53 protein-coding genes and 2 tRNA genes (2 of these 55 cut by a window edge) are annotated in these 54,381 nt (G+C 70.0%); 16 read left to right on the forward strand and 39 right to left on the reverse strand.

The window, feature by feature from the left end:
- From ACZ6R6_RS08190 to ACZ6R6_RS08215, 6 genes are all read right to left on the reverse strand, one after another.
- Positions 1–1,020, reverse strand: partial view of an RNA polymerase sigma factor gene (locus tag ACZ6R6_RS08190; RefSeq protein ID WP_470091207.1) — the 5' portion only. The gene continues 849 nt to the left of window position 1, outside the view; the window shows 1,020 of its 1,869 coding nt (coding positions 1–1,020); the start codon lies at positions 1,018–1,020; its stop codon lies off the left edge, out of view.
- A 117-nt stretch (positions 1,021–1,137) separates the two neighbouring features.
- Positions 1,138–2,184: an alkaline phosphatase family protein gene (locus tag ACZ6R6_RS08195; protein ID WP_470091209.1), complete on the reverse strand. Its 1,047-nt coding sequence runs from the start codon at positions 2,182–2,184 to the stop codon at positions 1,138–1,140.
- A 64-nt stretch (positions 2,185–2,248) separates the two neighbouring features.
- Positions 2,249–3,052 (reverse strand): hypothetical protein, encoded by an 804-nt coding sequence (locus ACZ6R6_RS08200; protein ID WP_470091210.1) that lies wholly within the window; start codon positions 3,050–3,052, stop codon positions 2,249–2,251.
- A 63-nt stretch (positions 3,053–3,115) separates the two neighbouring features.
- Positions 3,116–4,726 carry an ABC-F family ATP-binding cassette domain-containing protein gene (locus tag ACZ6R6_RS08205; RefSeq protein ID WP_470091211.1) on the reverse strand — a complete coding sequence of 537 codons (1,611 nt, stop codon included), beginning with the start codon at positions 4,724–4,726 and terminating at the stop codon, positions 3,116–3,118.
- A gap of 127 nt (positions 4,727–4,853) precedes the next feature.
- Positions 4,854–5,150: a hypothetical protein gene (locus ACZ6R6_RS08210; RefSeq protein ID WP_470091213.1), complete on the reverse strand. Its 297-nt coding sequence runs from the start codon at positions 5,148–5,150 to the stop codon at positions 4,854–4,856.
- A gap of 189 nt (positions 5,151–5,339) precedes the next feature.
- Positions 5,340–5,792 (reverse strand): MarR family winged helix-turn-helix transcriptional regulator, encoded by a 453-nt coding sequence (locus ACZ6R6_RS08215; RefSeq protein WP_470091214.1) that lies wholly within the window; start codon positions 5,790–5,792, stop codon positions 5,340–5,342.
- Positions 5,793–5,860: 68 nt separating this feature from the next.
- On the opposite strand from ACZ6R6_RS08215, the gene ACZ6R6_RS08220 reads away from it, so the two are divergent.
- A complete protein-coding gene (locus ACZ6R6_RS08220; RefSeq protein WP_470091216.1) occupies positions 5,861–6,289 on the forward strand; it encodes a MarR family winged helix-turn-helix transcriptional regulator in 429 nt (142 codons plus the stop codon).
- Between the two features lie 33 nt (positions 6,290–6,322).
- Here ACZ6R6_RS08220 and ACZ6R6_RS08225 read toward each other — a convergent pair whose 3' ends face one another.
- Together ACZ6R6_RS08225 and ACZ6R6_RS08230 are read right to left on the reverse strand one after the other, a co-directional pair.
- Positions 6,323–6,931, reverse strand: coding sequence for an NAD(P)-dependent oxidoreductase (locus ACZ6R6_RS08225; protein ID WP_470091217.1), 609 nt, complete (start codon positions 6,929–6,931; stop codon positions 6,323–6,325).
- A gap of 181 nt (positions 6,932–7,112) precedes the next feature.
- A complete protein-coding gene (locus tag ACZ6R6_RS08230) occupies positions 7,113–7,784 on the reverse strand; it encodes an MOSC domain-containing protein (protein WP_470091219.1) in 672 nt (223 codons plus the stop codon).
- A 409-nt stretch (positions 7,785–8,193) separates the two neighbouring features.
- On the opposite strand from ACZ6R6_RS08230, the gene ACZ6R6_RS08235 reads away from it, so the two are divergent.
- Together ACZ6R6_RS08235 and ACZ6R6_RS08240 are read left to right on the forward strand one after the other, a co-directional pair.
- Positions 8,194–8,796: a TetR/AcrR family transcriptional regulator gene (locus ACZ6R6_RS08235; RefSeq protein ID WP_470091220.1), complete on the forward strand. Its 603-nt coding sequence runs from the start codon at positions 8,194–8,196 to the stop codon at positions 8,794–8,796.
- A gap of 209 nt (positions 8,797–9,005) precedes the next feature.
- Positions 9,006–9,833: an alpha/beta fold hydrolase gene (locus tag ACZ6R6_RS08240; protein WP_470091221.1), complete on the forward strand. Its 828-nt coding sequence runs from the start codon at positions 9,006–9,008 to the stop codon at positions 9,831–9,833.
- 224 nt (positions 9,834–10,057) lie between these two features.
- On the opposite strand, the gene ACZ6R6_RS08245 is transcribed toward ACZ6R6_RS08240, so the two are convergent.
- The 3 genes from ACZ6R6_RS08245 to ACZ6R6_RS08255 all read right to left on the reverse strand — a co-directional run bounded on the left by ACZ6R6_RS08245 (position 10,058) and on the right by ACZ6R6_RS08255 (position 14,370).
- Positions 10,058–10,801 (reverse strand): lytic polysaccharide monooxygenase, encoded by a 744-nt coding sequence (locus ACZ6R6_RS08245; protein ID WP_470091223.1) that lies wholly within the window; start codon positions 10,799–10,801, stop codon positions 10,058–10,060.
- A gap of 263 nt (positions 10,802–11,064) precedes the next feature.
- Positions 11,065–13,173 carry an elongation factor G gene (fusA, locus tag ACZ6R6_RS08250; protein ID WP_470091224.1) on the reverse strand — a complete coding sequence of 703 codons (2,109 nt, stop codon included), beginning with the start codon at positions 13,171–13,173 and terminating at the stop codon, positions 11,065–11,067.
- Between the two features lie 498 nt (positions 13,174–13,671).
- Positions 13,672–14,370 carry a macro domain-containing protein gene (locus ACZ6R6_RS08255; protein WP_470091225.1) on the reverse strand — a complete coding sequence of 233 codons (699 nt, stop codon included), beginning with the start codon at positions 14,368–14,370 and terminating at the stop codon, positions 13,672–13,674.
- Between the two features lie 214 nt (positions 14,371–14,584).
- On the opposite strand from ACZ6R6_RS08255, the gene ACZ6R6_RS08260 reads away from it, so the two are divergent.
- Entirely contained in the window at positions 14,585–16,201 is a 1,617-nt protein-coding gene (locus ACZ6R6_RS08260; RefSeq protein WP_470091227.1) for an ADP-ribosyltransferase domain-containing protein, read from the forward strand.
- A 245-nt stretch (positions 16,202–16,446) separates the two neighbouring features.
- Here ACZ6R6_RS08260 and ACZ6R6_RS08265 read toward each other — a convergent pair whose 3' ends face one another.
- Complete coding sequence (locus ACZ6R6_RS08265; RefSeq protein WP_470091228.1) at positions 16,447–16,992, reverse strand: dihydrofolate reductase family protein; 546 nt, start codon at positions 16,990–16,992, stop codon at positions 16,447–16,449.
- Positions 16,993–17,267: 275 nt separating this feature from the next.
- A complete protein-coding gene (locus ACZ6R6_RS08270) occupies positions 17,268–17,969 on the reverse strand; it encodes a helix-turn-helix domain-containing protein (protein ID WP_470091230.1) in 702 nt (233 codons plus the stop codon).
- Between the two features lie 232 nt (positions 17,970–18,201).
- Between ACZ6R6_RS08270 and ACZ6R6_RS08275 the strand changes: the two genes are divergently transcribed.
- Positions 18,202–19,083 (forward strand): hypothetical protein, encoded by an 882-nt coding sequence (locus ACZ6R6_RS08275; protein ID WP_470091231.1) that lies wholly within the window; start codon positions 18,202–18,204, stop codon positions 19,081–19,083.
- 328 nt (positions 19,084–19,411) lie between these two features.
- Here the strand turns inward: ACZ6R6_RS08275 and ACZ6R6_RS08280 are convergent, their stop codons facing one another.
- From ACZ6R6_RS08280 to ACZ6R6_RS08330, 11 genes are all read right to left on the reverse strand, one after another.
- A complete protein-coding gene (locus ACZ6R6_RS08280; protein ID WP_470091232.1) occupies positions 19,412–20,620 on the reverse strand; it encodes a 5'-nucleotidase C-terminal domain-containing protein in 1,209 nt (402 codons plus the stop codon).
- Between the two features lie 552 nt (positions 20,621–21,172).
- On the reverse strand, positions 21,173–22,021 hold the full coding sequence (locus ACZ6R6_RS08285; protein ID WP_470091233.1) for a permease-like cell division protein FtsX: 849 nt from the start codon (positions 22,019–22,021) through the stop codon (positions 21,173–21,175).
- Positions 22,022–22,280: 259 nt separating this feature from the next.
- Positions 22,281–22,445: a hypothetical protein gene (locus ACZ6R6_RS08290; RefSeq protein WP_470091235.1), complete on the reverse strand. Its 165-nt coding sequence runs from the start codon at positions 22,443–22,445 to the stop codon at positions 22,281–22,283.
- 582 nt (positions 22,446–23,027) lie between these two features.
- Positions 23,028–24,137 (reverse strand): o-succinylbenzoate synthase, encoded by a 1,110-nt coding sequence (gene menC, locus ACZ6R6_RS08295; protein WP_470091237.1) that lies wholly within the window; start codon positions 24,135–24,137, stop codon positions 23,028–23,030.
- Entirely contained in the window at positions 24,134–24,889 is a 756-nt protein-coding gene (locus ACZ6R6_RS08300; RefSeq protein ID WP_470091238.1) for a GNAT family N-acetyltransferase, read from the reverse strand. Before ACZ6R6_RS08300 ends, menC begins: the two co-directional genes overlap by 4 nt.
- 54 nt (positions 24,890–24,943) lie before the next feature.
- Positions 24,944–26,533 (reverse strand): PucR family transcriptional regulator, encoded by a 1,590-nt coding sequence (locus tag ACZ6R6_RS08305; RefSeq protein ID WP_470091240.1) that lies wholly within the window; start codon positions 26,531–26,533, stop codon positions 24,944–24,946.
- Positions 26,530–26,709, reverse strand: coding sequence for a hypothetical protein (locus tag ACZ6R6_RS08310; protein WP_470091241.1), 180 nt, complete (start codon positions 26,707–26,709; stop codon positions 26,530–26,532). The genes ACZ6R6_RS08305 and ACZ6R6_RS08310 overlap by 4 nt, the downstream gene beginning before the upstream one ends.
- 295 nt (positions 26,710–27,004) lie before the next feature.
- The gene (locus ACZ6R6_RS08315) at positions 27,005–28,561 is read right to left on the reverse strand and encodes a serine hydrolase domain-containing protein (protein WP_470091243.1); all 1,557 of its coding nucleotides are present in this window, start codon (positions 28,559–28,561) and stop codon (positions 27,005–27,007) included.
- A gap of 92 nt (positions 28,562–28,653) precedes the next feature.
- The gene (locus tag ACZ6R6_RS08320; RefSeq protein ID WP_470091244.1) at positions 28,654–29,502 is read right to left on the reverse strand and encodes a M55 family metallopeptidase; all 849 of its coding nucleotides are present in this window, start codon (positions 29,500–29,502) and stop codon (positions 28,654–28,656) included.
- Positions 29,503–29,504: 2 nt separating this feature from the next.
- Positions 29,505–30,938, reverse strand: coding sequence for an MFS transporter (locus ACZ6R6_RS08325; protein WP_470091245.1), 1,434 nt, complete (start codon positions 30,936–30,938; stop codon positions 29,505–29,507).
- A gap of 63 nt (positions 30,939–31,001) precedes the next feature.
- On the reverse strand, positions 31,002–31,613 hold the full coding sequence (locus ACZ6R6_RS08330) for a TetR/AcrR family transcriptional regulator (RefSeq protein ID WP_470091247.1): 612 nt from the start codon (positions 31,611–31,613) through the stop codon (positions 31,002–31,004).
- A gap of 69 nt (positions 31,614–31,682) precedes the next feature.
- Here ACZ6R6_RS08330 and ACZ6R6_RS08335 point away from each other — a divergent pair, with 69 nt between their 5' ends.
- The 3 genes from ACZ6R6_RS08335 (at position 31,683) to ACZ6R6_RS08345 (ending at position 34,849) form a co-directional block, all read left to right on the forward strand.
- The gene (locus tag ACZ6R6_RS08335; RefSeq protein ID WP_470091248.1) at positions 31,683–33,002 is read left to right on the forward strand and encodes a M14 family zinc carboxypeptidase; all 1,320 of its coding nucleotides are present in this window, start codon (positions 31,683–31,685) and stop codon (positions 33,000–33,002) included.
- Between the two features lie 429 nt (positions 33,003–33,431).
- Complete coding sequence (locus tag ACZ6R6_RS08340; RefSeq protein ID WP_470091249.1) at positions 33,432–33,755, forward strand: sensory rhodopsin transducer; 324 nt, start codon at positions 33,432–33,434, stop codon at positions 33,753–33,755.
- A 638-nt stretch (positions 33,756–34,393) separates the two neighbouring features.
- The gene (locus ACZ6R6_RS08345) at positions 34,394–34,849 is read left to right on the forward strand and encodes a hypothetical protein (RefSeq protein WP_470091251.1); all 456 of its coding nucleotides are present in this window, start codon (positions 34,394–34,396) and stop codon (positions 34,847–34,849) included.
- Between the two features lie 54 nt (positions 34,850–34,903).
- Here ACZ6R6_RS08345 and ACZ6R6_RS08350 read toward each other — a convergent pair whose 3' ends face one another.
- Both ACZ6R6_RS08350 and ACZ6R6_RS08355 read right to left on the reverse strand, forming a co-directional pair.
- Complete coding sequence (locus tag ACZ6R6_RS08350) at positions 34,904–35,161, reverse strand: hypothetical protein (RefSeq protein ID WP_470091252.1); 258 nt, start codon at positions 35,159–35,161, stop codon at positions 34,904–34,906.
- 547 nt (positions 35,162–35,708) lie between these two features.
- The gene (locus ACZ6R6_RS08355; RefSeq protein ID WP_470091253.1) at positions 35,709–36,242 is read right to left on the reverse strand and encodes a hypothetical protein; all 534 of its coding nucleotides are present in this window, start codon (positions 36,240–36,242) and stop codon (positions 35,709–35,711) included.
- A gap of 408 nt (positions 36,243–36,650) precedes the next feature.
- Here ACZ6R6_RS08355 and ACZ6R6_RS08360 point away from each other — a divergent pair, with 408 nt between their 5' ends.
- Entirely contained in the window at positions 36,651–36,902 is a 252-nt protein-coding gene (locus ACZ6R6_RS08360; protein WP_470091255.1) for a tyrosine-type recombinase/integrase, read from the forward strand.
- Between the two features lie 62 nt (positions 36,903–36,964).
- On the opposite strand, the gene ACZ6R6_RS08365 is transcribed toward ACZ6R6_RS08360, so the two are convergent.
- Entirely contained in the window at positions 36,965–37,414 is a 450-nt protein-coding gene (locus ACZ6R6_RS08365) for a hypothetical protein (RefSeq protein ID WP_470091257.1), read from the reverse strand.
- Positions 37,415–37,583: 169 nt separating this feature from the next.
- Positions 37,584–37,647: transfer RNA gene (locus tag ACZ6R6_RS08370), tRNA-Phe, on the reverse strand.
- 269 nt (positions 37,648–37,916) lie between these two features.
- On the opposite strand from ACZ6R6_RS08370, the gene ACZ6R6_RS08375 reads away from it, so the two are divergent.
- Both ACZ6R6_RS08375 and ACZ6R6_RS08380 read left to right on the forward strand, forming a co-directional pair.
- Positions 37,917–38,660, forward strand: coding sequence for an HAD family hydrolase (locus ACZ6R6_RS08375; protein ID WP_470091259.1), 744 nt, complete (start codon positions 37,917–37,919; stop codon positions 38,658–38,660).
- A 231-nt stretch (positions 38,661–38,891) separates the two neighbouring features.
- Positions 38,892–40,046, forward strand: a complete 1,155-nt coding sequence (locus ACZ6R6_RS08380; protein ID WP_470091260.1) for a tyrosine-type recombinase/integrase — start codon at positions 38,892–38,894, stop codon at positions 40,044–40,046.
- A gap of 117 nt (positions 40,047–40,163) precedes the next feature.
- Here ACZ6R6_RS08380 and ACZ6R6_RS08385 read toward each other — a convergent pair whose 3' ends face one another.
- From ACZ6R6_RS08385 to ACZ6R6_RS08395, 3 genes are all read right to left on the reverse strand, one after another.
- Positions 40,164–40,865, reverse strand: a complete 702-nt coding sequence (locus ACZ6R6_RS08385; RefSeq protein ID WP_470091262.1) for a hypothetical protein — start codon at positions 40,863–40,865, stop codon at positions 40,164–40,166.
- Positions 40,866–41,175: 310 nt separating this feature from the next.
- Positions 41,176–41,248, reverse strand: a tRNA-Arg gene (locus ACZ6R6_RS08390).
- 339 nt (positions 41,249–41,587) lie between these two features.
- On the reverse strand, positions 41,588–42,157 hold the full coding sequence (locus ACZ6R6_RS08395) for a hypothetical protein (RefSeq protein WP_470091264.1): 570 nt from the start codon (positions 42,155–42,157) through the stop codon (positions 41,588–41,590).
- A gap of 131 nt (positions 42,158–42,288) precedes the next feature.
- Here ACZ6R6_RS08395 and ACZ6R6_RS08400 point away from each other — a divergent pair, with 131 nt between their 5' ends.
- Positions 42,289–43,419 (forward strand): sensor histidine kinase, encoded by a 1,131-nt coding sequence (locus ACZ6R6_RS08400; RefSeq protein ID WP_470091266.1) that lies wholly within the window; start codon positions 42,289–42,291, stop codon positions 43,417–43,419.
- Positions 43,416–44,051 (forward strand): response regulator, encoded by a 636-nt coding sequence (locus ACZ6R6_RS08405; RefSeq protein WP_470091268.1) that lies wholly within the window; start codon positions 43,416–43,418, stop codon positions 44,049–44,051. The genes ACZ6R6_RS08400 and ACZ6R6_RS08405 overlap by 4 nt, the downstream gene beginning before the upstream one ends.
- Positions 44,052–44,217: 166 nt before the next feature.
- Here ACZ6R6_RS08405 and ACZ6R6_RS08410 read toward each other — a convergent pair whose 3' ends face one another.
- From ACZ6R6_RS08410 to ACZ6R6_RS08430, 5 genes are read right to left on the reverse strand one after another with little or no spacing between them, the layout of a single operon-like run.
- Complete coding sequence (locus tag ACZ6R6_RS08410; protein ID WP_470091270.1) at positions 44,218–44,682, reverse strand: MaoC family dehydratase; 465 nt, start codon at positions 44,680–44,682, stop codon at positions 44,218–44,220.
- Positions 44,683–44,692: 10 nt separating this feature from the next.
- Entirely contained in the window at positions 44,693–46,048 is a 1,356-nt protein-coding gene (locus ACZ6R6_RS08415; protein ID WP_470091272.1) for a hypothetical protein, read from the reverse strand.
- Positions 46,048–46,524, reverse strand: coding sequence for a SigE family RNA polymerase sigma factor (locus tag ACZ6R6_RS08420; RefSeq protein ID WP_470091274.1), 477 nt, complete (start codon positions 46,522–46,524; stop codon positions 46,048–46,050). The genes ACZ6R6_RS08415 and ACZ6R6_RS08420 overlap by 1 nt, the downstream gene beginning before the upstream one ends.
- Before the next feature lie 55 nt (positions 46,525–46,579).
- A complete protein-coding gene (locus tag ACZ6R6_RS08425; protein WP_470091276.1) occupies positions 46,580–47,779 on the reverse strand; it encodes a TolB-like translocation protein in 1,200 nt (399 codons plus the stop codon).
- Complete coding sequence (locus ACZ6R6_RS08430) at positions 47,776–48,291, reverse strand: SigE family RNA polymerase sigma factor (RefSeq protein ID WP_470091277.1); 516 nt, start codon at positions 48,289–48,291, stop codon at positions 47,776–47,778. Before ACZ6R6_RS08430 ends, ACZ6R6_RS08425 begins: the two co-directional genes overlap by 4 nt.
- A gap of 351 nt (positions 48,292–48,642) precedes the next feature.
- On the opposite strand from ACZ6R6_RS08430, the gene ACZ6R6_RS08435 reads away from it, so the two are divergent.
- Positions 48,643–49,827 (forward strand): esterase-like activity of phytase family protein, encoded by a 1,185-nt coding sequence (locus ACZ6R6_RS08435; protein WP_470091279.1) that lies wholly within the window; start codon positions 48,643–48,645, stop codon positions 49,825–49,827.
- A gap of 418 nt (positions 49,828–50,245) precedes the next feature.
- The gene (locus tag ACZ6R6_RS08440; RefSeq protein ID WP_470091281.1) at positions 50,246–50,884 is read left to right on the forward strand and encodes a hypothetical protein; all 639 of its coding nucleotides are present in this window, start codon (positions 50,246–50,248) and stop codon (positions 50,882–50,884) included.
- A gap of 250 nt (positions 50,885–51,134) precedes the next feature.
- Here the strand turns inward: ACZ6R6_RS08440 and ACZ6R6_RS08445 are convergent, their stop codons facing one another.
- Positions 51,135–51,647 carry an HPP family protein gene (locus ACZ6R6_RS08445; protein WP_470091283.1) on the reverse strand — a complete coding sequence of 171 codons (513 nt, stop codon included), beginning with the start codon at positions 51,645–51,647 and terminating at the stop codon, positions 51,135–51,137.
- Positions 51,648–51,802: 155 nt separating this feature from the next.
- Positions 51,803–52,663 (reverse strand): alpha/beta fold hydrolase, encoded by an 861-nt coding sequence (locus ACZ6R6_RS08450; RefSeq protein ID WP_470091285.1) that lies wholly within the window; start codon positions 52,661–52,663, stop codon positions 51,803–51,805.
- A gap of 104 nt (positions 52,664–52,767) precedes the next feature.
- Here ACZ6R6_RS08450 and ACZ6R6_RS08455 point away from each other — a divergent pair, with 104 nt between their 5' ends.
- Positions 52,768–53,346 (forward strand): CGNR zinc finger domain-containing protein, encoded by a 579-nt coding sequence (locus ACZ6R6_RS08455; protein ID WP_470091287.1) that lies wholly within the window; start codon positions 52,768–52,770, stop codon positions 53,344–53,346.
- Between the two features lie 78 nt (positions 53,347–53,424).
- On the opposite strand, the gene ACZ6R6_RS08460 is transcribed toward ACZ6R6_RS08455, so the two are convergent.
- A protein-coding gene (locus tag ACZ6R6_RS08460; protein ID WP_470091289.1) for a diaminopropionate ammonia-lyase crosses the window boundary here: on the reverse strand, positions 53,425–54,381 show its 3' portion. Its footprint extends 165 nt past the window's final position; only the last 957 of its 1,122 coding nucleotides appear in the window; its start codon lies off the right edge, out of view — the gene reads right to left on this strand; its stop codon occupies positions 53,425–53,427.

Consider the following 54,381-nt stretch of genomic DNA (forward strand, 5'->3'; position numbering starts at 1 on the left):
CGCCGCGACCGCGGCCACCGCGCCGGCCGCCGGACGAGAGCGGCGACGGTTCCCGCGAGCCCTCCCCGCGGGAAAGCCGGCGGCGTCCAGGGCGCCGACCCTGCGAGCGACGTAGCGCCGGTAGGGGACGAGCTCGGGGTCGGTGAAGCAGCTCATCACCCGTACGCGCAGCGTCTCCGGCAGCACGACCGCGGGCAGCAGGCCGAGGACCTTCGCCGCCGAGACCTGCCTGGCCCGGCGCGGCGCGCAGGCGTCGCACCGGTTCACGTGGCGGATCAGGCGTTCACGCGCGTCCGGGGTGAGCCCACCGGTGGAGCCGGCCGACAGCCGCGCCCGGCCCGCGCAGTCATGCGGCCCCCTACGGGCGAGGACCTCCGCGGTCACCACGTCGCGCAGCCGCTCCCGCGCCGATCCGCACATCGCGCCGGCGCGTCTGGCCGAGACCCCCAGCACCGCGGCGAGGTCGGCGACGGACAGACTGTGCCGGGAGACCAGCTCAAGGACCTCGCGCTCCTCCGCTGACAGGCTCCTGACGGCGTCGTGGGCCATCGCCCGCAGACCGGCGTCGCCGCTCCCGGCGGCCACCGGGGACGGCGGCGACGACGCGGTCCTCGGCCCCGGCCCCGGCACCCCGTCCGGCACCGCCCCCCACATCCCGTCCGGCCCCGGCACAGCCGCCGGCTCCGGCGTGGCCGCCGGACCCGGGCCCGTGGCCGTCCCGCCCTGTTCCGGCGCGGCCGCCGGGCGGCGCCGCACGCACTCCCCCCGAGCGAGTGCGTACAGCCATGCCTCCAGCCGATCGGGGTCGGCGAGCGCGTGAACATGGGCCTCGGCCGCGATCAGGGTGTCGCGGAGCGCCACCTGCGCGCCGTCGGGGCCGTCGGGGCCGTCGAGGCCGTCGAGGCCGTCGAGCATGGACCGGCAGTATCGGTAGATGTTCTCGGCATGCAGGTCGTAGAGCGCGGCGAGGGCGCCCGCCTCCCGCGCACGGAGGGCTCCGACCAGGGCACTGCGATTCATGTGACTGACGGTAAAGGATTGGTAACTATCAGTTCCAGCGATTCATGTGCCTTGACCAGAGCTGTGTCCATACAGTCATCCACATCGGTAAACAGTGCCGCGCCCGGCAAATCTCGATCAATGGCTGTTCCCGGCGCTCACCCTGCTGAGCGACTCCCCGTCGAGGTCTCCGGGGAGGGGGATGCCGAGCTGGGCGAAGACGGTGGCCGCCACGTCCACCTGGCGGGCGTCCCGCCTGCGCGCCCCCTGCTCGATCCCCGGTCCGGCGGCGAGCAGGAAAACACTGCGCTCCTGCGCCGAGACGCCGCCGTGGCCCCCCTCGTCCTTGTGGCCGTGGTCGGTGGTGACGATGATCGTCCATTTCTCCGCGGCGAAGGTGGGCCTGGCGCGGATGGCGCCGAACAGCCGGCCGAGATAACCGTCCACCGTCTCGATCGCCTCGCGGTAGGCGGGGCCGAGCACCCCCGTCCGGTGCGCGACGGCGTCGGTGACCTCAAGGTGCATGAAGGCGACGTCGACCTGGCTGGTCTGGATGAGATCGGTCATCCTGTCGACGATGAAGGCGTCCTTGTCCCCGATCTCGTAGGGCTTGAGGTGGCTGGTGGCGTGCCAGTCGACCAGGTCGCCGACCGCCCCGGCGTGGACCAGGTCCCGCCAGCCGGTCACGGCCGCGGTGTGCAGGCTCGGCCGGATCGTCTCCAGCCGCGTGAGAAAGTCCGGATATTTAATGAACTGGCGGCCTTCGAAGGAGTTGTTGTGCACACCGTGCTTGCCCGGCGCCACCCCGGTCAGCACGGTCGCCCACCCCGGGCCGCTGCTGGAACGGACCTTCCGCAGCACCTCCAGCCGGCCGGTGGCGAAGGTCCCGGCCTCCATGAGTTGCCGGAAGTGCACCGCCCCGGTGGCGAGGACCCGGTCGTAGCGCACCCCGTCCAGCCCGACGACCAGCACCTTCGGCTGTGGCGGCGGCAGGCTGGGCGCCGGCTCCGGGGTCGGGGTGAGCGTCACCGTCACGTACGGGAGCAGCGGAGGGGTGGCCACCGCCATGACGCTGGGCGCGGGCAGCGCCGGAGCGTCCGGCGCGCCCGGGCCTCGGCCGCAGCCCGACGCCAGCAGCAGGGCCAACGACGCCGCCAGGGCCCTCGGCGGCTCCCGGTGACGCACCCTCACCTCCCGGCGACGGACCCGGCCGGGCCGCTCCGCCGTACCGGACGCGTGGAAGGCTCGGTCACGGCCGGGCGTCACCGGTGGAGACGGCCGGGCCGCCCCGGTCCTTGGTGAACGGGGACGTGGTCGGCTTGGCGGTGTGCACCGGGGCGATGCCCCCCAGAGCCAGCTCCTCGTAGGGGCGGCTGCTCGATCCCCAGGTGCGCGCGACCAGCTCAGCCTTGGCGATCTTGCTGGTGTCCGGGACGCTCTCGATGTTCAGGATGAACCGGCGCTTGGCGCCCGCGTGGACGTCGTCCACGAACGTGCTCCCGCCGCCGAGCAGCTTGCCGTTCTTGTCCCGCAGGAGCGCGGTGACCGCCAGGCTGCCGGCCGGCAGCCGGTACGGCGTGCCGACGTATCCGGTGATCAGATAGCTGTGCTCCTTGCGCTCGGTCAGCACGTCGGAGACGGGGAACGACCTGAAGGCCGAGACGATCCGGGCCGCCTGGTGCCACTCGGCCGGGCGGTACTGGATGCTCACCCGCAACGGCCGCTCCGCGGCGACCACCTGGCCGGTGAAGGAGAGCACCCCGGCCGGGGGCACGGCGTCCAGGGGCTGCTCCAGCCGGACGACCTCCTTGCCCTTGGCGTCCGTGGCGATCACCGTGGCCACCACGTGCTCGCCGAAGTGCCACGGGTTGCTGTTGGCCAGCACCCCCGCCCAGTTCACCACATATCCGTCGTCCCTCTTGAGGACGGAGGAAGCCTCCTCCTTCACCGAGAGCGGCTTGAGCGAGGCGACCTGCTGCTCCGGCCTGGGGCTGGAGCATCCGGTGAGGAGGAGCAGGGCGAGAGCGCCGACGATTCGGGTGCTGTACGTCACCTAGTGGTGATAACCCGTGAACGTGCCCCTCTCCAGGGGACACGCCCAGCCCGGGCGGACTCTTTAACGCTGCCGGACCACCCTGGTCTCATCCCAGATCGGTTCAGGTGATTCGTATACCTTCCCATCCGATCCAAAGACGAGATAGCGGTCGAAGTCGTCGGCGAACCAGCGGTCGTGGGTGACCGCCACCACGGTGCCGTCGAAGGCGTTCAGCCCCTCCTGCAGTGCTTCGGCGCTGGCCAGGTCGAGGTTGTCGGTCGGCTCGTCCAGCAGCAGCAACGTGGTGCCGGACAGCTCCAGAAGCAGGATCTGCAGCCGCGCCTGCTGCCCGCCGGACAGCGTCTCGAACCGCTGATCGGCGATGGTCCCGGCCAGCTCGTAGCGGGACAGCGCCTTCATCGCCTCGTTCTTCAGCCGGGCGTGCTCGGTCATGACGATCTCGCAGGGCGTCCGGCCGACGAGCTCGGGCCGGGCGTGGGTCTGCGCGAAGTGGCCGGGGACGACCCGGGAGCCGAGCCTGGCCACGCCGGTGTGCCGGACGTCCTCCCCGGCGATCAGGCGTAGGAAATGGGACTTCCCGGAGCCGTTGGAGCCCAGCACCGCGATCCGCTCGCCGTACCAGATCTCCAGGTCGAACGGCTTCATGAGGCCGGTCAGCTCCAGGCTCTCGCAGATCACCGCCCGCTTGGCGGTCCGGCCGCCCTTGAGCCTCATGTTGATGAACTGCTCCTTGGGCGCCGCCTCCGGCGGCCCGGCCTCCTCGAACCGGCGCAGCCGGGTCTGGGCCGAGTGGTAGGCGGCGGCCATGGTGTCCATGTATTTGGCCTTCTGCTTGAGCATGAGGACCAGCCGCTTGATCTTGGCGTGCTCCTCGTCCCAGCGCTTCTTCAGCTCCTCAAGGCGCTCGTTGCGGTCCTTGCGGGCCTGGGCGTAGGTGCCGAACCCCCCGCCGTGGATCCAGATGTTGCCGGACTCGACGGTGACGATCCGGTCGGCCGCGTTGGCCAGCAGCTGCCGGTCGTGGCTGACCAGCACCACCGTCTTGGGCGTCTCGCGCAGGGCCTGCTCCAGCCAGAGCTTGCCCGGCACGTCCAGGTAGTTGTCCGGCTCGTCCAGCAGCAGCGTCTGGTCGGGCCCCCGCAGCAGCGCCTCCAGCACCAGCCGCTTCTGCTCACCGCCCGACAACGTGTTGACCTCGCGGTATTTGCAGTCGTCGTACGGCATGCCGAGCCCGGCCATCGTGCAGGTGTCCCAGAGCACCTCGATGTCGTAGCCGCCGGCGTCGGTGTAGTCGGTGATGGCCTGCGCGTAGCGCATCTGCGCCTTCTCGTCCTCGCGCTCCATCATCACGAGCTCGGCGGCGTCGAGCCGCTCGGCGGCCTGCCGCACGCGCTGCGGGGCGACGCTGAGCAGCAGCTCGTGCACCGTCCGCCCGTCGCGGATGCTGCCGATGAACTGGCGCATGATCCCCAGCCCGCCGGAGCTGGCCACGCTCCCCTCGACCGGCTGCAGGTCCCCGGCGATCAGCCGCATCAACGTCGTCTTGCCCGCTCCGTTGGGCCCGACGAGCGCGGCCTTGACCCCGTCGCCGATCCGGAAGGACACATCATTCAGCAACGGCCGACCGTCCGGCAGCACATACGTCAGATGGCCGACCTCTACGTGCCCCACGGCGATTCCCTTCCCTAGTTCCTCGCGCAGGGTACCTGTCACCATTCCGGCCGGACACCACCTTTTCCACCGCTGAGAACCCGGAGGCTTCCGCCGGCGCGGCCGGGCCCACCCGGCCGCGCGGCCGTCAGAGATCCTCGTCCCGGATCACGTCGAGGTCCATGTAACGTGGCGGACCGTCGCACAGCTCCCGCATCCGGTGGGCCAGCTTGCCGGTCTGCGGCAGCTCGCTGTTGCGCATCGCCTCCTCGTAGGACGGGAACCGGACGATGGCGACGTAATGGCCGGGGCGGGCGCGATCGCGGGTGAGGGTCGTGTGCGTCGCCGCCCTCTCGCCTCCGGTGGAGTCTCGCCACTCGTCCATCAGGCGCTGGACCTCCTGCTCGTCGGCGGTGTCGAATTCGATGACCTGTATGAAGCTCATGAGGTCCTCCCTGTCCGCGCCCACTACTAAACGACTCCATCTCCGAGAGCGGGTGCGGACAAGCAGGCTCGGGTCAAAACGCGCCCGGCTTTGCATGACTCGGCGGACGGCCGGCGCCTTCTCCGGCGAGAGCCTCCACGCGGGCGTCCCGGTGACCGCGCCGGGGCGTCCGGAGCCCGGCGACGCCTCTCAGCCGCCCCGGTGACGCCGTCCCAGCGCCTCCACGAAATCCCCGAGCAGGCGGGCGAACTCCCGCTGGTCGCGCTCCGGCCAGTCACGCATCGCCGTGCCGAAGACCTCTCGCCGGAACCGGTGGACCTGGTCGGCCTGCTCGACGCCCAGGTCGGTGAGCTCCAGGGTGCTGCGCCGGCCGTCCGCGGGGTCGGCCACCCGTCGTAGCAGCCCGGCGTCGACGGCCCTGGCGACCAGGCGGCTGGCACGGGGCTGATCGACGCCCATGCGGTCGGCGACGGAGCTCACCGTGGCCGTCCCGGGCCCTTCCTCCACCGCGTCGATCACCGCGAACAGCGCGGGATCCGGCTGGTCGCCGCCCGCGAGGCGCTGGATCGCACGGCGGCTCTGGCTGCGCCGGATCGCCACCATCGCCCGCTCGACGGCCGCGACCGCCTGGGAGTCCTCCATACGGCCATTGTACATGTATGAATACATGTTATTGTCAAAATACATGTATCAATCGTGAGGACGGCACCATGGAAGTCTCCGAGATCACCAGCCAGCAGCGCCCCCTGGGCTACTGGATCAAGCAGCTTCACGTCGCCATCGAGCGCTCCCTCGACGACCTGCTCGGTGGGGAGGGGCTGACCCGCCGTCACTGGCAGGTGATGAACGTCATCGCCGCGGAACCCCGCACCCCGGCCGAGCTCGACGCCGCGCTCGGACCCTTCCTCAGCGCCGCACAGCCCTCGCTGCTCCCGGTCGCGGAGGAGCTGCGCGAGCGCGGATGGCTCGCCGAGGGCGGGCCGCTCGCCCTCACCGAGGCGGGCACCCGCGCGCACACCGACCTGCACGACAAGGTGACCGCCGCCCGCGTCCGCGTCACCGAGGGCGTCAGCGCCGAGGAGTACCGGACGACCGTCGACGTCCTGAGCCGGATGACCGCCAATCTCGGCGGCCGGTGACGGTGTGACGGCGGCCTGGCAGCCCCGCGCGCGCTAGTAGCCGGCGGTGAAGCGCTCCCGGACGAAGGAGCCCTTCTCCAGGGTGTCGAGGAGGGCGGCGGCGAAGTCCGGGACCGTGATCCGGGTGTCGGCGCCGCTGATCGGGGTGTCGCCGGCCTTGACCCGGTAGGCGCCGGTGCGCTCGCCGTCGACGAGGTGGACCGGGGGCGGGCTGGCGTAGGACCAGTCCAGCGCGCCGCCCTGGGCGCGGAGCAGTTCGAGGGCCTCGCCCTGGGCGCGGGCCTCGGCCAGATACTCCTTCGGGAAGTTCGGGCTGTCGACGAACCGCCGCCCCGGGGCCTGCTCCAGACTGCCGCCGCCGCCCACGACCAGCAGCCGCCTCACCCCGATCCCGGGCAGCACGTCGATCAGGGTCCGGACCGCCTCGGGCACGGTCTCGGGTCCCTTCACCGCCAGCACCACCGCGTCGTGCCCGGTCAGCACCCCGGCGATCGAGCCCCGGTCGAGCACGTCGGCGTCGACCCCGTTCCCCAGCGAGGAGGCGTCCCTGGCGACGGGCGTGACCTCGTGGCCACGGTCGCGGGCCTCCCGGACGACGGCCGAGCCGATGTGACCACTGGCCCCGACAATTGCGATCTTCATCTGCTGCCCTTTCCACCACGGTCGAGGAAGTCGGCGACGGGGGGTGATCTGCGGCGGCTTCTCTTCAAGTGCGGGATGCCCGGTGTCGGCCAGATGCAACTCCGCTCCGGGCACATCCTTCAGGAAAGCCCGCGCCCCTTCCGCCCGGACGGGGACCGCCGTGCCGTCGTGGCGGCGCGGATCACGCGTTCCGGGGCCGCCCCGCCAGCCGCCGGTGGATCTTCTCCGTGAAGTAGGGGTTGAGCGCCTCGCCGGCGTCGAGCAGCCGCGGCAGCAGCCCGGCCTCGGTCGTCAGGGCGCGGAAGAGGAACTCGACCGTCACCGCGTGGTCCGGCCGGGAGACGACCTCGACGACGTCGCCCGCCTGGATCTCGCCGGGCACGATGACGCGGAGATAGGCGCCGGGCAGGGCGGCCTCGGTGAACCGCCGCACCCATCCCTTCCGGTCCAGCCAGCCCGCGAACGTGCGGCACGGGATGCGGGCCGAGGTGACTTCGAGGATCAGGTCCGCCCCGATCCGCCACCGCTCACCGACCAGGGCGCCGTTGACGTCGAGGCCGGCGGTGGTGAGGTTCTCACCGAAGACCCCGTTGGACAGCTCGCGCCCCAACTCCTTCTCCCAGGTGTCGAGATCCTCACGCGCGTAGGCGTACACCGCCTGGTGATCGCCGCCGTGGTCGCGCAGATCGCCGATCGTGTCCCCCGCGACACCGCTGCCCGCCGTACCCATCGGGCCGGGGGCCGCCACGGCGACCGGCCCGTCGGCGGGGCGCTTGTCGATCCCGGTGAGATCGGCGCTGGTGTAGTCGGCGGAGTGTGGATGAGCGAGGTTCACCGAGAGAAGCCGTGACATGTTTTCACCATATAAGGGGTAAAAGCGGTCTCCTGCGTAGGAATTACCGCACCGGGGCCGGACCAGGACGGCGACCAACCCGCCGTCGCCGGTCCGGCACCCGTCCGCGCACCTCGGGGCTCACCTGCGTGCCCCCGGCCTCATCTGTGCGTCCCGGGCTTGGGCAGCGGCCTCGGCCGCGGCACCGACCGCGGCGGCGTGGGAGCCTGGCGCGGGCGGACCGGCCGGGACCGGGGGATCTGCCGCATGGACGCATCGGTCCAGCGGGGTACGGCGGGCAGGACGGTGAACTCGACTCGCATCCGGTCTCTCTTTCTCATCGACGCCCTAGGCGTAGTACTCTGTTCGGAGTGGTTTGAACGTAGTACTACACCTAGAGTGGTGTCAAGCGAGATCATTGGGAGATCCGATGCGGCAGAATCCGGCACGGCGGGCGGCGCTCGTCGACGCGGCCATCGAAGTCCTGGCACGCGAGGGGGCGCGCGGCCTGACCTTCCGTGCCGTCGACGTCGAGGCGGCGGTGCCGAACGGCACCGCGTCGAACTACTTCGCCAACCGCGACGACCTGCTCACCCAGGCGGGCGCCCGCTTCTACGAACGGCTGCAGCCCGACGCGACCACCCTCGCCCGGGCCCTGGAGGGGCCGCGTGACCGCGACAGGGTCACGCGGCTGATGCACGAGCTGGTGGGCCGGATCACCGACTTCCGCTCGGGCTACCTGGCCCTGCTGGAACTGCGCCTGGAGGCCACCCGCCGCCCCGAGCTGCGCGCCGTGCTCACCCGCCAGATCCGCGCCGACGTCGAGGCCAACATCGCCTACCACCGGGAGTCCGGCCTGCCCGGTGACGACACCACGGTGGTGCTCCTCTACATGACCCTGAACTGGCTGATCGTGGAGCGGCTCACCCTGCCCGACGTCTTTCCCGGGCAGCAGCTCCACGACCTGATCACCGACGCGGTGGAGCGGCTCCTGCCCCCGGACCCCCCGGGCGGCTCCGGGGACCACCCCTGACGGCCCCGTTGGGCCACGCGTCGCCGGGGCCGCGCCGGACGAGGTCCGGCACCGTGCCGCGGGCCGTGGCCGAGGGCCGCCTTCGGGCAGGAGCAGGCTCTCACCAAGGAAGGACAAAAGGTGGGAATTGTCCAGAGTGGCCCTGATCGGGCCCGGGAACTGTCGTTGTGGCCTTCAGGGGGAGGCCGTTTCCACGAGGGGGACCTGCGATGGGGCACATCACCACCGAAGACGGCACCGGCATCTTCTACAAGGACGGGGGCTCCGGTCAGCCGGTGGTCTTCAGCCACGGCTGGCCGCTCAACTCCGACGCCTGGGAAGACCAGATCCGCTTCATCGCCGAGAACGGCTACCGCGCCGTGGCCCACGACCGGCGCGGGCACGGCCGCTCCAGCGCGACGTGGCACGGCAACGACATGGACACCTACGCCGACGATCTCGCCGAGGTGATCGAGAAGCTGGACCTGCGGGATGTGGTCCTGGTCGGCCACTCCACCGGCGGCGGCGAGGTCGCCCGCTACATCGGCCGCCACGGCACCTCCCGGGTGGCCAAGGCCGTCCTGCTCGGCGCGGTCCCGCCGCTGATGCTGAAGACCGACGCCAACCCCGAAGGGACCCCCATCGAGGTCTTCGACGACATCCGGGCCGCGGTGGAGAAAGACCGCGCGCAGTACTGGAAAGACCTCAGCGTCCCCTTCTACGGCGCCGACCGGCCCGATTCCGACGTGTCGGAGGGCGTGCGCGAGGCGTTCTGGCTGTGGAGCATGCAGGTCTCCCTGAAGGCCGCCTACGACTGCGTCAAGGCATTCTCCGAAAGCGACTTCACTCAGGACCTCAAACGGTTCGACGTGCCGACCCTGATCGTGCACGGGGACGCCGACCAGATCGTGCCCATCGGCGACTCGGCCATGAAGTCAGCCGAGATCGTCGCGGACGCGACCCTCAAGGTCTACCCCGGCGCCCCGCACGGCCTGGCCAACATCAACCCCTACAAGGACCGGTTCAACAGCGACCTGCTGGCCTTCATCAAGGGCTGACAGACCCGTCCGTCAAGGGCTGACAGGCCCGTCCGCCGGGCCCTGCACGAGGGCCGCGCCCTTGCTCCCGGGATCGCGGAACGCGTGAAACGGCGTCCTGGAGTTCCGTAGGACGCCCGGACGCCGATCCGGACCGGCCGGAGACCCGCACTCCTTCGGAAAGCTCCTTTGGAAAGCCCTCAGGAAAGGAGCGCGGGCGCCGATCGCCGCCGGGCGTCACCGGCTCAGCGGCGCTGCCAGAGGGCCGGGACGTAGGGCGGCTCCCAGCCGGGCAGCGCGGTGTGCGCCTGGAGGCACTGGTAGGTGGCGCCGTTGTAGACCGCCTGGTCACCGGCCGCGTAGAGGGTGCCGGCGGTCCAGGGGCCGGCAGGTCCCTGGGTGGGCGAGACGGTCGGGGTCGGGGTCGGGGTCGGGGTGGGGGTGGGGGTCGGGGTCGGCGTGGGAGTCGGGTCGGGGCCGCCGCCTACCTTGACGTCGACGCAGTTGTAGAAGGCCATCGCGGTGTCGGCGATGTTCCAGATGGCGAGCACCTTGAGGCGGCCGGTCCGGCCTCCCAGGTTGACCACGTGCGAGACCGTGGAGCCCGGCACCTTGCCCCGGTCGTCGAACACCGCGACGCGGGTGCCGCCGACGAAGTACTCCCACGTGCTGGTGGCGTGACGGGCCTCGATCCGCCAGTTGAAGGTGACCGAGTCACCGACGTCGGTGACCGGCCATGCCTTGCTGTCGTCGTCGAGCGGGGCCCAGCGGGCGTCGCCGCCGCTGCAGTTCCGCTGCCCCTTGGGACCCTCGACGCTGGCCGGCTCCCAGATGATCTGGCCGCAGTTGGCGACCTTCCCCTGGGCGCAGAGTGCCTGCCTGCTGGGAGGGGAGGTGATGTAGCCGTGCGCCAGGGCGGGCGATGCGACGAACACCACGGACGCGACCGCGATGACCGCCGCCGCCAAGACTCTGATCAATTTGCGCATGTCGTGTTTCCTTCGCTGGGGGGTGGGACCAAATATAAAGGAAACTTTACTAACAGTAAATGTCCGTCGGACTCCGATCGTGCCCGGTCACAGGGTGCGAAGAGGCTGCGAAACTGCCCCGTCCGGAGCGGCTCCGGTTGGAGCTGCCCCGTCCGGGAGCTGCCCCGTCCGGAGCGGCTCCGGTTGGCGCTGCCCCGCCCGGAGCGGCCCAGGCTGGAGCCGGAACGGCCCCGCCCACGTGTGGGCGGGGCCGTCGCCGGGTTCTACCGGGGCGGCGTCGCGTCGGACGCGGCACCCGGCACCGGGGCGTGACCGGCGGCCCGAGTGGTGAAGGTCCCCCGGCCCTGGGTCCGGCTGCGCAGCCGGGTCGCGTAGCCGAACAGCTCGGCCAGCGGCACGGTCGCGGTGATCACCACCGTGCCCGCCCGCGTGGTCGAGCCCGAGACCCGGCCGCGCCGTGCCGCCAGGTCGCCCAGCACCCCACCGACGGCGTCGTCGGGCACGGTGACCGTGACCTCGACCATCGGTTCCAGCAGCTGCATCACGCTTGCGCGCAGTGCCTCCCGCAGCGCGAGCCGGCCGGCCGTCTGGAACGCCATCTCCGAGGAGTCCTTGGAATGGGTGACTCCGTCGGTCAGCGTGACCCGCAGGCCGGTCACCGGGTGACCGCCGAGGGGGCCCGCGGCCAGAGCATCCCGGCAACCGGCTTCCACCGCCCGGACATACTCCCTCGGCACCCGCCCACCGACGACGGTCGAACGGAACACGAAGTCCACGGCGCCGCCGCCGTCGGCACGGACGGCGTCCGGGACGGCCTCCAGCGGCTCCACGTCGAGGACGACATGGGCGAACTGTCCGGCGCCGCCGTCCTGCTTGACGTGCCGGTACAGCAGCCCGGACACCCCGCGGGCGACCGTCTCCCGGTAGGCCACCTGCGGCCGGCCGACGCTGACCTCCAGCCCGCGGTCGCGGCGGACCTTCTCCACCGCGACCTCCAGATGCAGCTCGCCCATCCCCGACAGCACCGTCTGGCCGGTCTCGGGGTCGGTCCGGACCGCCAGCGAGGGATCCTCCTCGACCAGCCGCGCCAACGCCGACGCCAGCCGATCGGTATCGGTGCTCCTGCGGGCCTCGACCGCCACGGAGACCACCGGATCGGCCACGGCCGGCGGTTCGAGGACCAACGGCGCCGCGGGCGCGCACAGGGTGGCCCCGGCGCGGGCCGCCTTCAGCCCGACCACCGCGACGATGTCCCCGGCCACCGCCCGCTCCACCTCCATGTGCCGGTCGGCCTGCACCCGCAGGATCCGGCCGATCCGCTCGGTGCGCCGCGCGCCGGCGTCCAGCACCGTGTCTCCCTTCTCGACCGTCCCCGAATACACCCGCAGGTAGGTCAGCCGTCCGGCGGCGGTCGAATTCACCTTGAAGACCAGCGAGGCGAACGGCGCCGCCGGGTCGGCGGCCCGCTCCCGCACCGTGCCGCCCTGGGTGCCGCGTACCGCCGGCACCTCCAGCGGCGAGGGCAGGTAGGCCACGACGGCCTCCAGCAGCGGTTCGATCCCGCGGTTGCGGTAGGCCGATCCGCACACCACCACCACGCCCTCACCGGTACGGGTCAGATCGCGCAGTGCGATGGCGAGAGTCCGGGCGGAGACCGTCGAATCCGCACAGAACTCCTCCAACGCCACCGGGTGCAGTCCGGCCACCACCTCCTCGAGGAGCCGGCGGCGGCGGTGCGCCTCTTCCCGCAGGGCGTCCGGCACCGGCCCGTCCCTGCCCGTCTCACCACCGTCGTCCCAGATCAGCGACCTCATCCGCAGCAGATCCACCACCCCGGTGAACCCGTCCTCCCGCCCGATCGGCAGCTGCGTCACCAGAGGGGTCACCCGCAACCGTTCGCGGATCGACTCGACCGCCGTGTCGAGGTCGGCCCCGGCGCGGTCCAGCTTGTTGACGAAGGCGATCCGCGGCACTCCGTACCGGTCGGCCTGCCGCCACACCGACTCGCTCTGCGGTTCGACCCCCGCGACGCCGTCGAACACCGCGATCGCGCCGTCGAGCACCCGCAGCGAGCGTTCCACCTCGTCGGAGAAGTCGACGTGGCCCGGGGTGTCGATGAGGTTGATCCGGTGGCCGTCCCAGACGCAGCTCACCGCCGCGGCGAAGATGGTGATCCCACGATCGCGCTCCTGGGAGTCGAAGTCGGTGACGGTCGTCCCCTCATGCACTTCGCCGCGTCTGTGCGTGGTGCCGGTGACGTAGAGGATCCGTTCGGTGATGGTGGTCTTGCCGGCGTCGACGTGGGCGAGGATGCCCAGATTGCGGATACCGGTCAGCGGGTCGGTGATATGACGGTGCGGGTTGCCACGCATGCCCTCAGCCCTTAGCTCTCAGCCCTTGGGACGATCGGAACAGGACAGCGCGATTGCCGGACGGAACGGCCTGGGGTCAGGCCACGCAGAGATCCCTGCTGCGGGACAACCCCATCGAGAAACAACCCGGCCGGTTGGTCCGACACCGGGCAGATGAGATCAGGCGTCCGTCACGGACGTCCGGTGCCGGCCGCGCAGCCGGTACCGGGGACCAGAAGACACCAGGATCACCTCGTACCGTGACTGGGGAACGACCACAGCGGTGCGGTGGCGCACAGCCGACTCCCCTCACTCGTCAAGGTGCGCGCTGCGGCGTCGCGGCAGCGCGTTTCATGATGAATGTACTGAAACCAATATGGGCGGGAAACCGGTTTTCTCATCAGCGGCGACGCATGGTCGACCACGGGTCCGACCGTTCCGGGCCGAGCAGGGCCCCGCTCCGTCCCGAGCCGCGCTCCCCGAGCACCCGCGGGCGCGGGCCGGCACCTGGCGACGGCGTCAGCGGGATCCGCCGGACCGGTGACCGTCGCGGGACGGCACGTCGGCGGGCGGCTCGATCCGCACCCGCTCCTCAGGACGGCTCTCGATGTCGTCGAGTTGCTCGCGGATCGTCTTCCGCAGGTCGTCGTAGTCCCGGAAGGAGTAGTCGTTGAACAGGGTGTAGCCGGTCCACATCAAGTTGGCGCACACCCGCGGCGGCACCCCGCCCGTCGCCACCCCCATGCCGACCAGCGCCACCGACTCGACGCTGCCCGGCTCCTTCTCGTTCTGCATGTGGATGGCCTGGAACGCGGCGGCGCACGCCAGAGCGACGTTCAGCGTCTCGCTCACGTTCTGCACCGACTGCACCATCGTCGGCGTCGAGATCAGGAACTTCGGGTTGGTCGCCCCGGACGGTACGCACACGGCGCTTCCCACCGGCAGCGACCCTCCGAACTGATCGCGGATCGCCCGCTGGACGCGCAGCTGGATCCCCGCCCCGAGATACCGCTTGATGACCGCGTCGACCCCGCCGTCCATCCGCCCGCGGGAGTTGGTCGGGCTGACCCAGGCATCGACGTGCTGGTCGAGGATCGACCCCTTGGAGATCTCGACCTCGGGGGTGTCGGCGAACGCCGCCCGCCACGACTGCGCCACCTCCGCGTTGATGTCGACCAGCACCACCTTGAGCAGTGGCTTCACGTGCTTGACGGTCATGGCTCACTCCGGGCGCGGGGGAGGGGTGTTTCCGGCACCCACGAAGATATCGCGCCCCGCCGACAAACCGGATCTTGGTTGGAGGGCCCACCCACTCCAGCGGGTGGGCCCTCCGGTTCTCCGACATCGCATCCGGGATCTTCGCACGGCACAATTCCCCCACCTCAATCACCCGTGCCGTCACCGGTACGGCCCGCCGATCCGGAAGCCCACGATGAGAGACGACAACGCCCCCACCCCGCCCGGCCCGAATGACCCGCTGGCCCTCGCCGAACTCTTCAAGGGCGGCGGCGAGCCGTGGCTGCCGCTCCTGAAGCCGGTCATCGAGGCGCAGCCGGCCGCGGCCACGTTCATCGGCCTGGACCGCAGCCCGCAGGTCGTGCCCGTCCGGGAACTGACCTTCCAGGCGCTCAAGCCCAACCCGCCGCACAAGTGGAAGGTCGTCGTCTTCGGCCAGAACCCCTACCCGCGGGCTGAGAGCGCCACCGGCATCGCCATGTTCGACAACGCCTTCCACGACTGGAAGGACAGCCAGTTCGGCAAGGTCATCACCATCCGCTGCATCATCAAGGCGGCGGCGATGTGGAAGCACGGCATCCCCAAGAAGACGCCGATCGCCGACATCCGCGCGCTCCTGAGGGAACACGACACCGTGCAGCCGCCGGAGTGGTTCCAGGCGATGCTCACGCAGGGCGTGCTGCTCCTGAACGCGGCACTGACCGCCAGCGGCGACGGGGCGATGGCCACCGACCGGCACACCGCGTTCTGGCGGCCGGTCGTCGAGAAGCTCGTCGAGGAGATCCTGAGGGCCAAGCAGGACGCCGACGAGCAGGACCGGGGCGTGGTGTTCGCGTGGTGGGGAGTCCACGCCCGCAGCCTGAAAGAGGTCGTACTCCGGCTCCAGAAGAAGTATCCCGAGGTGGAGGTCAGGCACATCGACCACCCCAACCCCGCGGCACAGGGCGACATCTTCTGCGACGGGCACCACTTCGACGCCGTGAACACGGCGCTCGGGGAGCTCGGGGCCGACGAGATCGACTGGCTGCCCAGCAGGGGGTGGAACGAGCTCGCGGCGCAGACCGGCGGGACGGACGCGGACACGGCCGAGCGCATGGGGGCGTTCATCGCCTCCACGATGGAGCTGCACAAGCTCTACCTCGAACGGCTCGCCGGCGTCAAGGACGAGGGGCTGGAGCTTCCGGCGATCACCGGCGTGTTCGACACCCCGCTCATGGACTTCCGCGAGGCCGTCGCCCCGGTGGCCAAGCTGCTGTCGGGTCTCGACCGGCACCTGGAGCAGTCGTACCGGTTCGGCGAGAAGCAGCCGGGCGACGCGGCCGGCGGCCTGTCCGCCGACGAGATCGCGGCCCTCTACCTCTACACCTGCGAGTCGGCGTTCTACCGGCAGATCAACGCCACCCTGCGCGACCCGGACCGCACCCGGATCGTCCCGTACCTCCCTTACCTGCGGCTCTTGTTCTCGGCCGTGTCACGGCTGCCGGCCCGCAAGGAGTCGCTGTGGCGCGGGGTGTCGCTGGACCTGCGAGCGCAGTACCCTCTCGGCCGCACCGTGACGTGGTGGGGGGTGTCCTCGTGTACGTCGGAGCTCAGCGTGGCCCAGGCGTTCCTCGGCCGCCGCGGCAAACGGACGCTCTTCGAGGTGCTCCCCGTGCGGGCCGTCGGCATCCGCGGCTTCTCCGCGTTCACCGGCGAGGAGGAGTTCATCCTCGCCCCCGGCACGCAGCTCAAGGTGACCGACGTGAAGGTCGAGCGCGGCGGCCTCTACACCGTGAGACTGACCGAGCTGGCCGAGCAGCACCTGGTGGCGTGAGCCACGGAGGGTGTCTCCGTTCATGAGGCTCCGGCGGCTCGGCTCATGAGGCTCCGGCGGCCCGGCGGCAGCGCCCCGGGCCGCCGGGCGGCCTCCCACACCTCCGGGCCCTCCACCCACGCGGCCGTGAACCGTCCGCCCATGCCGTAGGACCGGACAAGGTGCCGAAGGTGTTCTGGCCGCCGCCCGCGGCGCGCCGCCGTGATTCACGGACTCCGACCATGGCGGCGCCCCGCGGGCATCGGTCAGCCGGCGGCCGGAACGTAGGTCAGGTTGAGCACGCCGGTCTGGAACGTCTCGGACTTGACCAGCTCCAGCGGGTGGGTCGGGGTGTCCTCGAACAGCCGCCGGCCACGGCCGACGGCGATCGGGTGGAGGAGCAGGTTCAGCTCGTCGAGCAGCCCGTTGGCCAGAAGCCAGCGCACGGTCGTCGCCGAGCCGGACATCTGGATGTCGCCGTCGGTCCGCTCCTTGAGCTCGCGCAGCTTGGCCGCGACGCCACCGGAGACGACGGTGGTGTTGTTCCAGTCCGCCTTCTCCAGGGTGTCGGACACGACGTACTTGCGGGCGTTGTTGATGAACTTGGCGAAGTCTTCGTCCGCGTCCGCCGTCGGCCAGTACGCCGACCACTCCTCGTACAGCTTGCGGCCCATCAGGAACGCCGCCGCGTTCTGCACGCCCGCCCCGATCGCCGCGCCCATCTCGTCGTTGAAGTACGGGAAGTGCCACTGGTCCGGCGACTCGACCACACCGTCCAGCGAGATGAAGAAGTTCGAGACGATCTTGCCCATTGCTCTGCTCCCTTGTCGTTGGGGTTACGAGGAGTGGCTCACGATCACGGCCCGGATCGACCGGCCTCCGCGCGACGACCTCCCGTTCGGTATCGACAGCGGAGGAGGAGCGAGGCGGCCGGCGTGTTCCGTGCGGCATCCGACTCCAGCGCTCGGCCGGCACCCGGCGTACGTACGACAGCCGGGCAGCGCCGTGTCCCTGGGTGCCGGTGCCGGCCGCGAGATCCTCCGCCGCGGCGATGGCCGCGACTGGGAGATTAGGCGGGGACGGGCACTCACGTCTTGTACAGAAGCGACAGCGGCTCCGACGGGACCCGATCGCTCAACTGCGTGGCGGTCCGCCCGACATAGCGGGTCAGCGACCGCGCCAGGTGCGGTTGGTCGAAGTATCCGAGCCGGTGGATCACGTCGTGGGCCGGCGCGCCCTCCTGGATCAGGACCGCCGCTTGCCTGGCACGGTCGATCTGCCGGATGGCGCCGCGGGTGAGTCCGGTCGTCGCCACGAAGCGCCGCTGGAGGGTGCGTTCGGACACCTCGGGCGACGCGCCGCCGAGCACCGCGGCGACGATCGGGTCGCGGTCCAGGACGCCCTCACGCACCATCCGCCGTACGAACGCCTCGGCGCTGTCGTAGTCGGGAGGGCGCCAGGCGGAACCCTTCAGCCAGAACGATCTCCGCGTCGCGCCGGGGATCTCCGCAGAACAGTCGACGAGCCGACTGACCGGAAAATGGGGCATCGAAGTGCCGAGGGAGAAGCTGATGCCGAAGAACGTGGCGTCTTCGGGGACGGGGGCCGGACTCGCCCTTGACCCCGGCCCTTGAACGGCGACGTTGGCCTGACCGCGGTGCTCCCAGAAGACCAGGTCCCAATGGGCTGTCGCGATCGACGTCATCCGGTCGACGTCATGGCTGGTGCTCCGCCACACCCGCTCGATGTACGGCGAATCGGACGGTCGGCTCTCGACCTCCAACCCCATCCGAGTCATTCCCCCTCGCCCCGTTGGCGCTGCCGGGCAGGCAGTGTGGCACGAGACCCGCCAAGAACATCATGTCATCCGGTGAGCCGGCGGCAGCGGACGAGAACGGCGGCGATGGTGACGGAAAAGCCGGAGCGGACAAGGTCTCAGGCGGAACGTGCCCGTTACCATCTCATTGAGCTTCACCTTTCCGTTGAATGCCCTAAAAGCTCAACAAAAGGACAAATGACTCATGAGACGATGGGCTGCCCTGGCGGTCGCCGTACTGATCGCGTCCGTACCGGTCACCACGGGACCCGCCGCCGCGCAGGCAGACGCTCCCGATCCGGCCCGCGCGCTCAAGCGGCAGTTCCGGAACGAGCACGGCGTCCGGATCTCCGAGACCAACCGCTACTTCTTCGGCGAGAGGTCGAAGGTCTCCGGGAGCGGGACCCGGATCAGCGGCAGCCTCCAGTTCGCCCCATCGGGTCCGGTGGCCGCCGATTTCACCTGGCGGGACCTTCCCCGGCCGGGGGCCGAGGGGCTCCCATCCGAGAAGTCGGACCCCTACCACGTGATCCGCGTCGGTAAAGACGTCTACGACGACGCCGACCAGTATCCCGGGCCGGTCCCGGAGGGCAAGAAGTGGATCCGCTTCCCCAACGAACACAGGGGGAGCATGGGCCGGGACATGGCCCGGGACGCCAGCTTGCAGCCGCTCAACGTGTACGACCCGTCCATGATGAAGGCCGTGCTGAAGCGCTCGACGAGCAGGCCCGTCTCCGGCGGATCCCTTCACCGGGGCACCATGAGTTACAGGGAGCTGAGCAAGACCTCCAAGGACGCCCTCATCAGCTGGACCTCGGGGCGGCCCATCGGCGACAGGAGCAAGGGGAAGGTCTCCTGGCAGCTCTGGACCGACCGTTACGGCCTGCCCAAGCGCCTGATCACCACTGATACCACCGGAGCGGGGAGAGATCCACTGGTCAAGCGGAGCGACACGCGCTACACCGACTGGGGATTCCGTCTCGTCATCACCGCCCCGCCCGCCGACGAGGTCATCGACGAAGTCGATCTGCTGGAGTACGTCCGCACGCAGAACACGCCCATTCCGATGGACTCCAAGAACACTTGATGCGCCCTGGCGGTCGCGAGAACGGGCCCCACGAGACGGCGCGCCCCGGGCTCCTCGGGGATCCGCTCGCCGAGGCCGGCCGATGCATGTCCCGGGGCCGCGGTTACCGCACCTGACCGCGCACCGGTAGATCCGTGATCCGGCCCGGCCCCAGAAACCCCCGCGGAAACACCTTGAATCCCCGCGGAAACACCTTGGGAAAACTCGTGCGCACCCAACCTCTCCAAGTGCACATGATTCGATTCATGGTGAATCGCCGGACGGAACGCATCCCGCCCGGCGATCGACCCGGCTGTCCGGCGTCATGCCGCCCGGCCGGTCGGGTCACTCATCGAACAGTGACGCGGTCCCCCTTCGGCGCCTGGACCGGCGAGTTCTTCGCGATGTAGGCCGCCAGCGCTCCCCTGTCGTCCGGCCCGCCCCGGTAGACGTTGGTGCTCCCCTCCCATCTCGGGAAGCCCTGCCAGCCGCCCATCAGCATGTAGTTGGCCGCGATCTTGACCACCTGGGTGTCGGCCACCGGAGCGCCGTTCAGCGTGAGCTCGGTGACCACTCCGCCCTGCAACGTGTAGCGGAGCGAGGCCGAGGGGGTCAGCACCCAGCCCGAGGGGTTCGGGTGCGCCAGCAGCTTCTTGAGCTGTGCGCCGGTCATCGCGTTCACGTCGACGGCGAGCCCCGCGGGCTGGGTGACCCACAGTTCCTCGTAGGTGACCGGACCCGCGTCCAGGTCCGTGCGGAACCCGTGCCTGCCGACGAGGGCGACCTGCGCGCCGGAGACGGCCTGGACCGCGTCCAGGTAGGCGTCGGCGACCAGTTCGACGAGCGGGCCGCCGGCGGCGGTCAGCGCGATCTTCTCGGCGGTGGCGCCGAACCCCTCCTTGTCGCTCGGCGGACCGCACTCGAAGTAGTAGAGGGTGTTGGACGTGAGGCCGTCCGGCTGCCTGATCTCGATCTGTACCGAGGTCTTGCCCGTCTCCCAGTCCCAGTCGAGCGTCTCCAGCACGGTGGTGAACACGGCGCCGTGGTCGGCCGGCACGTTGACGGTCTTCCACTCCTGGGTGCCGACGAGGCGGTACTGAACAGCTTGCGCACCGGCGGGAAGCCCCTCGAAGTAGCCGTGGACCCTGAAGGTCAACGGGCACTTCGACGCGGTGGTCCGGTCGAAGACGATGGTGGCCTTCCGCACCGAGTTCTGGGCGGGATCGTCGTCGTCCCGCCCGGCGGGGGGCGGCGTGGCCGAGCCGTCCGGCCTGTCGAACTCCTGGGCGGATGTGGTCACGCTGTCCCACACGTCGCCCGTGCTCCCCAGGTCACCGGCGCAACTGACGGTGAAGGAGGCTTTCCCGGAGGTCTTCTTCACCGGGCTGACCAGGCGGACCGCGCCCCAGCCACGAGCGTCGCCGGCGACCTTGACCGACGTGGACAGCCGGACGGTCTTGATGCCCTTGCCACCGACCCTGTAGGTCTTGACGCTGCTCTTGTCTCCGTCGCTGAAGATCCATGCGTACTTCAGCGCCACCGGCGCCTTGACTCTCATCGTGGTGGACAGCGTCACGGTCGCCGGGCAGGCGCCGGCATGGGCCTTTGGTGAAGCGGAAGCCGTACCGAAGACAACCGGGCCCGGGGCGGCCTGCGCTCCCGGGGCGAAGACACCGGACGCCAGGGCGACAACAGCCACCAGCCCCCCGATCCGGCGCCCAGCCCTACCTGATAATCCCACGCTATTCCTCTCTTGCCACCTGCAACGAAGGATCTAGACAGATCTAGACATGCAAGGGATAACGGATTAGCCCGTTCCCTTGGAGGAACAGACGCTAGCCAGGCCGGCCGACAATTCCGCGAGAGCCGGATCGCCGGCGGACTCTTGCCCCGGCCAGGCGGTAGATGCGGGCCGGTGGCATGCGATCGGGCAGGACGGTGTCGCTGTACGGCTTGCTGTAGCTGTCCGGCTTGCTGCAAAGGGACGGAAGCCGCTCGGTCGCCTGTCAGCGGTGAGGCGATGGATGTCCATGGTGGCCGGACAGCGAACCTGAAGCCGCCTCAGGCTGCCCGCGCTGACTTCTCGAGACTGCCCGCGCTGACTTCTCGATCAGTCAAACCAAATACCAAACCGGGCCAGAAAAGATACCTCGACCCCTTCCAACGTTCCGGGCAGACCCTTCATCCTGTCCACGATCGAGGGGATGAGCGCCGGGTCGTCAAGTTTGACATAGTAGTTCTCGTAGTAATCATCCAATGACGTTGGCTTGGCATCGTCGTCCCCGCTTGAGGGGCCAGGGTTCCTCATGCGCGAAACCAAGGCTTCAACCTGCATGGACGTCCACATGTTGTGCGCCTGGTCCGCGAAATAGATGCGCCTGACGCCTTTCATACCCCTCAGGAGAGCCTCGATCGCCGCCCGCTCGCCGGCTGTCGCCTTGCCCCGCCCCTTACAGGGCTCCGCCTTGCTGGCGTTACTACACAGGACGATGGACACATCAGCCTTGTCCTCCCAGAAATGGGCGGGTACAACTTTGAAAAAGGAGATTCCAGGAAGCGCCTTGATGGCCGAATTGAGCCCAGGAGCGCCACTCCACCGATGCAGCCTCCCGCTGAATATATCCGCCATATCCTCTTCCTGCATAACTCCTATCAGGTCAGGAACGGCCTCCAACATCTCGTCCAGCTCCTCCTGTTTGCTCTTGTAGTGGAGGTCCTTGATCTGGGGCATCTGCCGTAGGACCTGATCGATCGCGCGCCTCTGCACCGGAGTCGTTTCCTTGCCTCCACAGCTCCCAAAATCGTCACCCTTGGCGCACAGGCGGATGGTGAACTTTCCTCCTTCCGGCCAAGGACCAACCGGGGGCGCGAGGATTTCCGGGAATCGGTCCGCCTCGGCGGCCGAGGTGCCGAACAGGAGGATCGTCATCGCAGCAAAAGCGAGAAGGACGCGGAACATGAGGCAACTATGTCAGGAAATCCGAATAGATTCCGCATGTGGCCCTCAAGGCCAATACCGACAGACGGCAGAGCGGGCTGGTGAGACGCGACCGTGAAGTCGAAACGGTCGGGAAGAACAGGCGGTGAGCCCTGCGCCGCCGGCAGCTCGATGGCCGACTCATCAGATCAGGACACTGAAAAGTCAGATCAGGACACTGAAAAGCCCCTGAGGCGGCGTGCCCGTCCAGGGGCTTTCCGCCGGAGCGGGTTGCCTGTCCTCAGCCGTTGCGCTGACCCCGGATCACGTAGCGGGTGTGGGCCCCGTCCATCCACTCCCGGTCGATCTCCCCGCCCGTCACCCGGACTGGCACGGGCCGGACGCCGACACCTTCGACGTCACCCGCAAGGTCAAGGATCACCTGGCGCTCGGCTACGGTGTGCACTTCTGCCTCGACGCTCCCCTGGCCCGCCTCGAAATCACAGAAGCCCTGCGTCAGCTCTTCGAGCGTTTCCCCGCCATGTCACTGGCGGCACCGGCCGACGCGTTGCGGCCGGTGCCCACTCTCATCAGCAGCGGTCACCAGGGGCGCCGCGGTCCCGCGGGTGCTGATCATCGCGTCCTTGCGCGGCGTGGCGAGCGCCCCGGTCTCCTGCGCGAGCCATCACCGGCTCGGCCGCCTTCATCGACGGCGAGCGCGTCGAGGGGATCACCAAGAGCGGCCGCAAACGCGTCGTCAGCCTCGACGACGGAAGGGGCAGAGCCCTGAAGGCGCAGCGGAGCAGGCCGGCCGCCGACAAACCGGCGGCCGGCAGGGGCGGAGGGGCCCGGACGGCCCGGCACCCCTACCCGGCTGCTCGGCTTCGGCACCACCTCTACCCGGCTGCTCGGCTCCGGCACCACCTCCGGCCCCGGCGACACGGACGCGGTCTGCGCGGACGGGCCGGGGCTCTACAGCAGTGTCCCCGCCTACGCGGGCCGGAAGACCCCCAGCGGCCACCGGGCCTGGCAGGTCACGTGAGACCGGTCACGTGACACGCACGGGCCGGTCGACGGTGAACATCTCCAGGGCGTCCGGGTCCGGCGCGACGCCGATCCCGGGGCCCTCGGGCACCGCGATGGAGTCGCCCTCCAGCTCGACCGGGGCGGTGATGTCGCGCTCGTAGTAGCGGGCGGTCGCCGAGATGTCGCCCGGCAGTGTGAAGCCGGGCAGGCTGGCCAGCGCCAGGTTCGCCATCCGGCCCAGCCCGGTCTCCAGCATGCCGCCGCACCAGACCGGCACGTCGCCCGCCTGGGCCAGGTCGTGGATGCGGCGGGCTTCCAGGTAGCCGCCGACCCTGCCGGGCTTGATGTTGATGATGGAGCAGGCGCGCGCTCTGATCGCGGCGACGGCGGCGCGGGCCGAGGTGATCGACTCGTCCAGGCAGATCGGCGTCTCCATCCGGGCGGCGAGCTGGGCGTGCCCGTGCAGGTCGTCCGGGGCGAAGGGCTGCTCCAGCAGCGTCAGGCCGTAGGCGTCGAGGCGGGCCAGGTGGCGGGCGTCGGCGGGGGCGTAGGCGGTGTTGGCGTCGGCGGTCAGCATGAGCTCGGCGCCGAACGTCTCGCGGACCAGCCTCACCGGCTCCAGGTCCCAGCCGGGCTCAATCTTGAGCTTGATCCGGGCGTAGCCGGCGCTGACGTGCCGGTCGACGGTGTCGAGCAAGGCGTCGAGGGTGGTGGCGATGCCCACCGACACGCCCACGCGGACGCTGCGCCGTACCCCTCCCAGATAGGCGGCGAGGGAGAGGCCGCGTGCCTTGAGTACGGCGTCCAGGACGGCCATCTCGACGGCGGCCTTGGCCATCGGATGCCCGCGCAGGTGCGCCAGCGCGGGCACCACGCCGGCCGGATCGAGGTCGGGTACGGCGAACAGGCTCGGCAGAAGGAAGCGGCGGATGATGTCGGCCGCCCCCTCCAGGTACTCCGGGCTGTAGGTGGGCTCGTCATCGGCCACGCACTCGCCCCAGCCTTCCTCCCCCTCGGAGCCGCGCACGCGCACCAGCAGCGCCCTGCGCACGGTCTGCGTGCCGAGCGAGGTGCGGAACGGTGTGAGCAGCGGCAGCGCGACCGTGCGCAGCTCGGCTTCGACGATCCTCATGCCGCACGCTCCAGCACGTACCAGCCGTCCCTGGTGAAGGCGGTGATCCGGTAACCGGCGGCGAGCGCGCCGCCCAGCGCGGCCCGCTGGGCCGCGCGCCACCTCGCGGCTTCCCCGGGGTTTTCGCGCCGCAGCCGCTCCACGTCGGCGGGGGTGGCGCAGCGCAGTACGGCGGCGCCGCCCGGCTCGTGCGCCGACCCGGTCTCGTCGAGGATCACCACGGCCGCCCCGCTTCCGCACGCCGGTGAAGCCGGGGCCGGGCCCGGGTTCACCGGCCAGTGCGCGAACAGCCGGTCGGAGGCGTCCGCGCCGTTGATGCCGTCGTTCATCGGCCCGTAGAAGTCGGGCACGTACCGCTCGGCCCGCGCGCCCAGCCTGGCGAGGTTGAAGAAGGCGTTGCGACGCACGAGCGGGTCGAAGGTCCAGGAGATGAAGTTCAGACCGCGCTCGGCAGCCCACCGGCGCTGGTGCGCCTTGATCGCCTGACCGATCCCTCGGCCGCGCGCCTCGGGCGCCACGCCCACCACGTGGGAGTGCAGGCTGCCGCCCTCGGCCAGGAACCCGGAGCCGGCGGCGACGAGCTCGCCGTCGAGGAAGGCGCCGCCGACGTAGCCGCCGGTGTGGTCAAAGGCGCACATGAGGTCGACGGTCAGCGGCGGGTCGTCGCCCGCCCTGATGTTCCAGACGCGGCGTAGCAGCCGGTCGGCGGCCTGGAACTGGGAGGTGTCGTGGAGGATGCGGAGTTCGACCATGCGCGCCAGCATTCCAGCGGGCCGCCGCCGGGGCGTTGGCGTGCAAGCCGAACTTCACTCGCCGCTGTTTGTGCCGGACGCCCATACCTCGCCCAGCCGCAGCTGGAGGCCCAGGACGAGCCTGACGTCGGGGTCGTCGAGCGGGACCAGCTCGCCGATGCGGCTCAGCCGGTACCTGAGCGTGTTGGGGTGCAGCGACAGCGTCTCGGCCGCCCTGCGCACGTCGTAGTGGGCGGCCAGCCAGACGCGCAGGCTGTGGACGTAGTCGGTGCCGTGCCTGGCGTCGTGCCCGGCCACCAGCGACAGCGGCTCGCCCAGCAGCGCCGGGCCGGTCCGCATCGACGCCGCCACGTCCAGCAGGAACAGCGCTGCCGCCAGCTCCTCGTGCAAGCCCACCTCGCCGCCTGCGGTCGGCCCGCACATCGCGCGCAGCGCCTCGTCGGCCTGCCGGGCGCTGGCGGGGACCTGCGCGACCGAGGCCACGGTCCTGCCGACGCCGGCCCGCCAGCGGCCGCCGAGACGGTCGGTGAGCTGGCCGAGGATGTCGGCGATGATGCGCCGCAGCAGCGGCGTGCCGGCCCCGGCGGCCACGACGGCGTAGGTCCTGCCGTCGACCGCGCCGACGGCGGCCCTGATCCGGTAGGCGGCGCAGGCGGTGCGCAGGAGGTCTCCGGCGTGCGTGGTGGCGAAAACGTCGGCACGTCTCCCGACCTCCCAGGTGCCGACCACCACGACCGCGACCGGTTCCTCCGGGTGCAGGCCGAAGGAGGTGGCAAGCTCGCCGGCGGGACCGACGCCCCGCAGCAGCCGGCCCAGCCATTCGTCCCTGGTCCTGCGGGCTTTGTCGGCGGCCAGGCTGATGCGTGCCAGGTGCGGGGCGGCGGTCCTGGCCGCTTCGGCGAGCACGGCGGCGGCGTCGGGCGCGAGCGGCTCGTCGGCCTGGATGGCCCAGATCGTGCCGAGGGCCTCGCCCCTGGCGCGTACCGCGATCGCCAGCCTCGGCAGGTACTCGCGTGGCTCGAAGCTCCAGACGGCCTCCTCGCAGCGCAGGATGGCGGCGTACTCCTCGGCGTTCGTCGGGTGCTCGGGGACGCGCCTGCCGAGGATGCCCTCCCTACGCAGTTCGTCGATGCGCTGGCCGCCGATCGTGGAGTAGGCGAGCACGCGCATGGCCAGGTCCTCGATGGCCACGGCACCTCCGACCCGGGCGGCGACCTGGTTGGCCAGCGCGAACAGGTCTCCTACCTGGGCGCCGTCGCCCAGGTCGGACGTAGGGGCGACGAGCGCGAGCAGGGCGTCGACCAGCGCGTAGAGCTGGCCCCACGACAGGCCGGGCGCGGCGGCCAGCAGCGCCACGCCCGCTCCCGCTGCCGCCTCGGTCAGCGCGGTGGCGTTGCCGAGCCCGGCCCGCACCACGACCGCGGTGGCACCCGCCTCGGCCGCGTGTTCCAGCAGGGACGGTTCCGGTCTGCCGGTGACCAGCAGCAGCGCTCCGTCGAAGGCGGTCATCGGCTCGTCGGAGCCGTAGATGACGGGCGCGCCGGCCATGGCCTGGCGACCGGACGGCAGGCACAGCGCGGTCACCACCTCCGTGCCGAGGCTGTCGAGCAGCACGCCGAGCGTCACCCGGCCCCGTGCACTCATGCGGCTCCCCGCAGCCGGCGGCAAGCGTCGCCTCGGCGAAGGAGGCGTCCGTGCCCGCCGCCGGTGAACTCGCCGTCGTCGATCACCATGCGGCTGCCCAGGAACATGTTGGTGACACCCGCCGGCCGCAGGCCGGGCTCGTCGTGGGTGCCGCCGCGCAGGATGAGGTCGTGCATGGGGTGAGCCTTTCCTAAGCCGAACACTGTCCACCTCGTCAGTCAGTACGAAGTTCGCGGGCTTTTCCGGGGGCGGGGCCACCAGGCGTCCGGTGCAGTCGTGGGCGGGGGTGTGCAGCACCGCCGAGGTGGTTCTCTGCTCGACGACCGCGCCCTCGAACAGCACCACGGTCCTGGTGGGCGGACCTGGCGGACGCGGGGGGACAGTCGGACGCCGGCAGCCCGGCCTCCCGCGTTCACCGACCCGACAGCCGAACTCTGCGCGCCCCGGCTCGTGCCGCAGGCCGACACCGTATTAGACCAGGCCAGGGGGGACGCCGACGGCCGCGGTGCTCTCGGGCCGCGCGGCGAAGCGCATCGCACGCAGGCCGGAGCCGCTGAGCAGCAGATCGCCGTCCTGGTCGAGGCAGAAGGTGAAGGGACCCGCCCGCCACGTTCCCGCGGGCGCGGGTGTGACGGGGACTTCAAGCGTGAGTCCGACGCGCAACACCTGTTTCCGGAGTACGGCGAGCACGCCGAGCTCGTCGTTGAGCCAGGCTCCCTCCGGCGCGGGGCCCTCGCCCGGCGGGTCGCACGGGGTGAAGGAGGCCGGCCACCGGATCGACCCGTCGTCACCCAGCAGCAGCCGCCCGCCCTCCAGCGCGAGCCAGGCTCCTTCGGCGTCTTCCTGTCCGTGCCAGCGGCCGTCGTCGCCGAGCGCGAGCACGGCGGTGGCGGAGCCGGTCAGGGAGATTCTGCCCTCCTCCGCGGGTTCGAGCGTGAGCATGGCCTCGCTCGCCGGATCACGCCAGTGCCCGAGCAGCGCGGTCCTGCCCGCCTCACCCGTGACCGGGCCGACGAGAGTGGGCCGGGCCGCCGGGGCCTGGCCGGTGAGGGCGCGGGCCAGGCGCATGCTGATGCCGACCGGATCCAGCCCGCTCTGGTTGGTCAGCACGGCCACGCCGAGGCCGGGCTCCGGCAGGTACAGCAGGTTCCCGACATAGCCGTGCATGCCTCCCGCGTGGCCGTACCCGCTCAGCTCCCCGACCGTCAGGTGGCAGATCCCGCGCGCGTACCGCAGGACGGTGCCGTCGGCGAGCACGGTCCGCTCCAGCAGCGCCTCGCGCAGGTCGGCGCCCAGCACCCGGCCGTCGGCCAGGAAGCCGAACCACGGGGCGAGGTCGGCGACGCTGGTCACCACGCCGCCGTCGCCGACCGCGCTCTCCTCGGTGTCGGCCCTGGTGCCGGCGCCGGTGTAGCCGAAGGCCATACGGGGCAACGGGACGGAGGCGTCGTCGCGGAAGACGGTGTCGTCCATGCCGAGCGGACCGAACAGCCGGTCGCGGGCGAACTCCGCCAGCGACCGGCCGCTGACCCGCCTGACCACGACGGCGGCCAGGATGTAGCCGGTGTTGGAGTAGGAGAACTCGGTGCCCGGCTCGAACATGGTCCGGCGGACGCCCGTCACGATCTTCATCAGCCGCTCCTCGTCCAGCACCTGGAGCGGGACGCCGGTGACGGCCTGCAGGGCGTACCACTCCGGCAGGCCGCCGGTGTGCCGCAGGCACTGGTCGATCGTGACGGGCACGTTGAGCCGCAGCTCGGGGATGTGCGTCCTGACGTCGTCCGACAGGCTCAGCTTGCCGTCCCTGGCCAGCAGCAGCAGGCACGCGGCGGTGAACTGCTTGCTGATGGAGGCGATGTCGAAGCGGGTACGGGAGTCGATCGGAACGCCGAACTCGACGGTGGCCACGCCCTTGGCCGAGGTGTGCAGCGCCTTGTCCTCGGCGTAGACGCCGACCGCCAGACCCGGGGTGTCCTGGCGGACGCCGGGGAGGGCGGCGATGGCGTGTTCTACCTGCTCAAGATTCATATTTCCCTGCATCTGGATCCCTGCGCGCGAACCCTCCGGCTCGAGCGGCAAACCTGTGATCTGTCCGGTTGGTGTACGGGCCGGCGGGACGGCTAGCGGCGGCCGTACAGGGCCATCCGGCTGATCATGGCGTCGGCGGCGAGGTGGTAGCAGACCGTCACGCAGCCCAGTACCTCCGTGGGCGTGGCGAAGGTGGCGGCGAGCGTCCTGTCGGCGATCCTGCGCACGCCCGGGATCTGCGCCCCCAGCTCGGCCGCGGGCGTGCTCGGCATGTCGATCTCGAGCTCGAGCACCTCGGGCAACTGGAGCGGTGCCAGCTCTGCGGCCCCGCGTACGGTCTCCGCCGCCGCCTCCCGGATCAGACGCCTGGCCTCGGCCGGCGAGAGGCTGTCGGCGGCGGTGTGCCCGTGCGCGACCTTGACCGCGACCGTCCGCACGCCGGGGAAGGCCTTCTCCGCGACGCCGCAGATGACGTCGTCGCCGGTCAGCAACCCCACCGGGACGCCGACCACGGCGGCCTGCAGCGCGTTGACCTCGGCCTCCGACACCGGCCGGCCGTTGAGCCGCACCCCGAGGAAGTGCGAGGAGTAGGTGTGGGCGAGCACGCCGGGCGAGCCGGCGGCGGCATGGTAGCCGAGGAACAGGGCCACGTCGTGCTCGGCCGAGATGCCCTCGGCCATGCAGTCCAGCTTGGGAGTTCCGAAGATCAGCCGGGCGCGCGGATCGAGCTCCTCGTGCAGAAGGTTGTCCATGGTGCCGTGGCTGTCGTTGACCAGGACGCTGTCGGCTCCGGCCGCGAACGCGCCGTCGATGGCGGCGTTGGCCTCGGCGGTCATCAGCCGTTGCGATCGCGGATACCCGTGGCCGCCGCGGACGACCTGGTCCATGGTGGCGATGCCCGCCACGCCCTCCATGTCGATGGAGATGTAAACCTTTGCCATCGTCACAGGATTTCACTCGGGTGCACGGCGGGTCTTGTCGCCGAGGCCAAGGCTCCGCCCTCGTCTTGGGCGTCCCGCACAGCGGCGGGGATCACGAAAGCGGCGCCGACGGCGAGCAGGCCGAGCGCCGCGGACAGCAGGTAGGTGTCGACGAAGCCGCGCTCGGTCGGCACTCCCGCCACCGCGCCGGACGCCAGCACCATGGCGCCGAGCTGGGCCCCGAACGTGCCGCCGACGCTCTTGGCGACGAACACCACGCCGCTGACCCCGGCCGCGCGGTCGCCGGGCACGTCGGCGGCCACGGCGTTGAGCCCGGCGGTGAGGCCGATCGAACCGCCCAGCCCCATGACGGTCACCCCGGCCACGATCTGCCACGGGGAGGAGTGCCACAGGGCGAGCACGGCGGTGCCGCCGCAGACGAGCGCGCTGCCGAGCACCAGCACGGCACGCCGTCCGAGCAGCCTGGTCATCGGCCCGACCAGCGGCGCGACCAGGGTGCCCGCGACGCCCATCGGGAACATGTAGATCCCGATCCACAGGGCGTCGGCGCCCAGGCCGTAGCCGGTCTCGACGGGCGCGGCCAGCATCATCGGCAGGGCGACCACGAGGCCGAAGGAGGCGAAGCCGAACACGATCCCCATGGTCGTCACCCCTGCCGGGGTACGCCCGGCCAGCAGCCGCAGATCGACGAGCGGGTCGGCGGCGCGCAGCTCGATGACCGCCCACGGGCCCAGCGTCAGCACGGCGGCGGCGAACAGGGCGAGGGTGGCGGGGGCCGTCCAGCCCCAGGAGGAGGCGGCAGTCAGGCCCAGCATGAGCAGGGCGAGGCCGCCACCCAGCAGCAGGCCGCCCGGCCAGTCGACGCGCCCGCCGGCCGCGCGCGGGGTGGCCGGCACCGCGTACCAGGCCCAGAGGCAGGCCACCGCCGCTCCGGCCACGGCCAGCAGGAACAGCCACCGGTAGCCGAGGGCCGCGCTGATCGGACCGGCGAGGATGAGACCGAGCGCGCTGGCCAGGGCGGCGACGCCGATGACCAGGCCGTTGCCGGTGGCGGCGCGTTCGGCGGGGAGGGTGTCGCGGAACAGCCCCACGGTCAGCGGCAGCACGCCCAGCCAGACGCCCTCGATCGCCATGCCCGCGATCAGAAGGGTGACGTTGGGGGCCAGGGCGGCGAGCAGGATCCCGGCGCCGCTGACCGCCATCAGCGCGAGGAGCAGGCGCCGCTTGTCGTAGATGTCGGCCAGACGGCCGACGATCGGGGTGCTGATCGCCGAGCTGATCAGCGAGCCGGTGAAGATCCAGGCGAGCGCGCCCGGCGAGGCCGCCAGGTCCCGCTGGATGAGCGGGAGCGCGGGCGAGAGCGTCATCTCCATCGCCTGGAGGACGCCGATGAACAACACTGGCGCGCCGATGATGCCGAAGCCGGATCTGGACATGGTTCTGCCTTTCGGGGTGGGGTGACGTACGGCCGCGTGGTCCCCCGAACCTCCGGCCGTGATCTAGGCCGGGCCGAGCACCCTCGGCGTGATCAGTGCCAGGGCTGTATCGACGAAGAACTCCTCGTCTGCCTCGTGGGCGCCGAGCACGACGCCTTGGCCGAGCCCGGACAGCACGGCCTTCAACGCGCGGGCCAGGCGCAGCGCCTGCTCGCCCGTGACGGCGGCGCCGTCGTGCTCACAGCCATTGAACAGTGCGGCGAGGTCGGCCTCGGTCGACCTGATCGAGGCGTTGAGCCTGCCGAGCAGGTCCGGGTCGTTGAGCACGAGGTCGAGCACGCGCGTCTCGAACAGGAGCGTGCCGGCGGCCTGCGGGTCGGCCGACATGCGCAGGAAGCGGCGGGCGATCTCGGCCACGACCTCCTCCAGCCGCGCGCCGAACCCGCCGGCCTCGCCCGGGCGCAGGTCGAGCGGCCCGGTGTAGTCGTCGAACATGGCGACGATCAGCCCGTTCTTGCCGCCGAACAGCGAGTAGACCGCGCCGGTGGTCAGGCCGGCCAGCTCGGCGATGTCCTCCAGCTTGGCCTTCGATCCGTCCCTGCCGACGATCTCGCGCGCGGCCTCGATCAGCGCGCGCTTGTTGGCCGCCTTGCTTTCCGCTCTGTTCAGCCGCATGACATCTCCTGCATGCCGCAAAGATAATCTGCTTTACTAGAATAATCCAGATTATCAGGAGGCTTTCAGATGGACGTCGCCCCCTACATGAGCCGCGTGCCCGACTACACCGCGTTCCCCACCGTGGACCAGATGCACGCCGAGCTCGACGACCTCGCCGCCGCCCACCCCGACCTGGTACGGCTGCGCCGCATCGGCACCTCGCGCCTGGGCGAGCCGCTGCGCGTGGCCACCATCGGCTCCGGCCCCCACGACGCCGTGATCATCGGCGGGCCCCACCCCAACGAGCCCATCGGCGCGCTCACCGTCAGCACGCTGCTGCGCCAGCTCGTCGAAGACACCGCGCTGCGCGAGGACTTCGGCTACCGCTGGCACCTCATCCCGTGCGTCGACCCCGACGGCGCCCGCCTCAACGAGGGCTGGTACACCCGGCCGAGCGACCGCCGCGCCTACGCCGAGCACTTCTACCGTCCCGCCGAGGCCGACCAGGTCGAATGGACCTTCCCGCTGACCGGCGAGGACTACTTCTTCGACCGCACCCTGCCGGAGACCGAGGCGCTGATGCGGCTGATGGACGAGGTCAAGCCCGCCTTCGTCTACTCCCTGCACAACGGCGAACTCCAGGGCGCCTTCTACTACCTCAGCAAGGACGACCCCGCGCTCGCCGCCCGTCTGGCCGCCATCGCCACCGCCGAGGGCCTGCCCCTGCACATGGGGCCGCCGGAGGTGCCGAGCGCCGTCCCGATCGGCCCGGCCGCCTACATGACCCCGCGGGGCGCCAAGATCGCCGCCACCTACGGCACCGGCGGCGGCAGCGTCGACTACGCCGACCGTTTCGACGCCCTGCACCTGGTCACCGAACTGCCCTACTGGGCCGACCACCGCGTCTCCGACCAGACCCCCACCGACCAGCAGTACGGAGACTCGATCCAGGCCGGCCTGGCCGCGCAACGCGCCCTGATCGCCGAACTGGCGCAATCCCTCGCCTCCGTCAGAGCCGATCTGACCGTCCACTCCCCCTTCCGCTGCGCCCTGGAGGACTTCGTCGGCTCCCACGACGAGTTCATCGGCGAGTGGGAGAGCTTCCCCGGCACCGACCGGCCCGCCACCGTGGCCGAGGTGGTCGGCAACCGGCAGCTCGTGCACATCATGCGGTTGCGGTACTGCGGCACCTACCTGCGCATGCTGGACGCCGAGCTCGGCGCGGGCAACCAGACGCCCGCCATCCGCGCCGAACGGGCCCGGCTCGGCGCGCGCTTCGAGGAGTGGTTCGCCGAGGCCGAAGCTGAGGCGGAGGGCACGCCGATCCCGCTCCGCTCCCTGGTCGCCGTGCAACTGGGCGCGGCGCTGCTCGCGGCGGAGTCCGCCAAGCGGACAGATCTCTCCTGACCCCCGGCGCACGGGCTGTACGGTCTTGGCGGATGTTGAATCCGTCATCCGGAGGTCCGTGACCTGGGGTGTTACTCCTCTCGGGGACTGGGTGGCGGTTGCGCCGGGCGCCCTGACCATGGACCGTGGGTGAGGCGTTCGCATCGAATGCGCGAATCTCGCTTCCACTGCCGTACTGCCCCTGACCTGCGAGAGACACAGTTTCCACAGGCCAGGGGTGTACTCGTGCGCGACAGACCAGGGGTGTACTCGTATGCGACAGGGCGGCGGTGCCGACCGGTGGGGCCTGAAGGTGCGCGGCCGATTCGCGCCGGACGTGATCCGCTTGAGGCCGGCCACCCCGGCGGACACGACGGGCGTGACTCCGCGATAGGTCCCGTCTTGTCGGGGTAGCGGGACGACTGCCGCAGCAGCAGACGGGAATCGCACATGAACACCATGGTGGGAAACTGGAAGATGGCGATCATCGACGGGTGCATGCCCGGTGACCAGCTCAGCCTGTTCAACACCGGCTCCGGCATCGCCCACGTCGAGCTGACGTTCTGCGCCGAGGGCGGGCAGCCGCTGGGGCCGTTCCGCCTGATCGTTCCCGCGCAGCGTACACAGTCTCCAACCCTGGAGGACCTGGTCGATTCCGACGCCCCGCCTCCGAGCCTGCCGTACTCCGTCGTGGTGGTTTCGGACACCCCGGTGCTCGTACAGCCCCACCCGGCGGACCAGGACGTGTCGAAGTGGCGACGGCCGGCGGCCTGACTGCGAACGTGACGTCGGCGGCCGCATCCGCCGCACGCCGCAACCACAAGCCGGGACGTCCGCACACCGGTGCCTCCAGGACGTCCGCACACCGGTGCCTCCAGGACGTCCGCGCCCAGGCGGGCGAGTTGTACGGCGGCCGGCGCGCGAGCCGCCGCCCCAATCCGGTCGCCCACGGCTACACGATTGTTTCCTCTTCAGCGGCCTCCTCCAGCGCCTGCCCCTCACCACCCGGCATGACTTGGCCTACTGGCGGAGCCGGGTAGGCCCCCAACGGACGGCCTCGCACCAGTGGCCGAACTTCGGCACGTATTCGGCACGATCAACCGGAGCCAACGGACAACAGCCGGACACCACAGTCGATCACAGACACGAAAAAGCCCAGCTCACCGGATGGTGAGCTGGGCTTTCGCCTTGCGCGGCCGAGAGGACTCGAACCCCTAACCTTCTGATCCGCAGCCAGTTCGAGAACGTCTACTGACGTCTACCGGCGCCGGAAAGACCTGCCCAGAGACGCCTCACACTTGATCATCTTCTGTGGGTGTCCACTCGCACCCAGGGACGGTGCCAGCACTTCCGTTAGCAAGATCACGTGCAGTGCAGGGGCATTGTCGTACCCGATCGCTACTCTCCCGCGCATGGCAGTCCCCGAGATCATCCCCATCAGCTACGAACCCGACTACCACACCGACACCATCGGGCACTGGGAGGGCGGGCAGTTCCTCGGCTCCGTCGTCGCCGCCTTCCCCGAGGGCTACACCCACACCGACGACTGGCCCGCACACAAACGCTGGCACGCCGTCCTGCACACCTTCGATGCCGCCGGCCACCACCTCGACTCCCGCATCGAGCGCACCGGAACCGACGACAACCACCGAACGGCCGTCGACGCCGCGCAGGAGCGACTGAAGCAATGGCTCGACGCCCTCCCCGGCCTCCGCTTCGACGACATCGCCATCCGGCCCTTCCGCCACGAAGTCGACGGCGTGCTCTTCGGCCTCGTCATCGAGACCTTCGAAGGCACCGAACACGTCGAGCTCCACCCGGACAACCTCGGCTTCTACGAACCCTGGGACGGCTTGTACGACACCTGACCACCAGATCCCGTAGGCAAGGGCAAATGCCTCGTCAACGGCGTCTCACCCTGCTCAGATGGTGGTTGCGGGTCGGTGGAGGGTAATCCTGTAAAGCGGTGTTGCTGTGAAGAGGTAGGCCATCCGGATCGACCTACCGGGGAGTCTGAACTGTCCGATGAACCCCATTGGACGCTCGTGCCGTGCGCAGAGCGGCCACCGCGGCTCCTCCAACCAGGTCGGCCGGCCGCCGAGCTTGGTGCAGAACTCGTCGATCACCCTGTCCACACGAGAGAAGGCCATCTCGTATGTGAGGTCATCAGCGTTGATCATCGGGGCATCCTACGGTGAAGTACCAACCCGGTTCATGGAGACTGATCTTGCCCGGCCGACGGAAGCAGAAAGCCGACACGACCGTCCGCTTTTCAGGCGGACCAACTGTGCTGCTCCGCTCAACGGACACGAGGTCAGAGGGCTGTGGACGGCTGCCGCCGTGTGTCTGTGGTGGCCGACGTTGTCGTCACCGTTGTCGTCAGCCCCGCAACTCGCAGTCGGTGATGAGGCTCGAAGCGTTCAGAGCATCCAGGTGTCAACACCAGCCTCCTCCGTCCAGGGAAGAGGTCACGTCCACGTCGTAGTCATCGCCGTACTCCTCCCCCAGCTCGTCCAGGAACCGCACCGAGACTTCAGCCCCTCTCCCGCCGACGGATTTGGTGAAGCAACTCACCCCTTCGCCGTCGTCTCCTGGAGAGGGCGCCCACCCATTCTCCGCCTGGCCTGCTGCGCATTGATCTGCTGGCGCCGTCTCAGCTCATTGTGTTAGCAGCTCTTACACTCCCCTCCGTGACGCCGGGGCTCGGCACTGCTCGCCGGGTCGCCACTACTGGGTAAACCTGAGCGGGGTGTCCGCCCACTTCTGGCTGGTTAGCCCATGTAGAGCGATCTTCGCTGTTTCGCCTGGCGTCCATACGTCACTGGCGGCGGGGAGAACGACCTCGCTCGTGAAGGTGCCGTTGGACGAGGTGGTGACGTCCACGAGTTCGGTGGTCACGATCCCGTTGTCGTTCTCGATGATGATCCGCACCCGCTCACCCGCGAAGAAGCCGCTGCCGGAGACTGTGATCCTCGAGCCTGGAGCTGCTGTGCTGGGTTCGAGTACTGCGGTCGGCGGCCCAAGTCGGGTCGGCGGTGCCGAGTTCTCCGAGCGGGGCTGCTCGGTCGTCGTGCCGGGAGTGGGCGTGCTGGGTGTCCCGCCCTTCGGGGGCAGGGTGGGCGTCGCGGCGGCTTCCTCTTCGCAGGAGAAGATTCTGCACCTGATGTAGGTGTCGACGTCAGTGAAGGCGCTCAGCCCTGCAAATATGACACCAATCAGCGCGACAACTGCCACCGTGTCACGAGTACTGTTTTCGCTCATCTCATATCCCAAACTACTCAACATGCGTTCGGTCGGAAGGCGTACCCGCAAAGATGGCGCATCCTGATCGCTTAAGGAGAGATTCGGACACGTAGAGCTGCGACGGTATGGTGAGGGGTTGTCGGATTGTAGGCCCGCCGCTGGTTCGCCAATTGAACCGCGCCGGGTTTGATGGAGGCCGTGGTGTGTCCCGCGTTCGGTGGAGTCGCGTTTTTGGATGTCATGCCACAGTGGCCGCGTTCTCGAACTGTATCGGGGTGAGCATGCCCAGACTGCCATGCCCCGTTGACCGGACTACGGAGCGCGACACGCCCTGTTCGTAGGGGGACTCGCGGGTCTGTGCCGGCAGGAAGTCACGCAACCGAAGTGAAAGGGGCTGCGTGGCACTACCGAGTGATGTAGAGCGGAATGTCGAGGGAGCCGGACAATCTACGGCGAAGCTGGGGAGAGATCCGCACCGCGGCCGGACTGGAGAACGTGCGGCTTCACGACCTCCGCCACACCTACGTCAGCTTGCTCCTCGACCTGGATGTGCCTCCGCACATCGTCCGGGAGATCGTCGAACACTCCGACATCGAGGTGACCATGACGATCTACGCACACGCCTCCCTCGGCGACAAGCGCGCAGCCCTCGGCAGGCTCAGGGACGCTCTCGGCTGATAGAGATCTCGATCGAAACGCCTCGGGCATAATGCTCCGAGGCGTTCCCCTTTCCCGCTCGGTCAATCCCCGGTAACCCTCCAGAACGCGATCTCACTCGGTCGCTGCTGCTTGTCATACAAGACAGTGCAACAAGCGCGGCCACGCTCCTCAATCACGCCGTGCACCTCATCATGCGCTCTGTCAAAGTCGACACGCGTCGGCTGCGATGTGCTGAACAATCTGGTTGTCTCCTCCCAGGTGAGTGGCCTGGCTGCGCAAACCCTGGGCTCTTTGCTCTCGCCCAGGATCTCGAAGACGTCCAGCACCGAATGGGTGAACGAATGCCGCACGCCCTCGTCCTGCCATAGCTCCTCCACCATGGAAGGCCGAGGCCGCTCAGGGCTTCCCCAGCGCCCGTCGTAAAGCCAGAAGTAGTCGCGTTCCCCAAAGGCGCGTTCGTGAGCAGCCGCAAGCGCAGCCGACAAGTCCTGTTGATACGGGGTGCAGTAGTCCCACGCTGAACTGCCCACGACTCTTCCTCTCAGCCGACGGCGCACCTGCCCTGAAGTACGAAGGACGCTACCGGTTGATACCGACAAAGAGATCAGTCGCACAGTGTCCATGGACACGTTGTCGTCAAAGAGAACCAAAAAGCCCCGAACGATGATCGTTCGGGGCGTCTTCCCTGCTCAGCTGCTGTGGTCAGGGGCGGGGTCGAACCGCCGACCTTCCGCTTTTCAGGCGGACCGATCGCCCTGGTCGGGTAGCGGAGACCGTGGTCAGAGAGTGGTGGACGGTAGCCGAAGTGAGCCTGTGTGTGGGGACGTTGCTGTCAGCGCTGCTGTCACCTCGATCGTGATCATCGCGGGGCACCTTCCTTCCAGGGAACAGCCGCGGTAGCGACGACCCGGACCGTGATGTGAGTGGCAAGCATCCAGCTTCATGTTGATACCTTCCACCATCAGGAAGAAGACCCGATTCGTACGGCGCCGCACCAGGACAGCCACGACATCATGACCAGGAGGCTCCTGCTTGCCGGCCACGCGAGTACGTTCCCATGTCGCGCGCGTCCTGGAACGCACCCGCGCCATGCTGTTTGTTTTCGACGGCGTAATCTGCGACCTGTTCGCCGGTGTGGATACGTCGGCGATCGCCGACGACATCCACGCGCGGCTCCCAGCCCCAAGCCCCCCGATATCGCTTTTGACCGGTGTCGCTTTCCATGTGACCGCCGATCCGCTGTGGATGGTGGCCTATGCCCACCAGGTCAGCGCCGCCCACAGTGACGAAGCGGAGGACATCCTGCGCGCGGCCGAGACGGCCGCGGTCACGACGGCCGTTCCCGCGCCCGGGGTACGCCAGGTTCTGCTGGCCTGCCAAGCCGGCGGCAGAAGCGTCGCTGTGGTGGGCAGCCGCTACTCCGCCACTATCGAGTCCTACCTGGACCGGCACGAACTGCGGCAGTTGGTGGGACCGGTCGTCGGGTACCGACACCACCGTCCTTCGAGTAGACCGATGGGAACCGCCCTCGTACGCCGGGCGAGGAAGGCGCTGGCCATGAACCCCGCCGAATGTACGGTGGTCGGCGCCTCCGTCCAGGCGATGATGATCGCGGCGGACATCGGCACCCAGGCGATCGGCGTTGCCGGCTTGCGTGAAAGCCGCAAGCACATGGCCAACATCGATGGCTCGGTCGTCGTCTCATCCCTGCCCCACTTGGCCGACGCTCTCGCCACGGTCCCCATCGGTGGCGACATCGCAACATCACCCATGTAGCGACTGCCTCCACGTCCCCATAGGGAACGACTCACCCGCATGAGATCACCTATACGGGCCCGCCGAACGAGCGGCTCAGCACGACGAGAGCACTTCATTACGAGTCAACGGCGTGTGCCAGGTCGGGAGGATCACGTCCTGGTCAGGCGGTAGATGCGGTTCGGTGGGATGTGATCGCGTAAGAGCGAGGGGAAGGGTAAGAAGAGCAAGCCCCAGCTCCGCGACGGTGTCATGAAGCGCGGCAACACCTGGTCGTACGTGGTCCGCGTCAAGGACCCCGAGACCGGCGAGAGCAAGCCCAAGTGGGTGGGCGGCTTCGAGACCGAGGACGATGCCAAGGCGGCCCGTGACGAGGCTCGGGTGAAGGCCCGGCGCGGTGAGTACGTCGACCGGAACGCGATCACCGTGGGCGACTACCTCGATGAGTGGATCGAGGCGCACGCGGTCGAGATCAAGCCGAAGACGCTCAAGGACTACCGCGACATCATCGCCCGCTACGTCAAGCCGCACATCGGGCGTCAGAAGCTTCAGGCCGTCCGTCCCGCCACGATCACGAAGCTCTACCGGGACCTGATGGCCGGCGGCGGTAAGAACGGCCGCAAGCTCTCGGCCCGCACCATCGACTACGTGCACGCGGTGCTCCGCAAGGCGTTCCGGGACGCGGTGGAGATCGACCAGATCCTTTCCTCCAGCCCGGTCGAGCGGGCCAAGCGTCCCCGGCGTGAGGTCCAAGAACCCGGCACGGTGTGGACGACCGACCAGCTCAAGACCTTCCTACAGATCATGTCCGCACACCGGCTGTCCGCCTTCTTCCACGTCGCCGCCTACACGGGCGCCCGGCGCGGAGAACTGCTCAACCTGCGCTGGTCAGACGTCGACCTCGACGGCAAGCAGATCACCATCACCGGCTCAGCCGCATTCATCGACGGCGAACGCATCGAGGGGACTACCAAGAGCGGTCGAAAGCGCATCATCAGCCTTGATGACGGGACGGTCAGGGTCCTGAAGGCGCAGCGGAGCAAGCAGGCCGCCGACAAGCTGGTAGCCGGGCAGGAGTGGCACGGAACCGATGACCACGTGTTCACGACCGGCTGGGGTGAGCCGATCCATCCCGACACGGTCAGCTCGCTCACCGCCACCATGATCCGGCGATACAACGACCCGCCGAAGGGACCGAAACCCGACAAGCCGCTCCCGCACGCCCGGCTTCACGACCTGCGCCACATCCACGCCACGACGCTGCTCCTGGCCGGCGTCCCCGTCCACGTCGTCGCCGCCCGGCTCGGCCACGCCGACCCGTCCATCACACTCCGCGTCTACGCCCACGTGATCCGAGCGGCGGAAGCCTCGGCCGCCGACGTCTTCGCCACGGCAATGGGCGAATAGCGGTAACGCGCTGTACCGCCAGCAGCATCGACGGCCAACGCATCAGATCAAGACATTGAAAAGCCCCTGAGACGGCGTGCCCCTTCAGGGGCTTTCCGCTGAGGCGGGACGCTGTCCTCAGCCGTTGCGCTGATCCCGGATCACGTAGCGGGTGTGGGCCCCGTCCATCCACTCCCGGTCGATCTCCCTGCCCGTCACCCTGCCGACAAGTGCCAGAGCCGACGTAAGGCAGGTCGCCATGGGCGGGCTGTACCCGTTGCAGGCAAGCGCGATGAAGTCCTGCCACTCGTCGGGGATGTCCTCCTCCCCGTAGTCTTCTCCACTCTCCAGCCGGGCCTCCTCCCACGCGCAGTACGCCGGCCACCCCGCCGGCAGTTCGGGATCGCTCTCCCAACCGGGGTCCCGGAGATCGAACCGCAGCCCTCGCGCGTAGGAGTCGAGTGCCTGAGGATCGCGTCCCCAGCGCCTTCCGGGGACGGTGACGCTGAGCCCCGTGACGTATTCACCGTTGACCGCGTATTCGAGATCACGCGGCCCGTTGATGTCCCAGCCCACCAGCAGCGCCCGCCCGCCGTACGAGAGCTCCCGCAGAGCCCCCTCGCAGTCGAACCCCTGCACCTGGATGATCTGCGTCCAGTCCGCCGTCAGCCGACCGGCCCAGACGACCCCCGCCTCACCGTCGGAAGGCCGCCCGCGCAGGACGTCCGTCCAGGTGCACTCGACTGAGTCGTCCACATCCGCGACCGACACCCCCAGCCGCCGGGCGGCCTCCCACACCTCCAGACCCTCCACCCACGCGGCCATGAACCACTCACCCATGCCGTAGGACCGGACGAGGTGCCAAAGACGCTCCGACCGCCGCATTCCCGCTCCCTGCCCGCTCAGTGCTCGTTCCCGGGGCGACTCAAGCAGACATCCCCGACAGTTCCGTGATCAACACCATGCCGCGGTTCACGCGACCGGGTGCCTGCCGGGACGGCCGGTCGGTTCGGCTCCATCATGAGAGAAGGCATCGCAAGAGCGGTGGGAGCCACCCTGTTAGCAAGGGTGTTAGCAAGAACCCCGGACGGTCAAGAAAGAAGAAGGCCCCTGAGCGGATAATCCCTGCTCAGGGGCCTTCTTGCATCTGCGCGGCCGAGAGGACTCGAACCCCTAACCTTCTGATCCGTAGTCAGATGCTCTATCCATTGAGCTACGGCCGCTCGCTGCGTAAGTAATCATAGCGGGTCTTGGGGCGTGCCTCGAACCACTTAATGGATCTGGCTCTGGCGAGATCTTCGTGCCTGGATTCCTCGGCGTCCGCCGGAGGTGTCGCCGCCGGTGGGGGGCGGATGGGGATGAACCAGCCGGGGGCGCCCATGCCGGAGGAGGGCGCCCGGCGGGCCTACGCGTTCCCCAGGTCGATGGAGCGGGTCCGGGAAGGGCTGCAGCACCTCTACGAGCACATTCACGGGGTGCCGGCCTTCCTCGTGCCGTGCGTCACCGGGCGGACCGAGAACGAGAGCGTCCTCGAACAGGCCAACACCTTTGTGGGGACGCGGCTACCGCTCCGAGTGCGCGGCCTCCCCCTCGGGGGAGGCGGCCGCCTTCTTCGGGAACAGGGTGTAGCTCACCGGCCAGAGCACCGCGATCAGCGGGACCTTCAGCATGCCGCCCATGAAGGCGGTCAGCGCCTCCGTCCGGGAGGGGTCGTCGACGATCCAGGCCAGGCCGTACAGCAGGGCGCAGGTGAGGCCGTACGCGATGACGATCCGGAGCCACATGCCCCATTCGTACCGAGCTCTGGCCATGCCGCCCGCCGGGGGCTTCCAGGGCTCGAGGCCTCCGGCGAAGCGGTGGGCGAACTTCGCGTCGGCCCATTTCAGGGTCCGGTGGCCGAAGACGATCGAGTAGGCGAGGTAGGCGCCGGCCAGACCGTGGCGCCAGTCCGCCTCCGCGCCGCCACGCATGTCGACCACGGCGGCGGCCAGCAGGATCACGTCCAGCAGCGGCACCGACACCAGCAGCACCGTGCTGAGCCGCCGCATGCCCCACAGGTAGCGCGAGGCCAGGCCCAGCCCGAGGAGGACCCAGAACCCGATCTCGCAGCCGATGACAACCGCCAGAATCATGCGTCAATGATCCCGGCCGCCACCGGCTGAGGCATCGTCGACACTGATGAACCGGCCTACATCCTTGTGTGTACGGCGGACCCGCCTGCTTCCGGATCAACGGGACGCCCGGAGATGATGAGATAAGGGGCATGAGACGGGACGACGCGCTGTGGGCCGTGGCCTCCTTCGCCGTCGGCATCGTCCTGCTCTTCGCCGGCGCCTACCTGCACCGGTCGACGCCCGCCTACCTGCTCGTCGTGCCGCTGCTGGTCAGCTGCCTGGGGGTCGCGGTGCGGCGGACCTCGCCGAGGGCCGCCCTCGCGCTGGGCGTCGTCGCGCTGACCGCCGACGGCTTTCTCGGCCCGTCCATGGGCACGATCGCGGTCTTCACCGACAACCTCTACGCCTCCACCCGGTACGGCCCGGCCCGGCTGGGCAAGTGGTTGCTCGGCGTCACCTCGGTCTTCGCCGTCATCGGCGGGACGGCCGCGGTGTTCATCTTCCGCGACCTGGGCGTCCTGCCGGTGACCGCCGTCCAGCTCGGCCTGATCGGGGTCACCCCTGTGCTCACCGGGATGATCATCAGGCAGTTCCAGGACCAGGCCGAGCTGGAACGCGCCCGAGCCGAGCAGGTCGCCCGGCTGGCCGAGCTGGACCGGCAGGCGGCGGTGGACGCCGAGCGGGCCCGGATGGCCAGGGAGCTGCACGACATGATCGCCAACCACTTCAGCGCGATCGCCATCCAGTCCACGGCCGTGCTGTCCCGCAGGGATCTGGACGCGGAGACCGTGCGGGGCGTGCTGGAGTCCATCCGGGAGAACAGTGTCCAGGGCATGGCCGAGATGCGCGCCATGATCGGACTGCTCCGGCAGGACGGCGAGGAGGCCGAGGCCACGCGGCGGCGGGTCGCCGAGGCGGAAGAGCTGGTGGAGCGGGCTCGGGAGGCGGGGCTGGACGTACGGCTCCGCGTGGACGGCGACATCCGGGAGCTGCCCGCCCCGGTTGATCTCGCCGGATACCGGATCGTCCAGGAGTCGCTGACCAACGCGCTCAAGCACGGCGGCAAGGTCGCCGACCTGGTGATCGGCTACCGGCCGGGCCTGGTGACGCTGATCGTGGACAATCCGGTCGGCGGCGCCGGACGGGCGCTCCCCGGCGCGGGCGCCGGGATCATCGGCATGCGGGAACGGACCACCCTCGTCGGCGGCCTCTTCGAGGCCGGGCCGTACGAGGACGGCTGGCGCGTCCGCGCCGAACTGCCCACCGGGGAGATCTCATGACCATCCGAGTCCTCGTCGCCGACGACCACGCGGCGGTCCGCGCCGGAATCGTCCTCATCCTCGGAGGTCAGGAGGACATCGAGGTCGTCGGGGAGGCCGCGGACGGCGAGCAGGCCGTCGCCATGGCCATCGCCCTACGGCCCGACGTGGTGCTGATGGACATCCGGATGCCGAAGCTGGACGGGATCTCCGCGACACGCGAGCTGAGCGGGATCGCCGACGTCCTGATCCTGACCACGTTCGACATCGACGAATACATCTTCGGGGCGCTGCGGGCGGGGGCCGCCGGGTTCCTGCTCAAGAACACCGACGCCGGCGCGCTGGTGGACGCGCTGCGGGTGGTGGCCCGGGGGGACGGGCTCATCTCGCCGTCGGTCACCCGGCGGCTGATCTCGGCCTTCGGGACGTCCGTCCCGGAGCGCAGGCCGCAGGAGATCGGCAGCCTGACACCGCGTGAGCGTGAGGTGCTGTCCTGCATCGGGCGGGGCATGTCGAACGCGGAGATCTCCACCGAGCTGGACATGGCGGAGGCGACCACGAAGACCCACGTCAGCAGGGTGCTGAACAAGCTGGGTCTCCGCAGCCGCGTCCAGGCCGCGATCCTCGCTCAGGAGCTGTCAGCGGGGACGTAGGGCTCCGATCTCGGAACCCTTCCCTTCTCGGAAACTCCGGTCTCGGAAACTCCGGTCTCGGAAACTCCGGTCTCGGAACCCTCCCTTGGAGAACCCCCTCGAAACTCCGGGTCCCGGGGGCTCCCCGTCTCAGGACGCCCTCTCGACACCCGCTCGGGACGTCCGCTCAGGACGTCTTCTCGGGGACGTAGAGGGAGAGGGTGTCGGCGACGCAGGCGGCCCGCTTCTGGCCTTCCACCTCGATGGTCAGGCGCATGCTCGACAGGTAGCCCGAGGGGGTCCCCTTGACGTCGCCGAGCTCCGCTCCGGCCCGGATCCGCGCGCCGACCGGGACCGGCGCGGGGAAGCGGACCTTGTTGAGCCCGTAGTTGATGCCCATGGCCAGGCTGCCCACCTCCATCAGCTCCGTCATGAACGACGGCAGCAGCGCCAGGCTCAGGTAGCCGTGGGCGATGGTCCCCTTGAACGGACCCTGCGCCGCCTTCTCGACGTCGACGTGGATCCACTGGTGGTCGTCGGTCGCGTCGGCGAACAGGTTGACCTGTTCCTGGGTGACCTGGCGCCATTCGGTGTAGCCCAGGTGCTCGCCGACGGCCGCCTTGAGCTCCATGACATCCTTGAAGATCCTCATGCTCGGAACTTTATTCCGCCGGAGGGACGGCGAGAAGGTTCAGCACCGTGTACTCCGTCGCCTTGCCCACCTCCTCGGTGCCGCAGACATCCTTGTGGCAGATCTTCTCCGTCTTCACGGTGCCCGCCCGCCAGTAGTGGATCGAGCTGGGGCTGGAGGAGATCCCGGTGCCCATGCCGCCCGAGGTGCCGTCCTCGCTCACCCAGCCGATCCCACCCGCGGTGCCCGTGGCCAGGTCGTAGGACGCGGAGAAGAACTTCCTGGAGGGATCGGACGGGGACACCGTGAGGTGGCGTCCCAGCGCGATGTCCAGGTCCCCTCCGTAGGAGACGTCCGCCACGTCCCGGGGGTCCGAGCCGTCCGGCCGCTGCACGAGGAGACCGCCGCCCTTCCGCTGCCCGGCGCACCAGGTCTCGGAGCAGCGCAGCCCGCTCACCCCGTCGGGCACCTGGATCTCCTGCCGCTCTCCCGTCTCCAGGTTGACGAGCTCGCTCTGGTTCTTCCACATGCCGCTGGACCTGACGTAGTCCGCGGCCCACGGCCAGGAGAGCAGGTGGAGCCCTTCGCCGCCGGGGACCTTCTCGGGAGTGCCTCCGGTGATCGGGACGCGGAAGACGCCCCCCGAACGGTCGGACCAGAGGACGTGGTCGCGGGTGACGGCGATCCGCTCCACGTTCACGCCGCCGGACACCTCGGCGATCCGCGTGGCCGTACCGCCGGAACGGGGCACCACCCAGAAGTCGGCCCACTTCTCACCGCTGTTGGGCCTGGTGCCGTACCAGGCGATGTGCTCGGGGCCCACCTCGACGTCCTGGACGAAGTAGCCCTTCACCCCCGACGGCTCGGTCATCTCGGTGAGGATCCTGCGCTCGCGGGTCGCGGTGTCGTAGACCTCCAGCCGCCCGGCCTTCTCGAAGGAGGACTCGGCGGTCAGCAGCAGCTCGGTGGCGCTCAGCCCGGTCACCGGCCGGTAGCGCCAGCCGTCCGGCGCCGCGGCCGGGATCGTGGACACCGCCGAGGGCCAGACCTCCGCGGCGGGCCGGACCTCGAGCCGCCCGGCCTCCTCGGCCCCGTCCTCGCCGGCCCGGTCCTCGGAGGACGGCTCGGCCGACGGCGCGGCCGTCACCTTGGTCAGCGCGTTCCCTTCTCCGCCCCCGCTGGAGAAGGACCCCCTGGCCACCGCCGTACCGCCACCGATCACCGCGATCACCCCGGCGACCGCGAGCGCGGACTGCACCCGCCTGCGCGTGCGCCGCCCGCGCCGCCGGTGGACCGCCGCGAGCAGGTCGTCCACCGGTGGAGGCGCGGTGTCGGCCGCGCCGGTCAGCGTGCGGGCCAGCTCCGCCTCGCTCCTGTCGTACGTCATCACACTCGCCCCGTTTCGAGATCGGTGACCTGGATTCTGAGTTTGTCCAGCGCACGGGCCGCCTGGCTGCGTACCGTGCCCCGCGAGACACCGAGGAGTTCGGCGATCTCCTGGTCCGGCAGGTCCTCGTAGTAGCGCAGGACCAGCACGGCCCGCTGCCGGGGCGGCAGGCTCTTCAGCTCCTTCCACAGACCGATGTCACCGTCGAGGTGGGCATCGGTGTAGGTCGTCTCCGGGACCGCCGCGACCAGCCGTTCCCTGCGCAGTCGCCGCCAGATGCTGATGTGCAGGCGGGCCATGGTCGTACGGACGTATCCCTCCGGGTCATCTCTTTTCCGGATCCTGGACCAGGCGTCTCCCAGGCGCATCAGCGCCTCCTGCGTCAGGTCGGCCGCGTCCTCGGCGTTGCCGGTGAGGACGTAGCCGTACCGGTACAGCGCGTCCCCGCGCGCTGCGACGAAATCGGTGAACTCCACGATCCCAGGGACGCACGGGGGGACCGTTCTGTTGCATCACCCGGCCCGTCCCCGGTCAGGGAATCCTGGACAGGTCGATCACGTACCTACCGCCCGCGGTCCGATATGTCATCATCCGCCCGGCCCGGTCGGCGACCGGGACCTCGCCCTGCGCGCCCTCGTTCCTGATGCCCAGGTCCGCCAGCGTCCCGGTCTTCAGGTCGTAGAGCCCGAGACCCGGGGCGTCGCTTTCGAGGGTGCGCACGTAGAAGCGGCTCTGACCGGGCGGCTCCGGGATCTGGAAGCCGGTCGGCACCTCCTGCTGATCGGAGCCGTCACGCAGCCGGGTGAACGCTCTGGCGCCGCCGGAGGTCGTCGCGAGGCAGGACTGAACGCCGCAGGCGAGCAACTGCGTTCCCTGACCGGCCGGGGCCGCGTCGCTGGTCTGCCCGGTCTCCAGGTTGACCAGATGGGTGAACGGCGCCCCGTCCGGGGGGCTCCACGTGCCTGGCGAGCCCGCCCACGGCCAGGACAACAGGTGCAACCCGGCCCCGCGGTCGACCGGCGTCACCTGGCCCCCGTCCACGGGAACGCTGAACACCCCGCCCTTCAGCACGGAGAACACGATCGCGCCTTTCGCCACGGCAAGGCTGTCGATCACGTCGCCTCCGGTCTTGTGCTCGGCCACCTGCCTGACCTCGCCGCCGGTCAGCGGCACGGCCCAGAGGCGCACGGAGGTCTTCGTCGACGTCCACCACGCCACCACGCCCTCACCCATGCTGAAGTCCGCGACGCCCCCCGCGGCCTTCCTCGACCGGCGCATGTCCGCGATCTTCCGCAGCTCCCCTCCGGCCAGGTTGTAGAGGTAGAGAACCTCAGGCTGCTCGAACTTGCGCCACGCCTTGACCAGCAGCGTCCCGTCGTCGGTCAGCGCGACGGGACGCAGTTCCCTGCCCTCGGAGTCCTTGGCGGGCATCTTCCACACGGCCTGCGGCCACACCTTCTCGACGGGTCGCGCGGCGGTGCTGATCGCCACGGACGGCGCTTCCGACGGGCCGGCCGCGGGCAACGCCCTCCCGTCGCCGGCCTTCTGCAGGCCCACGAGCGCCCCGCCGGCGACCACCACCACGGCCGCCGCCGCGAGCAGCGCCTGGGACCTGTGCCTGCGCCGCCGGTAGCCGGTCTCCAGCCGCTCCGCCGCCGAGGGGGCCAGCCGCGGCGCTCGTCCGGCCGAGTGTTCCAGGGTCCTGCTCAACCGATCTTCGATGCCAGTCATCGCCGCTCCCCACGATCCGACATGACGCCTTCCTCGATGTGCTCGCCCGCCGCGGAACGGAGCTTGCCGAGCGCCCGCGACGCCTGGCTCCGCACGGTCCCACGAGAGATCTTCAGGGCCGCCGCGATCTCCTCGTCGCTCAGCCCCTCGTAGTAGCGCAACACCAGCACCACCCGCTGCTTGCGGGGCAGCCCGGCCAGCGCCTCCCACAGGGCCTGCTCGTCTTCGCCGGGCAGCGCGTCGTGGTACCCGTGCTCCGGTGGGTCCCAGGCGAGCAGTTCGCGCCGCCGCAATCGCCAGGCCGCCGTGTGCAGCCTGGCCATGGTGGTACGCACATAACTTTCCGGATTGTCCTTGGCGCGTAGTCTCGGCCAGGAGGCGCGCAGCTTCAGCAGCGCCTCCTGCACCAGGTCGGCCGCGTCGTGCGGGTTCCCAGCCAGGACGTAGCCGTAACGCAACAGCGCGTCACCACGCTCGGCGACGAACCCGGCGAACCGGGGATCTGCTTCCAACTGCCTTCGCCTTTCGTCGTCCCTGTCACCTCTCAGATGGACTTGTCCGGCGAACTGTTGCATCGTCCTGCGGAAAAGCGCGGGAGTCCTCCCACGGCAGGAAGCGGCGGGAGTCCTCCCCGGCCGGAACCGGCCGCCGGAGGACTCATCAGGGGCCGGACGGCGCGGGGCGGGGGTCCCCCATCTCATGATCGGAACACCGGACAGACCTTAAGGGTGGTTCTGTCATGCCATCCGGCTATCTGTAGCCATATGCACGTGTCTGAAGGTTTTTGTACGGCTCTGCCGCTGTTCGCTGTGCGGTCCGCACCACAACATCGGCCGTTCACGTGGGCTCCCTAGCGTGCCGCCATGAGACGACGCATGACGATCACCCTGGGCGCGGCCGTACTGGCACTGGCGATGGCCGCGCCCGCGGTGGCCGACCCCTGGCGCCCCGGGTCCGACCGGGCCACGCTGACCGGGTTCGCCTCCCTGCCCGCCCAGACGTTCGTGCCCGGGAGCGAGCCGTCGGGGGCCCAGCTCGGCACGGCTCCGGTCAACGGTGTGACCCCGCCGTTCGCCGCGCAGCCGGTGCAGGGGTTCAGCGGCATCGTGCGGCGGCACGACGGCACCTTCGACGTGCTGTCCGACAACGGCTACGGCGCCAAGGCCAACAGCGCCGACTTCCTGCTGCGGGTGCACCGGATCAGGCCCGACTTCCGGCGGGGCGAGGTCAAGGTGCTGGGCGGGTTCGGCCTGAGCGACCCCGACGGCCATGTGAGCTGGCCGCTGGTCCGCGCCGACCGGGTGCTGACCGGCGCCGACTTCGACGTGGAGTCGATCGTGCGGACCCTCGACGGGACCTACTGGATCGGCGACGAGTTCGGCCCGTTCCTGCTCCACTTCTCCCCCTCCGGCAAGCTGCTGGAGGCCCCCGTCCCGCTGCCCGGCGTGAAGGCCCCGGAGAACCCGTCCCTCGGCGGGGAGCAGCCCAACCTGGGCCGGAGCAAGGGGTTCGAGGGCATGGCCCGCTCGGTCGACGGCCGCGCCCTCTATCCGCTGCTGGAGGGCACCGTCTCCGGTGATCCGTCCGGAACGCTGCGGATGCACGAGTTCGACCTGCGCCGGCACGCCTACACCGGCAAGCGCTGGACCTACCGGCTGGACAGCCCCGACAACGCGATCGGCGACATGATCGCGGTCGACCGGCACCGGTTCCTGGTCATCGAGCGCGACAACCTCCAGGGGGAGGAGGCCAGGACCAAGCGCATCTATCTCGTGGACACCCGCGGCCAGGAGCTGCGCAAGACCCTCGTCGCCGATCTGCTGGACCTGGCCGACCCACGCGGCCTGGGCGGCTCCGGGGAGACCTTCCGCTTCCCGTTCCAGACCATCGAGGACGTCGTGATCCTCGACGACTGGACGCTGGGCGTGCTCGACGACAACAACTTCCCGTTCTCCTCCGGCCGCACGCCGGGCAGGCCCGACGACAACGAGTTCATCACCGTACGGCTGCCGCGCCCGCTCCTGGCCGACCCCCGCGTCTACCTGTGACCGGCCGGCGTCTGTGAGCCGCCGCCCTCCCGCGGTGCCGGGAGGGCGGCGGCACCGCGCCCCGGCGCAGCCGCGACCCGCCGGATCTCGGCCAAGCACTCTCATCGCAAATCAATCACATCTAATTCGATTATCAGCGCCGAAGGCACAATTCGACGGGAAACGCGGAGTGCCGGAAGCGTGTGTGAATTGCGTTTTCCCGTCACTGCGACACTCATTTAATCTCCGTTAACCGGATCGACGTGCCATCCCATCGGACAGCGGGTATCTCCCGGCTGCCGCCGTAACGGCGGTCTCATCCGATGCCGATTCACTGAAATCACCGACGATACGGAACTAAATGACTCCCAATGACAGCAGGGGCGTCCCGCCTCCGCGGCGCGGCAGGCGGGGCCGGGCCTGGATCACCGCAATGGCGGTGATCAGCGCATTTCTCGCGGTATCGCACCAGGCTCCGGCCGGCGCCGCCGATAAATCGGACACCGTCCGCCCGCGCCCCGCCTTCCCCAACGGCGGGGTGGCGCTGAACCGCTATTTCAGCATCGCCTCCCAGAAGTCGGCGGTCCGCGCGTGGACGGACTGCAGAAACGGATACGCCAAGAATTCCAAATGCGTACGCGGCCCGCAGGGAGCCCGGGGACCTCAAGGCCCTCAGGGTCTGCCGGGCCCTCAGGGGCCGCAGGGGCCGCAAGGTCAGCAGGGCCTACTGGGTCCGCGGGGTCCCCAGGGCCCGCAGGGATCAAGCGCGGGCATCGCCACGGCGTTCCAGGGCAGCCTCACGTTCATCGGGGCCGTCAAGAGCAACGGGGCGACGTTGATCCGGGACCTGCGCACGGTGCCCCGCTGGGTCGACATCTCATCGGTGGCGAACTATCCCGGCAGCGTGGTCGGCGTCTCCATGGCGAGCATGGGCAACGACATCCATGTCACGGTGCGGAGCGCGATCGGCGAGATCGCCCACACGAGGTGCACCGTGCAGCCCACCCCCGGGACCCCCGGGAACCCGGCGTGGCCGGGTAACTGCACCGCCTTCGTCGATCTGACCCCGCCGAACTGAGCACCGCGGCCACGCCGGACCGGGTGCGGCCGGGACCTGGCTGGACGCCCGAGGACGCCGTGCCCGCCGTCGGCGGGTACGGCGTCCTCACCGGGCCGCGTGCCCGTGGGCGTACCGGTGTCCCCGATGTCGGAGGAGGGCCTCCGATGTCCGGCAGGAGGGTGGAGGAGGGTGTGGGACAGCTCGATGTCGCCGGTGTGGTGCCGCTCCAGGCAGCAGGAGCCGGGGAGGCAGGGCCGTCCCGCTCCGGTCAGCGCCAGTAGGCGGGGTAGCGGTGGCCGGGCAGTGCCCGGCCGAGGGCCATGCCGCCGAGGATGACGACCACGCCGGCGGCCAGCACGGGGTTGAGCAGGAAGACCGGGTCCGGGTCGGTCAGGCCGATCAGGGCCGCGGTGGCCGTCGCGGGCGGGTGCGGGGCGCGCAGCAGGAGCATGGGCGCGGTGGCCAGGCCCGCCGCGACGACGGCGGCCCAGATCGACGGCCCGCTCAGCATGGTGATCGCTAACGCGAGCGCGGCGGCGCTGAGGTGGCCGAGCAGGATGCTGCGAGGCTGCGCGAACGGCGCGGCGGGGGCGACCGCCACGATGGCCGCGCTCGCCGCGAACGGCAGCGCGAACAGCGGGAGGCTGGTCGCGGAGGTCACCGCGGCGAGCAGGAGCAGCCCGGCCAGGGTGGCCAGGGTGGTGACGAGGATGGTGACCGCCGACGGCCGCGCGGGGGCGGCCGAGGGCTTGGACGTCAGGCTGGAGGCAAGGATCGCCATCGGAGATCTCCGTTCGGGCTTCAAAGCACGGGATGGGCCGCTTCAGGACACGGGGGGCCGCTTCAGGGCATGGGGTGGGCCGGGGCCCGGCCCGCCGGAGGGCGGACCGGACGCTCCTGCCGGCCAGGCAGACCGGGTCAATCAGATAGGCCGGATCAGTCGGACAGGCCGCGGAGGAAGCCGCGGATCAGGGCGGCGCTCTGCGCCAGGCGCGTGGTGAGCGGGAAGTGGCCGGCGTCCAGGAGATGGATGCGGGCGTCCTTCAGGTCCCGGGCGTAGGCCCGGGCCCCGTCAGGGCCGAAGATCTCGTCGTTCCGCCCCCAGACGGCGAGCAGCGGCGGCTGCTGGGTGCGCAGATACTCCTGCCAGTCGGGGTAGCGGCCGGGGTTGACCCCGTAGTCGAGGAACAGGGCCAGCTGGATCTCCTGGTTGCCCGGCCGGTCGAGCAGCGCCTGGTCGAACGCCTCGTTGTCGGGGTTGACCAGTGAGACGTCGGGGACGCCGTGGGTGTACTGCCAGTGGGTGGCCTCGCGGGTGAGCAGGCCGCGCAGCGCGTCACCGTTGGCCTGGCTCGGGTTGGCCCAGTATGCGCGGATGGGGTCCCAGAAGGGGGTCAGGCCCTCCTCGTAGGCGTTGCCGTTCTGGGTGACGATGCCGGTGATCCGCTCGGGATGGCGCAGGGCCAGCCGGAAGCCGACCGGCGCGCCGTAGTCGTGCACGTAGATCGCGTACTTGGTCAGGCCGAGCGAGTCGAGCAGCCGGTCGACGACGTCGGCCAGGTGGTCGAAGGTGTAGTCCCACTCGTCGGCCGCCGGGGCGGAGCTGTGCCCGAAACCGGGATAGTCCGGGGCGATGAGGTGGAACTCGTCGGCCAGCTCCTCCATGAGGTCCCGGTAGGCGATCGACGAGGTGGGGAAGCCGTGCAGCAGTACGAGCGTGGGCGCGGAGGGGTCACCCGCCTCGCGGTAGAAGACGTCCAGCTCATCGATCCTGGCCGAGTGGTGGCGGATTGCCATGACGATCATCCCTAACCATCTAAAAGCATTTTGCTGGTTGGCAGTGCCACGGTAGCGCAACGCCATCAACCAGTCAAATGAACTTAGAGGGTTATAGTGGAAGCATGACGAGAACGCGGCCGCTGCTGGGCGAGCCCCTGGCGCTGGACCTGGTCAACACCGCCTGGGTGGAGCAGGGCGCCTGGGTGGACTTCTTCGACGACTCCGGCGGGACGGAGTCCTGGCTCGCCGAGCACGGCCTGCCCGGCGACGCCGAGCAGGCGAAGAGACCCCTGATCATGGCGCGCCAGGCGCTGCGGACCGTCCTGAGCGACAGGCTGCGGGCCGTCCTGAGTGACGGGGAGGAGCGGCCCGGCGCCGCGTCCGGCGAGGGCGAGGGCGAGGGCCTGCTCGACGCCGTCCTGGAGCACGGTTCACGGCGGCCCCGGTTGCGGGGCGCGCAGCCGTACGAGGAGGTCGTCGTCAACCATCCGTCCTGGCACGCGGCCTGGCTGGCGGCGGCCGACCTCGTCCGCCTGATGGGCGAGCGTCCCGAACGGATCCGTGAATGCGCCAACCCCGCGTGCGTGCTCTGGTTCTACGACACCAGCAAGAACGGCAGCCGCCGCTGGTGCTCCATGGAGACCTGCGGCAACCGCGCGAAGAGCAGCCGGTTCCAGGAACGCCACAGGTCCCTGGACTGACGGTGAAGCCCGCTGGAGTTCGGCGGAGACCACCGTCGCCGCCGACCGCGCCGTAACGCCGACGCCCCGGGCGGGCCGTCAGAGAGCGCCTTCGGTCCCCACGACGAGGACGCTGGAGCCGGATCCCAGCTCCAGTGCGGCACGCGTGCCCTGGTCCAGGGAGAGCAGACCGGCCGCGCCGGCGGCGCCGCAGGCCGAGACCCGCACGCCCTCGGCCGCCAGGAGCCGTGCGGCGGCCTCGGCCTGCCCGTCGGTGACGGTGACGAAGGCGTCGGCCAGCCGGGACAGCAGCCGCCAGGCCAGCAGGGACGGCTCCCGGCAGTCCAGCCGCCCGAGCAGGGTCCGCCCGCCGTCGACCCGCGTCGGCCTGCCCGCGCGGGCGCTCGCCAGCAGGCACGGAGCGGCCTGCGGTTCGACGACGACGACCCTGGGCCCCTCACCCCAGCGGTCGCGTACGTACCCGGCGGCCGCGGCCGCCAGCCCGCCCACGCCCGCCTGGACGAAGACGTGCGTGGGCGCCTCGCCCGTCTCGCCCGTCTCGCCCGTCTCGCCTGGTTCGTCAATCTCGTCGAACAGGACGGTGTAGCCGCGCATGATGTCGAGGGGGACGGTGGTGTAGCCGTCCCACGAGCTGTCGGAGACCAGCCGCCAGCCGTGGCGTTCGGCCGCTTCCAGGGCCGTGGCCATGCTCTCCTCGTAGTCGCTCCCTCCGCGCCGCACCTCCGCGCCGAGTGAGCGCAGCCGGTGGGCGAACTGCTCGGGGACGTCCTCGCTGAGGAACACGATCGGCCTGCCACCGAGCCCGCGCACCGCGGCCGTCACGGACAGCCCATGGTTGCCGGCGCTGGCGCAGACGAACGGGATACGCGCGGCGACCTCCCGCAACCGTTCCTCGGCAGGCCCTGAGCCATGGCCCCCCTCGGCCTCGGCCTCGGTCCGCACCAGCCGGGCGACGGCGTACATGCCGCCCAGAGCCTTGAAGCTGCCCAGCCCCATGCGCCCGCTCTCGTCCTTGATCCGGATCGAGGCGACGCC

The sequence above is a fragment of the Streptosporangium sp. NPDC048886 genome (genome assembly GCF_055586905.1).

What these genes read in the sequence shown, in the direction of transcription:
- ACZ6R6_RS08210 (WP_470091213.1), bottom strand. Translation starts at nt 5,150, where the DNA reads ATGAGCTTCATACAGGTCATCGAATTCGACACCGCCGACGAGCAGGAG.
- ACZ6R6_RS08215 (WP_470091214.1), bottom strand. Translation starts at nt 5,792, where the DNA reads ATGGAGGACTCCCAGGCGGTCGCGGCCGTCGAGCGGGCGATGGTGGCG.
- ACZ6R6_RS08220 (WP_470091216.1), top strand. Translation starts at nt 5,861, where the DNA reads ATGGAAGTCTCCGAGATCACCAGCCAGCAGCGCCCCCTGGGCTACTGG.
- ACZ6R6_RS08225 (WP_470091217.1), bottom strand. Translation starts at nt 6,931, where the DNA reads ATGAAGATCGCAATTGTCGGGGCCAGTGGTCACATCGGCTCGGCCGTC.
- ACZ6R6_RS08230 (WP_470091219.1), bottom strand. Translation starts at nt 7,784, where the DNA reads ATGTCACGGCTTCTCTCGGTGAACCTCGCTCATCCACACTCCGCCGAC.
- ACZ6R6_RS08235 (WP_470091220.1), top strand. Translation starts at nt 8,194, where the DNA reads ATGCGGCAGAATCCGGCACGGCGGGCGGCGCTCGTCGACGCGGCCATC.
- ACZ6R6_RS08240 (WP_470091221.1), top strand. Translation starts at nt 9,006, where the DNA reads ATGGGGCACATCACCACCGAAGACGGCACCGGCATCTTCTACAAGGAC.
- ACZ6R6_RS08245 (WP_470091223.1), bottom strand. Translation starts at nt 10,801, where the DNA reads ATGCGCAAATTGATCAGAGTCTTGGCGGCGGCGGTCATCGCGGTCGCG.
- fusA (WP_470091224.1), bottom strand. Translation starts at nt 13,173, where the DNA reads ATGCGTGGCAACCCGCACCGTCATATCACCGACCCGCTGACCGGTATC.
- ACZ6R6_RS08255 (WP_470091225.1), bottom strand. Translation starts at nt 14,370, where the DNA reads ATGACCGTCAAGCACGTGAAGCCACTGCTCAAGGTGGTGCTGGTCGAC.
- ACZ6R6_RS08260 (WP_470091227.1), top strand. Translation starts at nt 14,585, where the DNA reads ATGAGAGACGACAACGCCCCCACCCCGCCCGGCCCGAATGACCCGCTG.
- ACZ6R6_RS08265 (WP_470091228.1), bottom strand. Translation starts at nt 16,992, where the DNA reads ATGGGCAAGATCGTCTCGAACTTCTTCATCTCGCTGGACGGTGTGGTC.
- ACZ6R6_RS08270 (WP_470091230.1), bottom strand. Translation starts at nt 17,969, where the DNA reads ATGGGGTTGGAGGTCGAGAGCCGACCGTCCGATTCGCCGTACATCGAG.
- ACZ6R6_RS08275 (WP_470091231.1), top strand. Translation starts at nt 18,202, where the DNA reads ATGAGACGATGGGCTGCCCTGGCGGTCGCCGTACTGATCGCGTCCGTA.
- ACZ6R6_RS08280 (WP_470091232.1), bottom strand. Translation starts at nt 20,620, where the DNA reads ATGAGAGTCAAGGCGCCGGTGGCGCTGAAGTACGCATGGATCTTCAGC.
- ACZ6R6_RS08285 (WP_470091233.1), bottom strand. Translation starts at nt 22,021, where the DNA reads ATGTTCCGCGTCCTTCTCGCTTTTGCTGCGATGACGATCCTCCTGTTC.
- menC (WP_470091237.1), bottom strand. Translation starts at nt 24,137, where the DNA reads ATGAGGATCGTCGAAGCCGAGCTGCGCACGGTCGCGCTGCCGCTGCTC.
- ACZ6R6_RS08300 (WP_470091238.1), bottom strand. Translation starts at nt 24,889, where the DNA reads ATGGTCGAACTCCGCATCCTCCACGACACCTCCCAGTTCCAGGCCGCC.
- ACZ6R6_RS08305 (WP_470091240.1), bottom strand. Translation starts at nt 26,533, where the DNA reads ATGAGTGCACGGGGCCGGGTGACGCTCGGCGTGCTGCTCGACAGCCTC.
- ACZ6R6_RS08310 (WP_470091241.1), bottom strand. Translation starts at nt 26,709, where the DNA reads ATGCACGACCTCATCCTGCGCGGCGGCACCCACGACGAGCCCGGCCTG.
- ACZ6R6_RS08315 (WP_470091243.1), bottom strand. Translation starts at nt 28,561, where the DNA reads ATGAATCTTGAGCAGGTAGAACACGCCATCGCCGCCCTCCCCGGCGTC.
- ACZ6R6_RS08320 (WP_470091244.1), bottom strand. Translation starts at nt 29,502, where the DNA reads ATGGCAAAGGTTTACATCTCCATCGACATGGAGGGCGTGGCGGGCATC.
- ACZ6R6_RS08325 (WP_470091245.1), bottom strand. Translation starts at nt 30,938, where the DNA reads ATGTCCAGATCCGGCTTCGGCATCATCGGCGCGCCAGTGTTGTTCATC.
- ACZ6R6_RS08330 (WP_470091247.1), bottom strand. Translation starts at nt 31,613, where the DNA reads ATGCGGCTGAACAGAGCGGAAAGCAAGGCGGCCAACAAGCGCGCGCTG.
- ACZ6R6_RS08335 (WP_470091248.1), top strand. Translation starts at nt 31,683, where the DNA reads ATGGACGTCGCCCCCTACATGAGCCGCGTGCCCGACTACACCGCGTTC.
- ACZ6R6_RS08340 (WP_470091249.1), top strand. Translation starts at nt 33,432, where the DNA reads ATGAACACCATGGTGGGAAACTGGAAGATGGCGATCATCGACGGGTGC.
- ACZ6R6_RS08345 (WP_470091251.1), top strand. Translation starts at nt 34,394, where the DNA reads ATGGCAGTCCCCGAGATCATCCCCATCAGCTACGAACCCGACTACCAC.
- ACZ6R6_RS08350 (WP_470091252.1), bottom strand. Translation starts at nt 35,161, where the DNA reads ATGATCAACGCTGATGACCTCACATACGAGATGGCCTTCTCTCGTGTG.
- ACZ6R6_RS08355 (WP_470091253.1), bottom strand. Translation starts at nt 36,242, where the DNA reads ATGAGCGAAAACAGTACTCGTGACACGGTGGCAGTTGTCGCGCTGATT.
- ACZ6R6_RS08360 (WP_470091255.1), top strand. Translation starts at nt 36,651, where the DNA reads ATGTCGAGGGAGCCGGACAATCTACGGCGAAGCTGGGGAGAGATCCGC.
- ACZ6R6_RS08380 (WP_470091260.1), top strand. Translation starts at nt 38,892, where the DNA reads ATGAAGCGCGGCAACACCTGGTCGTACGTGGTCCGCGTCAAGGACCCC.
- ACZ6R6_RS08385 (WP_470091262.1), bottom strand. Translation starts at nt 40,865, where the DNA reads ATGGGTGAGTGGTTCATGGCCGCGTGGGTGGAGGGTCTGGAGGTGTGG.
- ACZ6R6_RS08395 (WP_470091264.1), bottom strand. Translation starts at nt 42,157, where the DNA reads ATGATTCTGGCGGTTGTCATCGGCTGCGAGATCGGGTTCTGGGTCCTC.
- ACZ6R6_RS08400 (WP_470091266.1), top strand. Translation starts at nt 42,289, where the DNA reads ATGAGACGGGACGACGCGCTGTGGGCCGTGGCCTCCTTCGCCGTCGGC.
- ACZ6R6_RS08405 (WP_470091268.1), top strand. Translation starts at nt 43,416, where the DNA reads ATGACCATCCGAGTCCTCGTCGCCGACGACCACGCGGCGGTCCGCGCC.
- ACZ6R6_RS08410 (WP_470091270.1), bottom strand. Translation starts at nt 44,682, where the DNA reads ATGAGGATCTTCAAGGATGTCATGGAGCTCAAGGCGGCCGTCGGCGAG.
- ACZ6R6_RS08415 (WP_470091272.1), bottom strand. Translation starts at nt 46,048, where the DNA reads ATGACGTACGACAGGAGCGAGGCGGAGCTGGCCCGCACGCTGACCGGC.
- ACZ6R6_RS08425 (WP_470091276.1), bottom strand. Translation starts at nt 47,779, where the DNA reads ATGACTGGCATCGAAGATCGGTTGAGCAGGACCCTGGAACACTCGGCC.
- ACZ6R6_RS08435 (WP_470091279.1), top strand. Translation starts at nt 48,643, where the DNA reads ATGAGACGACGCATGACGATCACCCTGGGCGCGGCCGTACTGGCACTG.
- ACZ6R6_RS08445 (WP_470091283.1), bottom strand. Translation starts at nt 51,647, where the DNA reads ATGGCGATCCTTGCCTCCAGCCTGACGTCCAAGCCCTCGGCCGCCCCC.
- ACZ6R6_RS08450 (WP_470091285.1), bottom strand. Translation starts at nt 52,663, where the DNA reads ATGGCAATCCGCCACCACTCGGCCAGGATCGATGAGCTGGACGTCTTC.
- ACZ6R6_RS08455 (WP_470091287.1), top strand. Translation starts at nt 52,768, where the DNA reads ATGACGAGAACGCGGCCGCTGCTGGGCGAGCCCCTGGCGCTGGACCTG.